The organism is Paenibacillus puldeungensis, assembly GCF_042678945.1.
Lineage (GTDB): Bacteria > Bacillota > Bacilli > Paenibacillales > Paenibacillaceae > Fontibacillus > Fontibacillus puldeungensis.
The window spans coordinates 113,509-170,253 of the sequence record NZ_JBHTLM010000006.1 but is presented as its reverse complement, the minus strand read 5'-3'; the positions used below and the strand labels follow the sequence as shown (position 1 = coordinate 170,253).

At 47.7% G+C, this 56,745-nt stretch carries 59 protein-coding genes and 1 other RNA gene (2 of these 60 cut by a window edge); 30 read left to right on the top strand and 30 right to left on the bottom strand.

Features of this window, described 5'->3' with window-relative positions; all coding sequences use genetic code 11:
- The 9 genes from ACFQ3W_RS10780 to ACFQ3W_RS10740 form a co-directional block, all read right to left on the bottom strand.
- Positions 1 to 4,027 carry the 5' portion of an acyl-CoA dehydratase activase-related protein gene (locus tag ACFQ3W_RS10780; protein ID WP_379319334.1) on the bottom strand. Its footprint begins 182 nt before the window's first position, so the window shows 4,027 of its 4,209 coding nt (coding positions 1-4,027); it begins with the start codon at positions 4,025 to 4,027; its stop codon lies off the left edge, out of view.
- A complete protein-coding gene (locus tag ACFQ3W_RS10775; protein ID WP_379319229.1) occupies positions 4,008 to 4,508 on the bottom strand; it encodes a MarR family winged helix-turn-helix transcriptional regulator in 501 nt (166 codons plus the stop codon). The genes ACFQ3W_RS10780 and ACFQ3W_RS10775 overlap by 20 nt, the downstream gene beginning before the upstream one ends.
- A gap of 162 nt (positions 4,509 to 4,670) precedes the next feature.
- The gene (locus tag ACFQ3W_RS10770; RefSeq protein WP_379319228.1) at positions 4,671 to 4,790 is read right to left on the bottom strand and encodes a KxYKxGKxW signal peptide domain-containing protein; all 120 of its coding nucleotides are present in this window, start codon (positions 4,788 to 4,790) and stop codon (positions 4,671 to 4,673) included.
- Positions 4,774 to 5,559: a hypothetical protein gene (locus ACFQ3W_RS10765; protein ID WP_379319227.1), complete on the bottom strand. Its 786-nt coding sequence runs from the start codon at positions 5,557 to 5,559 to the stop codon at positions 4,774 to 4,776. The genes ACFQ3W_RS10770 and ACFQ3W_RS10765 overlap by 17 nt, the downstream gene beginning before the upstream one ends.
- Entirely contained in the window at positions 5,546 to 6,589 is a 1,044-nt protein-coding gene (locus ACFQ3W_RS10760; RefSeq protein WP_379319226.1) for a M42 family metallopeptidase, read from the bottom strand. Before ACFQ3W_RS10760 ends, ACFQ3W_RS10765 begins: the two co-directional genes overlap by 14 nt.
- 51 nt (positions 6,590 to 6,640) lie before the next feature.
- Entirely contained in the window at positions 6,641 to 6,979 is a 339-nt protein-coding gene (locus tag ACFQ3W_RS10755; RefSeq protein ID WP_379319225.1) for a LapA family protein, read from the bottom strand.
- 78 nt (positions 6,980 to 7,057) lie between these two features.
- Positions 7,058 to 8,848: an oligoendopeptidase F gene (gene pepF, locus ACFQ3W_RS10750; protein ID WP_379319224.1), complete on the bottom strand. Its 1,791-nt coding sequence runs from the start codon at positions 8,846 to 8,848 to the stop codon at positions 7,058 to 7,060.
- A gap of 195 nt (positions 8,849 to 9,043) precedes the next feature.
- Complete coding sequence (locus tag ACFQ3W_RS10745) at positions 9,044 to 9,214, bottom strand: hypothetical protein (RefSeq protein ID WP_379319223.1); 171 nt, start codon at positions 9,212 to 9,214, stop codon at positions 9,044 to 9,046.
- Positions 9,215 to 9,229: 15 nt separating this feature from the next.
- Positions 9,230 to 9,463 carry a hypothetical protein gene (locus ACFQ3W_RS10740; protein ID WP_379319222.1) on the bottom strand — a complete coding sequence of 78 codons (234 nt, stop codon included), beginning with the start codon at positions 9,461 to 9,463 and terminating at the stop codon, positions 9,230 to 9,232.
- A 241-nt stretch (positions 9,464 to 9,704) separates the two neighbouring features.
- Between ACFQ3W_RS10740 and ACFQ3W_RS10735 the strand changes: the two genes are divergently transcribed.
- From ACFQ3W_RS10735 to ACFQ3W_RS10720, 4 genes are all read left to right on the top strand, one after another.
- Positions 9,705 to 9,902: a cold shock domain-containing protein gene (locus ACFQ3W_RS10735; RefSeq protein WP_018750471.1), complete on the top strand. Its 198-nt coding sequence runs from the start codon at positions 9,705 to 9,707 to the stop codon at positions 9,900 to 9,902.
- 201 nt (positions 9,903 to 10,103) lie between these two features.
- Positions 10,104 to 11,066, top strand: a complete 963-nt coding sequence (locus tag ACFQ3W_RS10730; protein WP_379319221.1) for a helix-turn-helix transcriptional regulator — start codon at positions 10,104 to 10,106, stop codon at positions 11,064 to 11,066.
- Positions 11,067 to 11,100: 34 nt separating this feature from the next.
- Entirely contained in the window at positions 11,101 to 12,177 is a 1,077-nt protein-coding gene (locus ACFQ3W_RS10725; RefSeq protein ID WP_379319220.1) for a DNA glycosylase AlkZ-like family protein, read from the top strand.
- A 17-nt stretch (positions 12,178 to 12,194) separates the two neighbouring features.
- Complete coding sequence (locus ACFQ3W_RS10720) at positions 12,195 to 13,088, top strand: hypothetical protein (RefSeq protein WP_379319219.1); 894 nt, start codon at positions 12,195 to 12,197, stop codon at positions 13,086 to 13,088.
- A gap of 74 nt (positions 13,089 to 13,162) precedes the next feature.
- Here ACFQ3W_RS10720 and ACFQ3W_RS10715 read toward each other — a convergent pair whose 3' ends face one another.
- The gene (locus tag ACFQ3W_RS10715; RefSeq protein WP_379319218.1) at positions 13,163 to 13,810 is read right to left on the bottom strand and encodes a nitroreductase family protein; all 648 of its coding nucleotides are present in this window, start codon (positions 13,808 to 13,810) and stop codon (positions 13,163 to 13,165) included.
- Between the two features lie 113 nt (positions 13,811 to 13,923).
- Entirely contained in the window at positions 13,924 to 15,096 is a 1,173-nt protein-coding gene (locus tag ACFQ3W_RS10710; RefSeq protein WP_379319217.1) for an MFS transporter, read from the bottom strand.
- Positions 15,097 to 15,232: 136 nt separating this feature from the next.
- On the opposite strand from ACFQ3W_RS10710, the gene ACFQ3W_RS10705 reads away from it, so the two are divergent.
- The 4 genes from ACFQ3W_RS10705 to ACFQ3W_RS10690 all read left to right on the top strand — a co-directional run bounded on the left by ACFQ3W_RS10705 (position 15,233) and on the right by ACFQ3W_RS10690 (position 18,394).
- Positions 15,233 to 15,556, top strand: a complete 324-nt coding sequence (locus ACFQ3W_RS10705) for a hypothetical protein (RefSeq protein ID WP_379319216.1) — start codon at positions 15,233 to 15,235, stop codon at positions 15,554 to 15,556.
- 91 nt (positions 15,557 to 15,647) lie between these two features.
- Positions 15,648 to 16,727, top strand: coding sequence for a tetraprenyl-beta-curcumene synthase family protein (locus ACFQ3W_RS10700; RefSeq protein ID WP_379319215.1), 1,080 nt, complete (start codon positions 15,648 to 15,650; stop codon positions 16,725 to 16,727).
- A 105-nt stretch (positions 16,728 to 16,832) separates the two neighbouring features.
- Positions 16,833 to 17,804 (top strand): 6-phosphofructokinase, encoded by a 972-nt coding sequence (gene pfkA, locus ACFQ3W_RS10695; RefSeq protein ID WP_379319214.1) that lies wholly within the window; start codon positions 16,833 to 16,835, stop codon positions 17,802 to 17,804.
- Positions 17,805 to 18,199: 395 nt separating this feature from the next.
- A complete protein-coding gene (locus tag ACFQ3W_RS10690; RefSeq protein WP_379319213.1) occupies positions 18,200 to 18,394 on the top strand; it encodes a DUF3906 family protein in 195 nt (64 codons plus the stop codon).
- Here ACFQ3W_RS10690 and ACFQ3W_RS10685 read toward each other — a convergent pair.
- From ACFQ3W_RS10685 to ACFQ3W_RS10670, 4 genes are all read right to left on the bottom strand, one after another.
- Positions 18,387 to 19,760, bottom strand: coding sequence for an MATE family efflux transporter (locus tag ACFQ3W_RS10685; RefSeq protein ID WP_379319212.1), 1,374 nt, complete (start codon positions 19,758 to 19,760; stop codon positions 18,387 to 18,389). The two genes, ACFQ3W_RS10690 and ACFQ3W_RS10685, sit on opposite strands and share 8 nt — an antisense overlap.
- 110 nt (positions 19,761 to 19,870) lie before the next feature.
- Complete coding sequence (locus tag ACFQ3W_RS10680) at positions 19,871 to 21,058, bottom strand: putative glycoside hydrolase (RefSeq protein ID WP_379319211.1); 1,188 nt, start codon at positions 21,056 to 21,058, stop codon at positions 19,871 to 19,873.
- A 183-nt stretch (positions 21,059 to 21,241) separates the two neighbouring features.
- Entirely contained in the window at positions 21,242 to 21,445 is a 204-nt protein-coding gene (locus ACFQ3W_RS10675; RefSeq protein WP_379319210.1) for a hypothetical protein, read from the bottom strand.
- A gap of 169 nt (positions 21,446 to 21,614) precedes the next feature.
- The gene (locus ACFQ3W_RS10670; protein WP_379319209.1) at positions 21,615 to 22,442 is read right to left on the bottom strand and encodes a YitT family protein; all 828 of its coding nucleotides are present in this window, start codon (positions 22,440 to 22,442) and stop codon (positions 21,615 to 21,617) included.
- Positions 22,443 to 22,679: 237 nt separating this feature from the next.
- Between ACFQ3W_RS10670 and ACFQ3W_RS10665 the strand changes: the two genes are divergently transcribed.
- Positions 22,680 to 24,254 carry a DEAD/DEAH box helicase gene (locus tag ACFQ3W_RS10665; protein WP_379319208.1) on the top strand — a complete coding sequence of 525 codons (1,575 nt, stop codon included), beginning with the start codon at positions 22,680 to 22,682 and terminating at the stop codon, positions 24,252 to 24,254.
- A 59-nt stretch (positions 24,255 to 24,313) separates the two neighbouring features.
- Here ACFQ3W_RS10665 and ACFQ3W_RS10660 read toward each other — a convergent pair whose 3' ends face one another.
- Positions 24,314 to 24,415 carry a sporulation protein YjcZ gene (locus ACFQ3W_RS10660; RefSeq protein WP_379319207.1) on the bottom strand — a complete coding sequence of 34 codons (102 nt, stop codon included), beginning with the start codon at positions 24,413 to 24,415 and terminating at the stop codon, positions 24,314 to 24,316.
- A 182-nt stretch (positions 24,416 to 24,597) separates the two neighbouring features.
- Between ACFQ3W_RS10660 and ACFQ3W_RS10655 the strand changes: the two genes are divergently transcribed.
- The 3 genes from ACFQ3W_RS10655 (at position 24,598) to ACFQ3W_RS10645 (ending at position 26,240) form a co-directional block, all read left to right on the top strand.
- Positions 24,598 to 25,392, top strand: coding sequence for a YesL family protein (locus ACFQ3W_RS10655; RefSeq protein ID WP_379319206.1), 795 nt, complete (start codon positions 24,598 to 24,600; stop codon positions 25,390 to 25,392).
- A gap of 82 nt (positions 25,393 to 25,474) precedes the next feature.
- Positions 25,475 to 25,665: non-coding RNA, 6S RNA (gene ssrS, locus ACFQ3W_RS10650), on the top strand.
- A gap of 176 nt (positions 25,666 to 25,841) precedes the next feature.
- Positions 25,842 to 26,240, top strand: coding sequence for a DUF1499 domain-containing protein (locus ACFQ3W_RS10645; protein ID WP_379319205.1), 399 nt, complete (start codon positions 25,842 to 25,844; stop codon positions 26,238 to 26,240).
- A gap of 71 nt (positions 26,241 to 26,311) precedes the next feature.
- On the opposite strand, the gene tpx is transcribed toward ACFQ3W_RS10645, so the two are convergent.
- Positions 26,312 to 26,833, bottom strand: coding sequence for a thiol peroxidase (gene tpx, locus ACFQ3W_RS10640; protein WP_379319204.1), 522 nt, complete (start codon positions 26,831 to 26,833; stop codon positions 26,312 to 26,314).
- A gap of 108 nt (positions 26,834 to 26,941) precedes the next feature.
- Between tpx and ACFQ3W_RS10635 the strand changes: the two genes are divergently transcribed.
- Entirely contained in the window at positions 26,942 to 27,556 is a 615-nt protein-coding gene (locus ACFQ3W_RS10635) for a rhomboid family intramembrane serine protease (protein WP_379319333.1), read from the top strand.
- Positions 27,557 to 27,682: 126 nt separating this feature from the next.
- Positions 27,683 to 28,594, top strand: coding sequence for a LysR family transcriptional regulator (locus tag ACFQ3W_RS10630; RefSeq protein ID WP_379319203.1), 912 nt, complete (start codon positions 27,683 to 27,685; stop codon positions 28,592 to 28,594).
- A gap of 103 nt (positions 28,595 to 28,697) precedes the next feature.
- Here the strand turns inward: ACFQ3W_RS10630 and ACFQ3W_RS10625 are convergent, their stop codons facing one another.
- Both ACFQ3W_RS10625 and ACFQ3W_RS10620 read right to left on the bottom strand, forming a co-directional pair.
- The gene (locus ACFQ3W_RS10625; protein WP_379319202.1) at positions 28,698 to 29,378 is read right to left on the bottom strand and encodes a zinc metallopeptidase; all 681 of its coding nucleotides are present in this window, start codon (positions 29,376 to 29,378) and stop codon (positions 28,698 to 28,700) included.
- Positions 29,379 to 29,443: 65 nt separating this feature from the next.
- Positions 29,444 to 29,875: a MerR family transcriptional regulator gene (locus ACFQ3W_RS10620; protein ID WP_379319332.1), complete on the bottom strand. Its 432-nt coding sequence runs from the start codon at positions 29,873 to 29,875 to the stop codon at positions 29,444 to 29,446.
- Positions 29,876 to 30,155: 280 nt separating this feature from the next.
- Here ACFQ3W_RS10620 and ACFQ3W_RS10615 point away from each other — a divergent pair, with 280 nt between their 5' ends.
- From ACFQ3W_RS10615 to ACFQ3W_RS10605, 3 genes are all read left to right on the top strand, one after another.
- Positions 30,156 to 31,580 carry an ammonium transporter gene (locus ACFQ3W_RS10615; RefSeq protein WP_379319201.1) on the top strand — a complete coding sequence of 475 codons (1,425 nt, stop codon included), beginning with the start codon at positions 30,156 to 30,158 and terminating at the stop codon, positions 31,578 to 31,580.
- Positions 31,581 to 31,680: 100 nt separating this feature from the next.
- On the top strand, positions 31,681 to 32,766 hold the full coding sequence (locus ACFQ3W_RS10610; RefSeq protein ID WP_379319200.1) for a DUF294 nucleotidyltransferase-like domain-containing protein: 1,086 nt from the start codon (positions 31,681 to 31,683) through the stop codon (positions 32,764 to 32,766).
- Entirely contained in the window at positions 32,763 to 33,491 is a 729-nt protein-coding gene (locus ACFQ3W_RS10605) for an exonuclease domain-containing protein (protein WP_379319199.1), read from the top strand. Before ACFQ3W_RS10610 ends, ACFQ3W_RS10605 begins: the two co-directional genes overlap by 4 nt.
- Positions 33,492 to 33,525: 34 nt before the next feature.
- Here ACFQ3W_RS10605 and ACFQ3W_RS10600 read toward each other — a convergent pair whose 3' ends face one another.
- Positions 33,526 to 34,005 carry a M67 family metallopeptidase gene (locus tag ACFQ3W_RS10600; RefSeq protein ID WP_379319198.1) on the bottom strand — a complete coding sequence of 160 codons (480 nt, stop codon included), beginning with the start codon at positions 34,003 to 34,005 and terminating at the stop codon, positions 33,526 to 33,528.
- 133 nt (positions 34,006 to 34,138) lie between these two features.
- Here ACFQ3W_RS10600 and ACFQ3W_RS10595 point away from each other — a divergent pair, with 133 nt between their 5' ends.
- A complete protein-coding gene (locus tag ACFQ3W_RS10595; protein ID WP_379319197.1) occupies positions 34,139 to 34,735 on the top strand; it encodes a TlpA family protein disulfide reductase in 597 nt (198 codons plus the stop codon).
- Positions 34,736 to 34,815: 80 nt separating this feature from the next.
- On the opposite strand, the gene cimA is transcribed toward ACFQ3W_RS10595, so the two are convergent.
- Positions 34,816 to 36,435: a citramalate synthase gene (gene cimA / locus ACFQ3W_RS10590; RefSeq protein WP_379319196.1), complete on the bottom strand. Its 1,620-nt coding sequence runs from the start codon at positions 36,433 to 36,435 to the stop codon at positions 34,816 to 34,818.
- Between the two features lie 181 nt (positions 36,436 to 36,616).
- Between cimA and ACFQ3W_RS10585 the strand changes: the two genes are divergently transcribed.
- The 4 genes from ACFQ3W_RS10585 to ACFQ3W_RS10570 all read left to right on the top strand — a co-directional run bounded on the left by ACFQ3W_RS10585 (position 36,617) and on the right by ACFQ3W_RS10570 (position 41,185).
- Positions 36,617 to 37,918: a DNA polymerase IV gene (locus ACFQ3W_RS10585; protein WP_379319195.1), complete on the top strand. Its 1,302-nt coding sequence runs from the start codon at positions 36,617 to 36,619 to the stop codon at positions 37,916 to 37,918.
- A gap of 106 nt (positions 37,919 to 38,024) precedes the next feature.
- The gene (locus tag ACFQ3W_RS10580; protein WP_379319194.1) at positions 38,025 to 38,267 is read left to right on the top strand and encodes a ferredoxin; all 243 of its coding nucleotides are present in this window, start codon (positions 38,025 to 38,027) and stop codon (positions 38,265 to 38,267) included.
- Between the two features lie 134 nt (positions 38,268 to 38,401).
- A complete protein-coding gene (locus ACFQ3W_RS10575) occupies positions 38,402 to 39,142 on the top strand; it encodes a Bax inhibitor-1/YccA family protein (protein ID WP_379319193.1) in 741 nt (246 codons plus the stop codon).
- A 609-nt stretch (positions 39,143 to 39,751) separates the two neighbouring features.
- Positions 39,752 to 41,185 (top strand): L,D-transpeptidase family protein, encoded by a 1,434-nt coding sequence (locus tag ACFQ3W_RS10570; RefSeq protein WP_379319192.1) that lies wholly within the window; start codon positions 39,752 to 39,754, stop codon positions 41,183 to 41,185.
- Here the strand turns inward: ACFQ3W_RS10570 and ACFQ3W_RS10565 are convergent.
- The gene (locus ACFQ3W_RS10565) at positions 41,182 to 41,322 is read right to left on the bottom strand and encodes a hypothetical protein (protein WP_379319191.1); all 141 of its coding nucleotides are present in this window, start codon (positions 41,320 to 41,322) and stop codon (positions 41,182 to 41,184) included. The genes ACFQ3W_RS10570 and ACFQ3W_RS10565 overlap by 4 nt on opposite strands.
- Before the next feature lie 209 nt (positions 41,323 to 41,531).
- Between ACFQ3W_RS10565 and ACFQ3W_RS10560 the strand changes: the two genes are divergently transcribed.
- The 6 genes from ACFQ3W_RS10560 to ACFQ3W_RS10535 all read left to right on the top strand — a co-directional run bounded on the left by ACFQ3W_RS10560 (position 41,532) and on the right by ACFQ3W_RS10535 (position 47,223).
- A complete protein-coding gene (locus tag ACFQ3W_RS10560; RefSeq protein ID WP_379319190.1) occupies positions 41,532 to 42,626 on the top strand; it encodes a quinone-dependent dihydroorotate dehydrogenase in 1,095 nt (364 codons plus the stop codon).
- 30 nt (positions 42,627 to 42,656) lie between these two features.
- Positions 42,657 to 43,472: a GTP pyrophosphokinase gene (locus tag ACFQ3W_RS10555; protein ID WP_379319189.1), complete on the top strand. Its 816-nt coding sequence runs from the start codon at positions 42,657 to 42,659 to the stop codon at positions 43,470 to 43,472.
- Complete coding sequence (locus tag ACFQ3W_RS10550) at positions 43,462 to 43,929, top strand: DUF309 domain-containing protein (RefSeq protein WP_379319188.1); 468 nt, start codon at positions 43,462 to 43,464, stop codon at positions 43,927 to 43,929. Before ACFQ3W_RS10555 ends, ACFQ3W_RS10550 begins: the two co-directional genes overlap by 11 nt.
- 144 nt (positions 43,930 to 44,073) lie before the next feature.
- Positions 44,074 to 45,606, top strand: a complete 1,533-nt coding sequence (locus ACFQ3W_RS10545) for an RsmB/NOP family class I SAM-dependent RNA methyltransferase (RefSeq protein WP_379319187.1) — start codon at positions 44,074 to 44,076, stop codon at positions 45,604 to 45,606.
- A 4-nt stretch (positions 45,607 to 45,610) separates the two neighbouring features.
- Entirely contained in the window at positions 45,611 to 46,366 is a 756-nt protein-coding gene (locus tag ACFQ3W_RS10540) for a pseudouridine synthase (protein WP_379319186.1), read from the top strand.
- Between the two features lie 38 nt (positions 46,367 to 46,404).
- Positions 46,405 to 47,223, top strand: coding sequence for a Cof-type HAD-IIB family hydrolase (locus ACFQ3W_RS10535; protein ID WP_379319185.1), 819 nt, complete (start codon positions 46,405 to 46,407; stop codon positions 47,221 to 47,223).
- 371 nt (positions 47,224 to 47,594) lie between these two features.
- On the opposite strand, the gene ACFQ3W_RS10530 is transcribed toward ACFQ3W_RS10535, so the two are convergent.
- The 8 genes from ACFQ3W_RS10530 to ACFQ3W_RS10495 form a co-directional block, all read right to left on the bottom strand.
- Positions 47,595 to 48,806 carry a hypothetical protein gene (locus tag ACFQ3W_RS10530; protein ID WP_379319184.1) on the bottom strand — a complete coding sequence of 404 codons (1,212 nt, stop codon included), beginning with the start codon at positions 48,804 to 48,806 and terminating at the stop codon, positions 47,595 to 47,597.
- Positions 48,807 to 48,808: 2 nt separating this feature from the next.
- The gene (locus tag ACFQ3W_RS10525; RefSeq protein WP_379319183.1) at positions 48,809 to 49,684 is read right to left on the bottom strand and encodes an ABC transporter ATP-binding protein; all 876 of its coding nucleotides are present in this window, start codon (positions 49,682 to 49,684) and stop codon (positions 48,809 to 48,811) included.
- On the bottom strand, positions 49,668 to 50,417 hold the full coding sequence (locus ACFQ3W_RS10520) for a hypothetical protein (protein ID WP_379319182.1): 750 nt from the start codon (positions 50,415 to 50,417) through the stop codon (positions 49,668 to 49,670). The genes ACFQ3W_RS10525 and ACFQ3W_RS10520 overlap by 17 nt, the downstream gene beginning before the upstream one ends.
- Positions 50,414 to 50,914, bottom strand: a complete 501-nt coding sequence (locus tag ACFQ3W_RS10515) for an RNA polymerase sigma factor (protein ID WP_379319181.1) — start codon at positions 50,912 to 50,914, stop codon at positions 50,414 to 50,416. Before ACFQ3W_RS10515 ends, ACFQ3W_RS10520 begins: the two co-directional genes overlap by 4 nt.
- A gap of 81 nt (positions 50,915 to 50,995) precedes the next feature.
- Positions 50,996 to 52,303 (bottom strand): MFS transporter, encoded by a 1,308-nt coding sequence (locus tag ACFQ3W_RS10510; RefSeq protein ID WP_379319180.1) that lies wholly within the window; start codon positions 52,301 to 52,303, stop codon positions 50,996 to 50,998.
- A gap of 180 nt (positions 52,304 to 52,483) precedes the next feature.
- Positions 52,484 to 53,068, bottom strand: coding sequence for a DUF2087 domain-containing protein (locus ACFQ3W_RS10505; protein WP_379319179.1), 585 nt, complete (start codon positions 53,066 to 53,068; stop codon positions 52,484 to 52,486).
- Positions 53,069 to 53,276: 208 nt separating this feature from the next.
- The gene (locus tag ACFQ3W_RS10500; protein ID WP_379319178.1) at positions 53,277 to 53,372 is read right to left on the bottom strand and encodes a YjcZ family sporulation protein; all 96 of its coding nucleotides are present in this window, start codon (positions 53,370 to 53,372) and stop codon (positions 53,277 to 53,279) included.
- A gap of 117 nt (positions 53,373 to 53,489) precedes the next feature.
- Positions 53,490 to 54,968, bottom strand: a complete 1,479-nt coding sequence (locus ACFQ3W_RS10495; RefSeq protein ID WP_379319177.1) for an RsmB/NOP family class I SAM-dependent RNA methyltransferase — start codon at positions 54,966 to 54,968, stop codon at positions 53,490 to 53,492.
- A gap of 169 nt (positions 54,969 to 55,137) precedes the next feature.
- Between ACFQ3W_RS10495 and ACFQ3W_RS10490 the strand changes: the two genes are divergently transcribed.
- Both ACFQ3W_RS10490 and ACFQ3W_RS10485 read left to right on the top strand, forming a co-directional pair.
- Positions 55,138 to 56,259, top strand: coding sequence for a glycosyltransferase family 4 protein (locus ACFQ3W_RS10490; protein WP_379319176.1), 1,122 nt, complete (start codon positions 55,138 to 55,140; stop codon positions 56,257 to 56,259).
- Positions 56,260 to 56,745, top strand: partial view of a metallophosphoesterase family protein gene (locus tag ACFQ3W_RS10485; protein WP_379319175.1) — the 5' end (the start) only. The gene runs 867 nt beyond the window's last position; the window shows 486 of its 1,353 coding nt (coding positions 1-486); it begins with the start codon at positions 56,260 to 56,262; its stop codon lies beyond the right edge, outside the window.

Sequence of the window (56,745 nt, the reverse complement as noted above, 5' to 3'; positions counted from 1 at the left end):
ACACGATATTGTTTACCCCGCTATCCAGCAGCTCCATCATTTCGGCGGTGAGGAACCAGCCTTCGCCCATCTGGTTGCCGATCGACACGAGACGGCCGGCTTTTGCCGCAAGTTCATAAATGCTCTCCGGTGCTTTTAGGAAGCGACTGGCCTCAAGAGCCCGCTTCATCGGTTTACGGTACATTTCCATATAACGGATGACCATGGGGTTCAGGAATCCGAGCATTTTGTTTTTTCCCAAATGATCCGCTTTGTAAATCGGGTTGTATAAGCAGTAGAACATAAAATCAAGAAAATCCGGAACAACCGCCTCGCCGCCTTCGTCCTCAATCACCTTCACGATTTGATTGTTGGCGTCGGGATGAAATTTGATCAGAATTTCTCCAACAATGCCAACCCGTGGTTTTGTTTCCCCTGTTTGCGGCAGCGCCTCGAATTCAGAGACCATCATGTGAATATTGTCCTTATAATCTTTGAAGGAGAAGCGGTGAAGAGAGTCTTTGCAAATCACCATCCATTTACGGAACAGTAGCTCCACATCGCCAGCTCTTAGCTCGTAAGGACGGAAGCGGTATAGCAAGCGCATCAATAAGTCACCATAGCAAGCTGAGGCAATCAACCGATTGACGAGTTTTAGATTCAGTTTGAAGCCCGGCTGGCTTTCCATCCCGGAAGCGTTCAACGAAATCACCGGGATTTGCGCCATATCGGCTTCCTTCAGCGCTTTACGCAGAAGGGCGATATAATTGGTTGCCCGGCAACCTCCGCCGGTCTGGGTTAAAATGACCGCGGTTCGATTCGGATCGTAATCCCCGCTTCGCAGCGCCGTCATGATCTGCCCAATGGTCACGATTGCCGGATAGCAAGCATCGTTGTTGACGAATTTCAAGCCTTCGTCCGTCATCTCTTTACTCGCCTTTTTCAATACCTTTAGCCGGTAGCCGGCATCGCGAAACACCGTTTCAAACAACTCGAAATGAATCGGGGACATCTGCGGAGCAAGAATGGTATACTCCTCTTTCATTTCCTTGGTAAAAGAGACTGGGGCAGCCGGTACGGACGAAACACCGGATGTAATGCGGGCCTGCTCCCGTTCCTTCATGGCGGCCAGCAGCGACCGCAGCCGTATGCGTGCAGCCCCCAAATTGCTTATTTCATCAACTTTGATTAACGTAAATGTTTTGTTATGCCGATCCAGAATATCCTGGATGGTGTCCGCGGTAATAGCGTCAATGCCACAGCCAAAGGAGGTAAGCTGAACCAGCTCCAAATCATCCCGTTCGCAGACGAAATAGGCGGCTCGGTACATTCTGCCGTGATACATCCACTGGTTAACGACAGGCAAAGGATCTTTAACTGTTCCCAAATGACAAACCGCATCTTCCGTCAGTACCGCAAGTCCCATGCCGGTGATCAGCTCGGAGATGCCGTGATTGATTTCCGGGTCACTGTGATACGGGTGCCCGCATAATACAATCCCCTTAGTCCCAGTACGCTCCAGCATTGCGAGCGTCTTTTCTCCTTGTGAACGAATATCTTGCTTCGCTCGTTCTGCTTCTAACTGAGCCTCGTCAATCGCGGATATGAGTTCTTCCTTTGGAATGACCGGGAAGGTCTCAAGCAGCGTCTTTTTCACCGCCGTAATATTGTCGATGTTTAAAAATGGACTGACCAGCGGAATGCCGCTCTCCTTCAGGCCATCCATGTTGGTCCGGATCACCTCCGGATAGGAGGCTACAACGGGACAGTTGAAGTGATTGTCGGCCGAAGTATCTTCTTTTCGTTCATATATGACAGCAGGATAGAATATAAAATCAACCTTGCTTCGAATCAGGCTTTGTATGTGTCCGTGCGCCAGTTTGGCCGGGTAACATACCGATTCGGAAGGAATCGTCTCCATTCCGGTTTCGTACAGCTTTTTCGATGATTTTGGTGATAAAACTACCCGGTACCCCAGCTTTGTGAAAAACGTATGCCAAAATGGGTAGTTTTCAAACATGTTCAGCACACGTGGGATGCCAACTGTGCCGCGAACGGTTTGTTCCGGCGTAAGCGGGCTGTAATTAAACATCCGCTCATACTTATATTCCACCAGGTTCGGCAGATCGTTCTTCGTTTTCTTCTGGGTTGCTCCGCGCTCGCAGCGATTGCCACTGACATGAAAGCTCTTGTCCGGGAAGCGGCTGATTGTCATAGCGCAGTTGTTGCTGCAGAGCGAGCAGCGGGCATGCGAAACTTCATACGTAAAAGAGTTCAACTCGTCCTTAGGCAGCAACCGACTGACGGATGTCCCATCGTATTGCTCGCTGGCGATCAGCGCACAGCCATAAGCGCCCATAATCCCGGCAATGTCGGGGCGAATAACCTGTCGGCCGGTCAGATTTTCAAACGCACGTAAAACCGCATTGTTATAGAAGGTTCCGCCTTGAACGACGATGCGCTGTCCCAAATCCTCGGGATTGCGGATTTTGATCACCTTTTGCAGTGCATTTTTGATAACGGAATAGGCGAGACCGGCAGAAAGATCGGGCAGGGAGGCGCCTTCCTTCTGAACCTGCTTGACCTTGGAATTCATAAATACAGTACAGCGCGACCCCAGATCAACAGGATGGGTTGATTTCAAGGCTTGTTCGGCAAACTCTGCAATCTCAAGACCCAGCGCTCCTGCAAAACTTTCTAGGAAGGAGCCGCATCCGGCAGAGCAGGCTTCGTTCAACATAAGACTATCGATCGCCCCGCCGCGAATTTTGATGCATTTCATGTCCTGACCGCCGATATCAAGGATAAAATCTACGTCAGGCATAAAGTGGGAGGCTGCCTTATAGTGGGCCACCGTTTCTACCTCGCCGCTGTCGATGCGGAAGGCGGCTTTCATCAGTCCTTCACCGTAGCCGGTAACGCAGGAACGGGCGATGTAGCAATTCTCCGGCAGGATATCATACATCTCGCGTAGCGCATCCGAGAGGGAAACGAGGGGGTTGCCTTTGTTCCCACCGTAGAAGGTATGTAATATTTGATGGTCTGAGCCTGTCAGTACCAGCTTCGTTGTCGTCGATCCGGCATCGATTCCAAGAAAGCAGGGACCGCTGTATTTCGAAAGCTCTTCACGCGGGGCTTTCGCGGCACCATGACGTGCCTGAAAAGCTGCAAAATCTTCTTCATCAGCAAACAGGGGAGGCAGGAGGTGACTGCCTTCGCGGCTTGATGAGAAATCAACATTTTCGAGACGTTGCTGCCATTCGCTCATGGGGAGCGGCGTAGTATCGATACTATGCAGACAGGAACCGATAGCGACGAAATACTGCGCATTTTCCGGGAAAACGACCTCATCCTTAGAAAGGCCAAGCGTTTCGATAAAACGCTGGCGCAGCTCAGGGAGAAACGTTAATGGGCCGCCGAGAAAAGCGACCTTGCCCCGGATTGGGCGGCCGCAGGCCAATCCGCTAATCGTTTGCGTGACGATGCTTTGGAAAATGGACGCTGCTATGTCTTCCCGGCGTGCTCCTTCGTTCAGCAGCGGCTGTACATCTGTTTTCGCGAATACACCGCAGCGGGAAGCTATTGGGTAGATGGTTTCGTGGCGGCTGGCCAGCTCGTTGAGTCCGGCAGGGTCCGTTTCCAGCAGCGCAGCCATTTGATCAATAAAAGCACCGGTTCCGCCAGCACAGGCATTGTTCATCCGTTGTTCAATTCCACCGCGGAAATATATGATTTTCGCATCTTCGCCGCCAAGTTCGATTGCTGTATCCGTTTCAGGAGCTATATGCTTGATCGCTTTCGTACAAGCGACAACCTCCTGTAAAAACGGAATCGCAGCATTTTCCGATAATTGAAGCCCTGACGAACCACTCATGCAAACGCTTACCTGTACATCTGCAAAACGGTTGCTGAGATCGCTCCATAGGGATAGTACCGCCGACTTTATATCTGAATAATGACGAATATAATCCTGATGAACGATTTGGCCATCGTGCATGGCCACGATTTTTGCGGTGGTTGAGCCGATATCAAGTCCGATCTGTAGCAGCATCTGATTCACCAGTCCCTATATTTTTGTAAGAGTCTTCCATAAGCATAGTTTTATCAAATTTATCGCGTATCGTTTGAAGTGAACTAAAGAAAACAAGCAGCTGTTCTTCAGGAAAATCGTTTAAAATTTTGACGAATACCTGGTTTCGTTTTTCCAGCATTTCCTCCAGCACAGACCTGCCTTTTGCGGTGAGCTCGATCCAACAAATGCGTTTATCATTCTCGTCTTTGATTCTCTCCAGTAAGCCCTCCTTGACCATTTTGTTCACGGCGATAGTATTGGCACTGGAGGATAGGCCGACCTGCTCTGCAATTTGCGATACCATGCATTTCCCGTTGCGGTATAAGGCCAGTAGAATAAAGAATTTGCTCGGCAAAATATTTTCGCCGTCATTAAAAAACAATCTGCCCAAGTTGTGGGCGATGTCCAGCGTAGCTTCGCAAATTCCTTCACATAAATCTAAGGGGGCCGTCATCATATAATCACAACCTATCCTTGTCTAAATTAGTTTTACGATAAAACTTTATACACAAATCATATCACTGGGGTAGGAGTGGAAAATGTAAGAAAAGTAACACTAGGGGGGAATTCGATAGAAAAAGGAGTCACAATCAGCCAGGTGGACCAGCGGCTGCACTCATCAACTAAAACTCAGACAAGTCTCCCTAGCAGCCTCCACAAAAAGCAGCTCATCCATCAAAAAAGCGGCAGCCCTAGATAAGTACATCCAGTGCTTGCCGCTTTTATATAGATTTATCATTTCGGATCACGATGATCTGTCGCAGATCTCGCGAGTCGCCATACAGCTTGACTTCGGCAGCGTTCATCTGCGCCGAGCCGTCGCCGTCGAGGAAAATTCCATCCATTACGGAACCGGGGGCTGCGGCTTTCTTGATCGCACTGCGAAACTCCTCCGCCGTACAGCGGGTTGGTGTTACGATCAAATGCAGGCGCCCGGTATCGTCGAACACCAATCCCGAGCGCAGCCTTGCCTCGTCCGGGCTCGGCAGATGCTCCGCCTCCACAGCTGCTCTCCAGCCTGCGTCATTTTGCAGGTTCATGCTGACGCCGCCCTGGGCAAAGTAACTTCTGCGATCTGTAACAGTGAGTTCCGAAGCAGAGGACACCACCTGAACGGAGAAACGGTGTACGGCCGCATCCCAAACGAGTGTACCGCGAGCATATTTAGCGTTAAACCAACCTGATCCGTAGGTGCCTGGCTTTCCGCTAACGGGGATATCGTTATTCACAGCAATCGATAAAATGGCTTCCTGATAAAAAAAACCGCCGTTGATCCCGTACAATCTGTACTCGCCAAGCGGGCGGTCGGCAGCTTGAAGCCGGATGTTCTCTGGACGAACAATGAGCGAATACAGCTTAACCTGGTTCGTCGCTACTTCCTCGCGGAAGGAGTAATTATGGGGGAGGAGAAAACGACTCCCCCAATACAGCATCAGTACAATGCCGAGGAAAATGGCTGCGGTTGAAGCCGTGGCCGTCCCCCAGCGCTTCCAATTAGTTTGTGACATAGGCGGCAAGCAAACGGGTCGAGTTGATGATCGCCTGCTTGTGAGTCCGCTCCATCGCGTGAGAGGCATGAACGCCAGGACCGATTAGCGCAGCCCGAATATTGTTACCGCCGTGCAGTGCCGCAGAGGCGTCCGAACCGTAATGCGGATAAATATCGACCGCATACGGAATGCCAAGGCTTCCCGCAAGCTCGATCAGCTTGCCGGTCATCGCGTAGTCGTATGGGCCGCTGGAGTCCTTCGCACAAATCGAGACATCCGTCTCTTTGCAGCTCAAGTCATCGCCCATGGCGCCCATATCGACCGCGATCATTTCATGGATGCCTTCCGGTATCCATGCAGCGCCATGCCCGACTTCCTCATAATTGGAGATGAGGAATACAAGGTCGTTCCGCGGTGTCCAGCCTTCGCGGCTGCTCGATTCGAGCAGGCCAAACAAAGCGGCTACGCTCGCTTTGTCATCGAGGTGGCGGGACTTCACGTAGCCGCTTGGCGTAATGATGGCTCTGGCGTCAAACGAAATGAAGTCGCCGACGGAAATGCCCAGCTTCAGCACATCATCCTTATTTTCGACGAGCTCGTCGATCCGTACCTCCATGTTCTTCTCTTCGCGTTTGAAGTCGCGTGCGTCACTGTACACGTGTACGGAAGGATGCGTTGACAGGATCGTTCCGGTGTATATTTTTCCGCTGCGGGTATGAATATGGCAATACTCGTTTTCGATGCTATGCATCATAAATCCGCCCACTGAGGTGATCGCGAGTGTACCGCGCTCGGTCACGGAACGGACCATCGCCCCAAGCGTGTCCACGTGAGCGCTTAGCCCAATTCGCCGAGAGGAATCTTGGCCTTTTAGGGTAAGAATAGCCCCGCCTTTTTCATTTTGGGAGAAAGGAATGCCAAGCGACTTGGCTTCATGCTGAATCAGCTTCATAATGTCATGGGTAAATCCGCTAGGGCTTGGCGTATCGAGCAGCGTTTTCAGAAAATTTAAAATGTAACTTTCATTCGGTTTAATTTCGGTACTCATGAGTCAAACCTCCTTAAGGAAAAATAATTAATTCATAAATATAGAAGCAGGCTATTTCTTAGGCAAGTCCATGTCGTCCGCCGCTGGCTTTGTTTTTGACGCATCCGCCTTTTCAGGCTCGGGGAATGTGTAACCGGTCGCATCCTGGATATGTACGAGTTTCTGCTGTAGGCTCTTGACTTCCTTTTGCAGTCGGTATCCTCGGTAAATACCGAAGGAGCCGACGATGATGCCGCCAAGCAGCGTGCTGCCTAAAATAAGCAGAATCAGAGGGAGGCTGACGGAGCCGAAGAGCAGATTCACCTGCACCGGTTCGACATTGATAACGGCAAAGACAGCAGTAATTAAAGCGAACACCAGCGCAAGGATCAGGGACCATTGAATTTTCATGATGAACACCTCCTTCTAGAACAGTATAAAATCCCTTGTCCGCTTGGGGCAAGGGATTCGTCAAACTAATACAATTCGTTATTTTGTTAATTGTTCCATTTGCTCGATCACTTCTTTAAATACGCTCATCGCTTCGCGGATCGGTTCCGGTGAGGACATATCAACGCCAGCTTTCTTCAAAATGTTGATCGAGTAGTCGCTGCCGCCGCTTCTCAAGAAGCCAAGGTAACGGTCAACCGCCGGTTTTCCTTCCTCCAAAATTTGTTTGGAGAAGCTGGTTGCCGCCGAGAAGCCGGTAGCGTATTTGTAAACATAGAAGCTGGTGTAGAAGTGAGGGATTCGTGCCCATTCCATTTCGATATCCTGATCGACCACCATGTCTGTCCCGTGATATTTCACGTTCAAGTCATAGTAAATGGATGACAGTTCTTGCGGCGTCAACGATTCGCCAGCCTCGGCTCGCTCGTGAATGATTTTCTCAAACTCGGCGAACATCGTTTGACGGAACACAGTCGTCCGAAATTGGTCGGCATAGTATGTCAGCAGATACAGCTTCTGTTTCGGATCAGTTGATTTTTTGAGCAAATAATCCATAAGCAGCGCTTCATTTGTCGTTGAAGCCACTTCTGCAAGGAAAATGGTGTATTGGGCATCACGGTATTTTAGCGCTTCGTCCGAGAAATAGGAGTGCAGGGCATGACCCATTTCGTGCGCCAGTGTAAACATGCTGTTGAGGTTGTCTTTATGGTTAAGCAGAACGTAAGGATGGGTGCCGTAAGCCCCCCAGCTGTAAGCGCCGGTCCGTTTGCCTTCGTTCTCGTAAACGTCGATCCAGCGGTCCTTGAGGCCTGCACGGAGCACCTCCAGATACTCATTACCCAGCGGCTGCAGTCCTTCCTCAACCGTTTTCTTGGCTTCATCATAGGTGATATCCCATTTGTATTCTTCCACAAGCGGGGCGAACAGGTCGTACATATGAAGCTCATTTACACCAAGCAACTTCTTGCGCAGCTTCATATAGCGCTGGAGCAAGGGAAGGCTTTCGTGAATCGTATCAATCAGATTCGTATACACTTCCTTCGGAATGTTGTCGCCATACAGGGACATTTCCAGAACGGAAGGGTATTTGCGAACCTGGGAATAGAACATGTTTTTGTTGACGTTGGCGCTCAGAGTGGACGCGATCGTATTTTTTTGCTTGCGATAGGTTTCGTAGACAGTTTTGAACGCCTGCTCCCGAACCTCGCGATTCGGATTTTCCAGGAACTGAATGTAGCTGCCATGGGTCAAATCGACCTCATTGCCATTCTCGTCTTTGATTTTCGGAAATTTCATGTCCGCATTATTGATCATGCCGAAAATTTGTTGCGGCGCTTGCGACAGATTGCCGACTTGGGCGAGGAGCGCTTCTTCTGTCTTGCTCAGTACATGCGCTTTCTCACGTTTGATCTCTTGAAGGGTAAATTTATAATCGGACAATTCCGGATTGTCGATCAATTGGTCGAGTTCCTGCTCTGGCAGAGACAAAATTTCCGGGGTAATAAACGATAGTGCCTCGTTGACTTCAACGCTCAGCTTTTTCGCCTTTTGCACGAGCGCTTGATATGTAGGGTTGGTTGTGTCTTGGTCGTGGCTCAAGTGAGCGTAGACGTATAGCCGTTCAATTTTGAGCGACAGGTCATCCTCCAGGGCAAAAACGGCTTTAATATTTTCAGGCGAGTTCAGCTTGCCTTCATAATCCGCAGCCTTCTCCTTTAAGGTCTTCAGTTCGTTGTAGGATGAGTCCCAAGCTTGTTGATCGGGAAACATATCCTCCAGCTTCCAAGTATCCATTTGCTGCACTTCGGAACGTTTCAAAATAGTGCTCATCGGTATCCTCCTTTGATTTGCGTGTGATGTAGTAGCGTGGTGATCCTTAATCATACCGCTGGGAACAGCGGAAATGAGAAGACAGCATGACAGCAGCAGGGGAATAGAACGAACGATTTTCATATCTAGGAAGCCTCCCTTTAATCAGGCATTTTCCTAGTATGACCGACTGCTGCGGGAAATATATACCAATAGTTATGCTAAAAAGCTGTAAATGATCAAACCAAAAGCGGCTGCCACCAAAATTACCGCAGTCAAAGCGAGACCACGCTTCATTTTTGGCGGAATGTTATCCTTGCTCATGATCAGTATGCCGCCAAGTGCAAACGCGCAGATGGTGAAGATCAGAATGTTAGAACTGTTCATGATCATTCTCCGTTTCTATACCTGTTTAAAAGCGGTCATGAGACTGTTCCACTCTTCTTCATTACCGGCATATTCTTCCTTAGGAAAACGACGGTTCACCCAATCCATCAAGGCAGGCCGGCTTAAAAACGTATGGGTTTCTTCTCCCCATTGATCGGAGATTTCTCGAAGGACGATATATTTTCCCTGAACTTCTACCGTCATCATGTTCCATTTGTCTTTTTTATAAATTTCGTGTTTTTTGATCATCGCGACTTCTCCAATCTTTGGCTTCGTATCTTCAACATAAGTTTAAAGTCGGTGTATAATTGGTAATATTTTTATGTAAAATGATAACTCACGCCCCGAAGGAAAGCAAATAAAAACAATAGCTCCATAGACCCTACGGTGAAGTAAATCTTTGGGGAATGACACATTGTATTTTCCACGGTCATGGAGTATAATATGGTTATTCGTCAACGATGACGATTATTTTTAGGAGGTTGTTCATTTGAAAGGTACAGTTAAATGGTTTAACGCAGAAAAAGGCTATGGCTTCATCCAAGTTGAAGGTGGCGAAGACGTATTCGTACACTTCTCCGCAATCCAAGGAGACGGATTCAAAACTCTAGAAGAAGGCCAAGCTGTTGAGTTCGAAATCACTGACGGCAACCGTGGTCCTCAAGCTGCTAACGTAATCAAATTATAAGAAAACTTCCGAAAAACGGATCCTTATAAAGTTTGGTTCCAAGCGCGATAATGAAAGGCACAGCTCTTTACAGGGCTGTGTTTTTTTGTATATTACGACGTATATTCGAATGAAAAATTGTGATTTATACAATAAATCGTGACAATCCGTTGTCACCATTAGGCTGTTACAATAAGGGTGAAATAGGAGGTCATGCGCGGGATGAAAAGAATGGACCGAATGATGGCTATCGTAATGGCATTACAGCAGCGCCCGGAAACCGCTCAATCGCTGGCCGCTAAGCTGGAGGTTTCCAAGCGGACGGTACTGCGCGATATGCAGGCCCTGACAGAAATCGGTGTTCCACTCTGTGCTCTGCCAGGACCAGGTGGCGGTTACCGGCTAATGGATGGCTATCGCTTGCCTCCCTTGCAGCTCGATTCGGAAGAGGCGCTGACAGTGCTGCTTGCCTTGGACGCAATGACCAAATACAGCGACGGCCCTTTTCAGCAATCAAGGTGGACTGTCACAGACAAAATTCGTTCGGTCCTGCCGGAGCAAATGTTGGGAGAAATCGGGCCACTGCTTCGTCATGTGGAGATGGAGGTGCCTGAGCGCTATTATAAGACCCCCCACTTAAATGCACTAATGACCTATTCTGCGTATGGACAATGGGTACGAGCCCTTTACCGTTCGCAAAATCACTGCAGGTATTTGACGCTGCGCCCTTTACGCATATATGCAGCTCATGGGTTTTGGTATTGTGAAGCAGATTCACCGCTACACGGGGAAAAGCGGACATTTCGCGTCGACCGTTTTGAGGAAATTGAAGAGACCTCTCCCCCGCCAGAAATTAACCCGGATGGGGGAGAGGGAGAGAAAGCTGACAGGACAACAACGGGAAGCCATGAAACGGTTCATCTTCAGGTGAAGCTCACTTACCGCGGAGCACTGCTGGCAGAACAGGATCCACATCTTGGTCATAAGGTCTGTCAGGTGGGCGATGAGGAATGGATGCTCGATTGCCATCTGCCAAATACGGAATGGGGGTGGGCGGTAACCTTTTTTTTCAACTTAGGGTTGGATGCCGAGGTGTTAGAACCCAAGCTTTTGCGTGAAGAGATCATGGAACGGGCTGTTTCGTTAGCAAAGCGATACGGGTACGATTTACCGGACAATACATAGTACATATTTAACAACGGGAGGCTTCGATTTAGCGATGAAGTGGACACAAACGGCAGTACTAACCGAACGGCTGATCAGACAAGGATTAACCTATCCGCTTCAGGATTCGGGGGATGAGGAGGCGTATATGGAGCTGTTTCGTCGGCTGCAGCCGATGGCTCCGGTGCATTTCACACGTCCTGGAGATCCCCCAAGGCTGGTTCATCGTACGGCCTATAACGATACGAACATGTCCTCCGACTTGAGGGCGCGCCATCGGCTGATAAAGGGCAGATTCAACGGGGGTAGGATCGCTTACGTCCTTGAGGAGGATTTGAAGCTGTACGCTACTGCATTCCGCAAAACTCCGGCCACATTTAAGCAGATTCACGAGGACATCATGATCGCGGTTCGGGAGTCGGGGGGACTAACCAAGGAACAGCTCAAGGAGGAACTGTCTTACCCCGCCGGGGAGATCGGAAAAGCTTTACAGGATCTGCAAATGGCATTCTTGCTGCATGAGGAACAGACGGACACTGATTGGGAAACCGGTTGGCTGGAGTTTGCCACAGAATGGTTTGAGGTGCCAAGCGATGCGGCCAGCAAGGAGGCTTCGCTCGCAACGGTGGTGCTTAGATTCATTGAATCTATGGTTTTTGCTACTTTGAAGCAAATCAAGAGCTGGAGCGGGCTGCCGGTGAAGACGATCTCCATGACCCTATCCTGGTTGCTGGGGGAAGGGAGACTGGTACAAGCCCAAATCGATGGGCTGGGAGAAGGGTTCATTCTTGGGATGGATGCAAATCTCTCAGAACAGACAGCTCTTAATGAGGAGATTCCGCGGGTCGTGTACATGCTGGATAAATCGGATTTTCTTGTACGAGCCGACCTGGATGAGTTGCAATCCCGGTATAAAGGGCTAGAGGTGCTTCAGTTCTTGCTTGTTGACGGTAAGTTCCAAGGAGCGGTGTTAGGACACTGGCGGATTGGCCCTTATGACGTGGATGATATAATCATCGATTTGGATGATGCTGAAACCGCTTTGCGCAAGGATGAGGTCATCGCGGCCGTTCGTGCCATTTACAGCCCAGAGTATCACCGCATACTGCGATATAGCGGAAGCGAAATTTAAGTGAAGGAAGGGAAAAGATGGTGGAAAGTAGAGGAGCAAAAGCGCTGGAACATGGTAAACAGTATGTATATTCAAATGCCAGGTTACTGGACCGGATGCGCTTTGCCTATCATTTTGAGAATGGCTCAAGTGAAGATGTGCTAAGTGCGCTTCGGCCGTATCAAAATGTGGACGGTGGGTTCGGCCATGCCTTGGAACCGGATATGCGTTGTCCGAACAGCCAGCCGGTAGCTACGGAGACAGCCTTGCATATCATTCGGGAAGTGAACGGTTTTGGCTCGGACATGGTTGACGGAGTTTTGAGATATTTGGAAGGGAATACTGTAACAGGTGGAGGTTTGCCTAGAGCGACTGTGGAGGTCAACGGATATCCGCACTCGCCTTGGTGGCGGACGGAACGAGATGGAGAGCCTTCGCTTAATCCGACAGGCAGCATAATAGGTATGCTTTTGGAGCAGCGTGAGCGGATTGATTTCTTAGCAGAGACTTGGTTTCAAAGCCATATCTCGTTCTTATGGCGTTGTTTAGACCACGGCTTGCCTACCGATTATCATGATGCAATGCAGTGGATCGCCTTTCTGGAGCATGTTCCGGACCAAGAGCGTGCTGCTAAGTACCAGGAGATGCTTAATGAATGGCTTAACGGACCAAGCGGTATTGAGAAAGATCCTGATGCGACAGGTTATGTTCATAAGGTGCTTGATTATGCTCCTACTCCTGGCAGTTATGCTTCCCGATTTGTAAGCGAACAGGAGCTTGCTTTGCACTTGGATTGGCTATTAAACAGCCAGCAGGAAGACGGAGGGTGGCCGTTGACATTCCCGGCATTAAGCCCTGCCGTTGAACAAGAATGGCGCGGATGGCTGACTGTAGCGAACCTTAAAACGTTGAAAGCATACGGCTGTCTGTAGGTATTAGAAAAGAGGCTTCCTTTTGCCAAAAGTGACTTAAGGAAGCCTCTATTTATAATAGATGATTTCTTCGATTAATCCACGATTCTCAAAATTTCAGCGATTTCCTTCCGTGGAATAGGCTTAGGAGCTACTGCCGGGTGTCCCAGAGCGATAACCATGTTGACCCCACGGTCTTCCGGGATGTCGAGATATGAGCGAAGCTTGTCCTCAGCCAGCAGAACCGGTCCCGTCATCGGACAGGTCGCCAAGCCTTTGGCGTGAGCGGCCAGCATCAAATTTTGCGCGGCTAAACAGCTGCTCTTCAGTCCCTCTTCTTCCCAAACCTCCGGTTCGACGAATGAAATCGGATCAAATATTTTCTCGCGAAATTTGGAAGTGTACGGCGTTGAAAGACAGACAATCAGGGCTGGAGCCCCGGAAAATGCAGTAGCATAAGGGCCGAACGATTTGACAAGCAGCTTGGCTTCCCTTTCCTTCCCTTGCTCGGTAGCACGGGCTGCGGTTTCATGAAGTCTATCCCAGGTAAATTGCTCGATTTGTTTAATTTTCTCGGAATTAACTATAACGACAAATTCCCAAGTTTGCGAGTTCGTATCGCTTGGAGCATATCGTGCGCAATCAATAATATCCTCAATGTCAGAAATGCTGACCCGCTCCTCGGTAAACTCGCGGATACTTCGGCGAGTTTTGAGCACGTCGCGGAACAAAGCGAAATCCATCTCTTATTCACCTGCTTTATCAAATTTAATACCAGGTACTATCATCTAATAATAAATATTATAACCTATTAAGGAGTCTTTGAATAGGAGATCAGCTCCTGCAACTCAGACCATTAACCTTGAGGACCTGGCTGTTTACGGTGTAAATAACGACTGGCGAAGCCAGCGGAAGCGAGCAGCGCCGAACCCGCTGCTACGAGATAAAAATTTTCTCTCCCGAACTGCTCGAACACGATGCCGCCAAAGGTACCGCTAAGCAAGCCTGACAAACTTGACCACATAATCGTATACATCGCCATCCCGGTAGCCCGGAATTCGTCCGGGATCAGACGTGTCAGCATACGAATCGCTGTAACATAAAATATGCCGAACGTCAGGCCGTGCATCAGTTGGATCGCGAGTACCCCATAGGCCGAATGGGTGAGTCCCATCAGCAGAAAACGGGCAGCAAAGATCAGGCTGGCAAGGATAAGAAGCGGAAGCTCTTTTAGCTTATCTCCATAGATGCTGAGGATGATGAAAAAAGGGATTTCGGACAGAGCCGAAGCAAGCATAGCCCAACCAATAATGTTTTCACCGGCTCCGAGTTCGTGCAGCGTGATCGACAGAAATGCATCATTCATCCGGACGCCAATGGCTAGGCAGAAGACGCAGCCTAAAAACCACAACAGCTCTTTTTGCCGTAAAATGCCCCAAATTCCTGACAGGTTCAGTTTTGCTACAGAAGTGGGTTGATCTTTGATAAATAAGGCGAAGCAAAGGGAAATGCTGGCGATCGCTATAGACACCCACATCGTATTGGATGCGCCAACCCTAGTAAGCACGTAGCCTATAACGATGGCAAAAAAAGCAAAGCCAAACGACCCGAACAATCGGATGGAAATAAAGTTCACTTGCTTTTTTTGGGCTGTGGCGATGGCAATCGTGTCCGTTAACGGCATGACGGGATAATAGAAAAAGTAAAATAACGTGATGACGGCCATGATGATCGAAAAATTGGTGGACTCCGATAAAATAAACGTTAACGCGATTTGTCCGAGATAAAGAAGGATCAGAATTCGTTTAACGGTTCGGTATCGGTCGCTGAGCAGGCTCCACAGCAAATTGGAGAATAGGGAAATCATCGGCCCTAGAGCATACAATAAACCGATCTGACTGCTGGAAAATCCAAGCTGTGCATAAAAAAGCGGGAAATAAGATGAAACCAGGACCGTTGTTCCGTATACTGTAAAGGTAAATAATCTCAGCAGATTCACGTCGGGCCTAGCGGTCAAGGATGATCTCATGATAAGGTCAAAGCTCCATTTCGTTCGTGAATATTTATTGCCCTAAGGCAAAGGTATCGATAGTATAACAGAAAAACGAATCATCAACGAGAAAACTTTCTTCACTGGCTTGTTAATTTTTTTGGGGGGAAGCTTTATGATGAACCTTATCGGTTTTGCGTATGATGCACGGCTGGATATTCATGTTCCGGCGCTGGATCGTCCTTTTGAGGACTATGCATTAAAGGAACGGCTATTGCTGATTGAGGTTTGGGAGGATATCCGCGGCCGGATTCCGAGCAAGGTTATGCTGCTGGAACATACGATCGAACAGAAGCTCGGAGAGATGAATGAGGAGCCGGATTTTGAAAAGAGCTGCAGGCTTAATGGGGAAATTGCCGAGCTAGCCAGCAGGATCAACGATTTGCATATTTGGTATCGTACCACTCAGGATGAGCCTTCCATTAAAACACATTTGTGATTTTGTTTATTTGTACTAAAAGATGGAACATATTATAATATAGAATGGTTTTCAGCACGCATTATTTCATAACACAAGCGGAGGCAGGCCATTGATTGAACTTGAGCAGATCCGAAACCAGTATCCGAAAGAGCCGATTAGGCTGATGAGCCGAGTGTACAAATATATATTACCTGACGTGCGGCATGAATTGGACTGCTGGAAAAAGGACGCGGAGCGGATACCCGATATGGAGCTGAGAAAACAAGCGCTTGCCAGTATTGCTAGTAAAGAGTTTCACTGTCAGGGCGGAGCGGTTTATGCGGCGGCCAATTTGCCGTTGCGCCACATATTAATTCCACTAATCGTTGCTTTTCAAACAATCAGCGATTATTTGGATAATTTGTGTGACCGAAGCACCTCCAAGGCGGAGGATGATTTTCGCTTGTTGCATCAGAGCATGTTGGACGCGGTAAATCCAAGTACATCTTTGCAAAATTATTATGCGCTGCGCGAGGAGCAGCAAGATGGAGGTTATCTGCACCGATTGGTGCAAGCTTGCCGGGATAACATCGCGGAGCTCCCCGGGTACCGCTCGGCTAAGCCGTTCATCATGGATTTGGTAGGGTTATATACCGATCTTCAGGTATACAAGCATATCGACCCTAAGCTTCGTGAAGCCAAGCTGTTAAGCTGGTGGGAGCATCATGAGAATCGTGCGCCGGAGCTGCGTTGGAATGAGTTTGCTGCGGCGACGGGTTCGACGCTTGGCGTATTTATGCTGTTTCTGGCAGCCGGGAACGAAGGGCTGGATGAAGCGAGCGCGAAGGTCATCCATGACGCTTACTTCCCCCATGTATGCGGGCTACATATTATGCTTGATTATTTGATTGATCAGGCGGAGGACGAGCTTGGCGGGGATCTGAATTTTTGCAGTTATTATGAAAATAAAGAAACGATGCTGGGACGAATCGCCTTCATCGTTGAGGGAGCGCGAAGGGACATCCAGAAATTGCCGGCATCTTCGTTTCACCGGATGATTATCGAAGGGCTGCTTGCCCTATATTTATCCGATCCGAAGGTGAGCCAGCAGGAGGAAATCCGCGAGGTATCCAAACGCTTAATGAGAAGGAGTCCGCTTATGCGTTTATTCTTCTTCGCCAATAGTCTCTGGATTCGCAAACATTTATGAGTGTAAAGAAGCTATCCTAACAAAACTAAGCGGACGCTTACGAAGTGAGTTTTATCGAAGCTAATTCAAGAAGTTTCCCTTATAAAACTTTTAGGAGGAATTATCATGTCAGCAGTTAAAAAAATCGCAGTTCTTACGAGTGGTGGAGACTCCCAAGGCATGAACGCTGCGGTGCGCGCTGTGGTGCGCAGCGGTCTGTTCTACGGACTGGAGGTATATGGAATTCAGCGCGGCTACCATGGCCTGCTAAATAACGATATCTTCTCCATGGATATCCGCAGCGTAGGCGACATTATCCAACGTGGGGGTACGATTTTGCAATCCGCTCGCTGTTTGGAATTCAAAACCCCGGAAGGGCAGCAGCAAGGCGCGGAAATTTTGCGTCAACACGGAATTGACGGGCTCGTGGTCATCGGTGGCGACGGCTCCTATCAAGGTGCTGAGAAACTGAGCAAACTTGGTATCAAAACAATGGGGCTGCCTGGAACGATCGATAACGATATTTCCTTTACCGACTATACGATCGGTTTTGATACTGCAGTTAGCATTGTAGTAGATGCGGTTAACAAACTGCGCGACACGATGTCCTCTCATGAACGGGCTTCCGTAGTTGAAGTTATGGGACGTCACTCCGGGGATATTGCACTGTATGCCGGCTTAGCTTCAGGTGCAGAAACCATATTGGTTCCGGAAATGCCGTTTGACCTTAATGAAGTCGCAGATCGTATGAGACAAAATTTCGACAAAGGGAAAAGACACAGCATCGTTATCGTTGCTGAAGGTGTTGGCAAAGGGGAAGACGTTGTCGAAGCGATCAAAAAACGTCAACCATCGCTTGAACCGCGCGCTACAGTACTCGGCCATATTCAGCGCGGAGGATCTCCAACGCCGTTCGACCGTAACCTTGCCAGTCGTCTTGGCGACTTCGCCGTTCGCAGCCTGATTGCAGGTGAATCGAATAAAGCATGCGGCATGATCGGTGGTAAAATGGTACTAACAGACATCGAAAAAGTGGTTAATACGAAAAAACCGTTTGATATGGAACTTTACGAATTGGCATCCCGCCTTTCGCAGTAATCTAAGGGCGAAGCTTAGCTCGATAAATGAATGACAAACACCAAACACCCGTCGGAGGCGCTTTTCCGGCGGGTGTTTGGTTAAGATTAAAGAGTTTATAAATTTTCACGAGGCTGAACGACTCTTTAATCGTAAGAAAAATAAGTGAACGCTTAACTTACTAAATGCATTCAATACAGTTAAACATCGCCCTATTGGAAGTATTGAGCATTTAAATGCAAAAAGTACATCTAAAAGGGACAATATAACCCTGCTAATGCAAATTGATCCAATTTAGATGTATAATTTGCAGTTAAAATCCAAAAAACCACATTTTGCCCAGAAATAGCTGTACTAAATACATTTAGTGGTGGATAATAATCCAAAACATCAATTCAAAAAAGGTGGATTTTCGAATGTACTTGTACCGTTTAGATGCGGAGACCTCCGCAGGAACGCTGGCGCTAGTGCTTGTTGCCGAAGGAGAAGAGCAGGCTTTCACAGCGGCAGAGGAGCATATAGAGCGCCATTTTTTACCGGCTCCATCCATTGGCGAGATCAGCATCGTAGAAAAAAAGAGAATAACGCCCGGTGCGGGTTACATCATTTAAGCGGTTCGGCAGTCAGACCCGGCCGATTCAGCTTCCGCTGGATGATGACGAGTCTACGCAGCAATAGGACCGCGGCGACAGCCAGTCCTGTAATCAAACCAACCCAATAGCCGTAAGGACCTTGATGCGTATAGTTTGCCAGAATGAATCCTAGAGGTAGGCCGATAATCCAATATGCCAATAACGAAATCCAAAATCCCGGATTGACGTCCTTATAGCCGCGTAGGACCCCTTGGGTAGGCGTGGCAATCGCATCCGACATTTGAAAGAAGATAGCGTAAATTAAAAAGTGCTTGATTAAGGTAACGACGCCGGGGTCGTTGGAATACAGCTGAGCCACTCCCTGCCGGAAGAGCATCAGCAGTACGGCCAGGACAAGCGCCATACAGGCGGCTGTACTCACCCCGAGGGCAGCGTATTGCCGGGCGTCCTTCAGCCGGGAAGCGCCTGTCTCAAAGCCGACCAAAATGGTCAGGGCAAGGCAGATGCTTAGCGGAATCATATACAGCGTTGAGGCGAAGTTGTTAGCTGCTTGATGGGCTGCGATCGTTTGCGTATCAAATCGGCTCATGAGCAGCGTGACTGCGGCAAATACGGCCGTTTCGAAAAAGATAGCGAAGCCGATCGGAACCCCGATTTTCATTAGTTCACGCCATTTTCCTAAAGAGACACGATGAAATTTCCGGAAAACCCCGTAGGAAGTAAAGGGAGCGGTGCGATGAACAATGAAAAGTGCAATAAGGAAGATGCACCAGTAAGTAAAGGCGCTGGCAATTCCAGAACCGATCCCGCCAAGCCGAGGGAAACCGCCACGACCGAAAATAAGCAGGTATCCCACTCCTACGTTGATTGGGAGCGAGATGAGCGTGACCATCATCGATATTCTTGTTTGGCCTAACGCATCGATAAACGAGCGAAGAACGATATAGCCGAACAAAGGTAAAACTCCAGTAGAAATAGATACTAAAAAGTAAAAAGCGACATGATGTACTTTAGGCTCTAGATTCATACTGTTCAGCAGCGGAGATATAGACAAGCTGCCTGCTAAGAGTACGATCAGGCCGACAGCGATGGCCAGCCATAAAGCCTGAATCACATGGTAACCTACTTTATCCTTTTGCTCCGCTCCGATCAACTGGGATACGATGGGAGTAATCCCCATTAAAATACCGCTTAACCCGGTTTGCACGGGGACCCATAAGCTTGATCCAATCGCAGCCCCTGCGAGATCGGCAGGGCTTGCATGTCCGGACATCATCGTATCGAAAAAGGTCATTAGCGATAAGGTAACCTGAGTAATGAGAATCGGCACGAGAATTTGTAGAAACTGTACATACTTCTGCTTTAGGTTCTGTGTTTCTTTCATGAATATAACTCCATTTCATTTGAACGTTTATCATCTATTATGTATGGAAATACTCATCAATAGCAGTATCCGAAGTAAACCCGGGCTCAAGGCCCGGGTTTGAGTTGACACTATTTATAAGATACGCCTGCCGTATATCGATTGGATGCGTTCCAGAGCAGGTATTCGTCGATGTTCATCTCACGTAGTGCCCGAATCTGCTCCTCTACTTCATGTTTACCGTATTTGGTATAATGGCCGCTCCCTAACCAGCTCGCCGTAAAATCCTGAATCCATGGCCGCACTATCGGCTGCTCATCTCCGAGTGAAGCCAGTTTGCTCTGGGTGTCCTTAATCGCACCTTTGATCGTTTGAAACGGCGCTTTGTCAGGATCTTTTGCGTTAAACCATCCAGTCGTGTAATGGCTTGGATATATCATCGGGCAAATGATATTGACATTGTCGGAAATTTTAGCAAAATCTTGACCAATACCTTCTGCAGCCGGCACTGAAGCGGCATATCCAAAAATGTCGACGGATACTCGGATGCCAAGAGGCTCGAGTTTTTCACGGGCATATTTTACAAAAGAGGATACAGCTTCAACGCGGCTCATATCGCTTTTTATATATTGTAACGTATTGGCACGCTTTTCAAAGCCCTCTGGAAAACGGACATAGTCGAACTGAATTTCTTTAAATCCGAGCTTTGCAGCTTCTTTGGCGATTTCAATGTTATAATCCCATACTTCGCGGCTGTAAGGATTGACGAAGCTGTCGCCCTTGCCGTTCTTCCATACCGAGCCGTCTTTGTGTCGAAAGGATAGCTCTGGGTGTTTTTTAGCTAGGATGGTATCTTTGAAAACGACAATTCGTGCAATCGGATAAATATCATGTTTTTTCACCCGGTCCATTAAAGCTTTAATATCGCGAATGAACGGCTGTGGTTTGCCGAGCTTAAGCAGATCGGGATTTTGTGTTTTATAGGTAATGTAGCCCGTATCGTCTTTAATGTCGATAACCATCGCATTCAGATCGGTCTTATCAACGAGATCGACCAGCTGATTCATTCTGGAGCCACCTGCGCTATACGCCGTTACATAAATTCCTTTGACTTTCGGAGCATCCTGCTGTGGATCAGTTTTCAAGGCCGAAGGTAGGACCGGTTTATCGGTGCGGCCTTGTTCTGCGTTCATAACAAAAGTTCGATAAGCAGACTGAAAAATAGCTTTTGAATTTTCGTTCCCCACAGAGTGAGTTGGCGGTGTTCCTCCGGTACCCGTTGTCAAGGCCAGAAGCAGCAGCGTCAAGATGATGTTCATGATTTTCCTCTCCCTTGTTTTCACTCGAATATGATTATATCTGATGAAGGGCTGCCAGAAAGAACAGGATTGTCACTTTTGGAAATGGATTCAAAGTATTATAGAGAAATATGCAAAAAGGTCGCTTCCTCTGCCTAAGCAAAAGAAACGACCGGGTACTGCAAAATGCATCTTAATTCATTATTAATGAAGAAAAGCCGGGTTTTGATGCTCGCATATGCTTAGTTGTATAATTTCCATCGCATCCTGCGGTTCCAAGATGGTCAGGCCATCCCGGAGGATAATCAGTAAATCAAGTTCCTTCTGATTTAAAAATGGCAGCATGTCAGGGAACCACCTCATGACAATTTGCGCCAGTTTTACCGTTTCCATATCCACATCAATCACCCTTTCCTCCCAGAATCATTCACCTTACAGGAATCATTCTAACCTCGGAAAAGCACAAAGCCTGTGAAATCGGATCAAGCTGGAGCTATGAAATTTTACTGGAACCGCTTGTGTTCATTATAACAAAGAAATAACGGGTTGGAAACGGAGGCACTAGCCGATGTTTTGGCTATCTTCTACGAAACGACCCCATGACCCCGACCGTCTCTACGATGTTAACGAAAGCAGTCGGGTCAGTTTTCCTAATAATTTCCTGTAGTTCGGCAAGCTCGTAACGAGTCGTTACAGTCATTAGCATATCTTTTTCCTTATGAGAAAAAGCACCCTGGGTTTTAATGAGCGTCACGCCCCGGGGTAATGTGAGAAGTCGTTCCAACATCTCCTCTGTCCGGTCAGTAATAATGAACAAGGTGATTTTTATGTGGCTGATATGAATCAGGTCGACCACTTTACCTGTAATATAGATTGAAACCATTGAGGCCAGAGCAACGTTCCAGTTGCCTTCCAGGTAGCCCATAGCCAAAATAACGACGGCATTTAATCCGACAAGCACATTACCGACTGGGAAATCGCGAAAACGTGTGACGATCGAACCGACGATGTCGAAACCGCCAGAGGAGCCGCCAACACGAAATGAGATCCCGCAGCCAATTCCGACAAGAACACCGCCGAAAACAGCGGCCAACAGCGTATCGGACGCAAGAAGTTTATCCGGGGTAGGAATGAGAGCAATAAACCATGTTGTTGCCGCAACGGACAAAATGCTTAGTCCCACAAAGCGCTTGCCTAGCAAAAACCAACCAGCGATTAAGATAGGCACATTATAGGCAAGATACATAATGCTAATACTGAGTGGTGTGAAGTAGGACGTAAGCATAGCTAACCCGGATACACCGCCGCTTAGCAAATGAAGCGGAATGAGGAACAAGTTAAAACCCGCAGCGATCAAAAGAGCCCCGAGCAGTATGACAACACAGTTCCTGATTTCCTTAAACACAGACGATTCACCTCGCGTAGATATATGGAAGTATCCCAACCTGCTTGCTGGTATTCCATTCATGTTTTGTGCTATAATGTTTAAGATATTCTTGAGTAGGTAACCTTTTCCATTTTGATGGATAGAACATATGAAAATTTTGCAGGCTGTTTGGACAGTCTATAAACGTTTAAATGCTACTTAAGAATACAGTGAAGCTGGTGGAATGTCCACTATATAGAAGGAGTATGAACAATATTGAACACATTTACAGATTTCGGCCTAGAGCCTAAAGTTTTACAAGCAATTACGGAGCTCGGTTTCGAGGAAGCTACGCCAATTCAATCCAAATCAATTCCGATCGCTATAGAAGGACGCGATTTGATCGGACAAGCACAAACCGGTACAGGGAAAACCGCTGCATTCGGGTTGCCACTGATTAACAAAATACCGAAGGAAGAAGAACGGATTGTTGCTCTTATTATGACGCCGACACGCGAACTTGCTATTCAGGTCGCTGAGGAAATCGGAAAATTGTCCCGTTTTAAGGGAACTCGTTCTCTTCCGATCTACGGCGGTCAAGATATCGTTCGCCAAATCCGCGCACTCAAGAAGAAGCCCCAAATTATTATCGGCACGCCGGGACGTTTACTTGACCATATTAACCGGAAAACAATTAAACTGGACGACGTACAAACTGTAGTTCTCGACGAAGCGGATGAAATGCTGGATATGGGCTTCATGGACGATATTCAATCGATCCTGAAGCTTGTCCCGGAGGAACGTCAAACGATGCTTTTCTCCGCAACGATGCCTTCGAATATCCAAAAGCTGGCTCAACAGTTTTTGAAAAATCCGGAGCATGTTTCTGTTATTCCTAAACAAGTTAGCGCTCCGCTGATTGATCAAGCCTATATCGAAGTCAACGAACGCCAGAAATTCGACGCCTTGACTCGTCTGCTTGATATGGAGTCGCCTGAGCTGGCCATCGTATTCGGCCGGACTAAACGCCGGGTAGATGAGCTTTCGGAAGCTTTGCAAAAGCGCGGATACTCCGCAGACGGATTGCACGGAGACCTGTCACAGAATCAACGTGACAACGTTATGCGTAAATTCCGTGATGGCAGCATTGACGTGCTTGTAGCAACGGACGTTGCTGCGCGCGGCCTTGATGTATCCGGGGTATCGCACGTAGTGAACTTCGACTTGCCACAGGATCCGGAAAGTTATGTACACCGAATCGGACGTACAGGCCGTGCAGGGAAGGAAGGGGCAGCTTGGTCTTTCGTAACCCCTCGTGAAATCGATCATTTGCACTTCATCGAACGGATCACTCGTCATAAAATAGCTCGGAAGCCTCTGCCAAGCATCGCGGAAGCTATTGAGGGCAAGCAACGGATTACAGCTGAGCGGTTGATTGAACTTGTTGAAGCAGGTGAATTGAGTGAATACAAAGGTATTGCCATTCAATTGCTTGAACAATACGATTCGGTTAATTTGCTCGCTGCAGCATTTAAACTGATTACTGGCGAAAAGAACGAAAAGACGAATATTGAATTGACACCAGAAGAGCCGATCCGTGTGAAACGCCGTAACCCGGACATTCGTTCCAGCGGGCGCAAGCCTTCTGGCTATGGCAATCGTGGAGGCGGCCGTCGTGATAACCGTGAAGGCGGAAGTGGCCGTGGAGGCTACGGAAATAAAGGCGGATATGGCCGTGATGGAGGCGGACGCGATTCCTATCGTTCTTCTTCTGACCGCAAGCCGCGCCCAGCTACCGGTGGAGAACGCAGACCATCGAAGTACAATGAACACCAATCCTTTGACAAATAACATTTGACTTGTCCTATGTAAAGAAGACGGAGAACTTCTCCGTCTTTTTTTGCTGCTTATTAAAGAATAGAGCGGCTAACGATTACCAACAGGATAAACAACACCAAAATTGTACCAGTGGAAGTCCAGAAACCTCCATATCCTCCGCCTACGTGGGACATGAGATAACCTCCTTTAAGTTTTGTTGAAGTTTTGAAGTTACGGTATATACTATGGCATAATGGATAAAGGAGATTAGACGCTTACCCAGAACTGTCAAATTAGGCGCTGGATACCGTTGGACGAATCATGTATATTAAAAGGTAGGCAGATTTTATCACTATTCTCGAGAGGAGATTTTTTCTTGGAATACAAAGGTTTTATGGGCGGATTTTATAAAATAACAGAATGGATTATGAGAATTTCGGGCAGCAACCTGCTTTGGTTGATATGCTCCTTGCCATTTTTCTTTTTCTTATTTTCTGCGGTGTTGTCCCCAGATTTAACACTGCAGGATACGGCCTGGTTTATGGCACCGCTTGCACCGTTTACGATTTTTCCTGCAACAGCTGCACTTTTCTCCGTGGCGCGCAAATGGGTAATGGGCGAGGCGGATTTAAGTATCATCAAGGTGTTCTTTAAAGGCTACAAGGAAAACTACAAACAGAGTATGCTTGGCGGGATCTTCTATACGTTACTGTTTGTTATTATGGCTGTGGATTACGAAGTTTACATGAAACAGTTTTCGAATTTACAGTTTATTGGAATGATCGTACTTATATTGCTCATTTTGTTCTCAATTTCGTTGTTTAACTTTTTCTCCTTGGTCGCCCATTATCAAATGAAGGTCATTCCGCTGATAAAGAATGCACTTTTGTTTACGATCATTAAGCCTTTTCGTGCGTTGTCGACCGTATTGTGTACCGTTGGTCTTGGGTTTTTAACGCTTAAATTTACCTGGTTGATTCTGTTTGGATTCGGCAGCTTAACGGCATTTGTCGCTTTCTACAACTTCTATGTCGCTTACAACAAAGTCCAGGAGAAGGTTGAGAAGATGCGGCAGGCGGAAGAAGACACAAGCGATAATGATCGTGATTCCGTTACGGACGAAGAAGGGCAGTTGGAACTTCCAGATGGGGGACATAAGGAAAAAGATTGATCGTTTATGGTAATGCGAACTTTTCCAGCAAATCTCTGGCTGATGGCGTTTACATTTTGTGAATGAAGTCTTATAATGGGTTTACGTCCTGCGATGTACGTTTCGGTTCTATGTTGTTTTGAACCAATGACAATGTCTCGGGAGACCTATATTGCGACGCAGCTGAAAGGCCCTATCTATACAGATGCGGGGACTTCAAAAACGTCGTTGCGGTCACCCACCTGCGAATGCAGGTTCGAGACAATGTAACCGGACGGCATAGGCGGGTCTTTACCATGAATGTGAGCGACACCTTGTCTTCTTTTTGTAACAAAAAGAGGACAAGGTGTCTTTTTGCATAGAGAGTCCGTCCTGCCGCTCTTTTGTTTGCTTATCAACAATGTTAAACTAGTATTAAGAAAACGTATACTCAACCGCATACTTAAGGATGGATGAAGGAGGAAAACCAGTTGTCATTCAAAAGAACACTAACTGGCATTTTTCGCAGTCAGGAAGGTACGAGCGACCGCGCGAAGTTGCCCGAATTAAAAACGAGATATTATAATTTATCGCAAGAGAAACTCTGGGAGGAAGTGTCCTCCACACTTAAGAAAATCCCAGGCTATAAAGTGCTGCACGAAGTTCCTTCCCGTGGCGAAATCGTATTAGAGAAGCGTACCAGCTTCGGGCGGATGATGGATATTACCGTATCGATGATATCGACTGGACCCGTTCGCACAGCGGTAGACATTTACTCGGCCACACGGGGATCTATGGGCGATTTAGGAGCCAACTATCGCAATATTATGCAGTTGTTCGCCGTTCTTGATAAAAAGCTGTCCGCTAACAAAGTATCATCATCATCTTAGTTCCAGTTTTGAAAAAGGAAAAGCGAGCAGGGAGGGCTACTCTCTACTCGCTTTTGTTGTAACGTGAAGACTTAGGACAATAATTCCTTAACTGCAGCAATCGGTTTTTCGTAGTCCGGATGCTCGGACATTTCCTTCAATACCTCGACATAGCGGATTTTATTCTCTTTGTCGACGACGAAAACGGCACGATGGTCGAGGACGAATTCCTTGATCAGTACGCCGTAAGCTTTACCGAAGGAGTTGTCTTTGTAGTCGGACAATGTGATAACCCGATCAACTCCGGCAGCTCCGCACCAGCGTGCCTGAGCGAATGGCAGGTCTACACTGACCGTCAGAATAACAACGTCTTCGCCTAACCCGGCGGCTTCTTGGTTAAAGCGGCGAGTTTGAGCATCACAAACTCCGGTATCCAGGGAAGGGACAACGCTGATGAGTTTGATTTTGCCGTCAAAATCCTTCAGCGTAACTTCTTCGATTAAATTTTTATTCAAGCGAAAATCAGGTGCGGTATCGCCGACTTTCAGCTCCGGGCCGATCAATGTGATCGGATTGCCTTTGAATGTAGCTACATTTGTACGTTCTTGCGCCATGTACATTTCCTCCTAAAAGTTAGAATTCATTGCTTCAAATTTAATTATAAACGTTTTAAAAAAGAAATGTCCAACATTAGGAAAAAAACAATGCAAAGGAAGGTTCCGATGATTTTTATCCGCTATGAAAATTGGAAAAGTTACCTCCGCTATTATCCGGTGACCAGTTTGATTCTGGCTGCTAACATCGTTATGTTTATCATTTTAGTGCTAAACGGAGGATCAACAAATTACGAAACATTACTCAAGTACGGTGCCGTCACGAATTATGAGACATACGGAAGTGAATGGTGGCGTCTATTTGCAGCGATGTTTTTGCACCGAGGCTTTGATCATCTCTTCTCCAATAGCTTCGCGATCCTTGTGTTCGCTCCTCCCCTGGAGCGCCTGCTTGGCCATGTAAAGTACGCAGTGCTATATCTGGGTAGCGGCCTTGTCGGAAATATAATCACATTAGCTATGTATCAGCAATCGATGGACATCAACATATCTGTAGGGGCCTCAGGGGCTGTATACGGGGTTTACGGAGCGTTTCTCTATATTGCACTACTTCAGCGTCATCTCATGGATGAGAGCTCACGCAAGACGTTATACAGCCTGCTGATCATCGGGGTCGTTTTCTCGCTGCTTGTTCCGCAAGTGAACTGGATCGCTCACTTTGGAGGGCTAGTCGGCGGCTTCCTAATTTATGGCATTCTCGCTCGTTTTGTAAAAGGACATTGATCCATGGTGTGGTAAATGGTACATTAAGGATGAATATTATACATCATTTACCACTTAATCTATTATTTAATGGTAAGAGGTCCTAATTCGGATTTTGAGCGGATGCGAAATGGAGCGATCAGATTCGTGGAATTAAGACAACTGCAATACTTTGTTAAGGTAGCGAGAAAAGAACATGTTACCCAAGCCGCTGAGGAGCTTCATGTGGCGCAATCTGCGGTCAGCAGACAAATCCATCAACTTGAACAGGAGTTGGGGGTTAGTTTGTTTATGCAGAAAGGAAGAAACCTCCACCTGACCGCGGTGGGACAACTGTTCTGTAGCCGGGTGGAGATGATATTGAAGGATTTGGACCGGGCTGTGAACGAGGTGCATGAATTTCTTGACCCGGAGCAGGGCGAAATCCGATTAGGTTTTCCGAACAGCCTTGGTATTCACATGATTCCTAGCGTTGTGGCAGAATTCCGCAAACTATACCCAAACGTGAAATTCCGTTTCAGGCAGGGCACATACCCTACTCTGATTCGCGACGTTGTAGCGGGTGAGGTGGATTTGGCATTTATATCGCCATTTCCAGAGAACCATGATCAAGTGACCGGAAATGTCGTGCTGACGGAGGATTTGGTAGCCATTTTGCCACCGAGCCATCCGCTGGCAGGGGAGCAGAGCATTCGGCTTAATCAGCTGAAGGATGAAAAATTCATACTGTTCAGCAAAGGGTATTCCCTGCGGCCGATTGTATGGCATGCCTGTCTGGAAGCCGGATTCACGCCAAAACTCGCCTTTGAGGGCGAGGAGACGGATACGATTCGCGGGTTGGTGGCTGCCGGAATGGGGGTAAGCCTGCTTCCGGAAATGGCGTTGTTTCAAAGCTTTACACTTCAGCCAAGCCGGGTTCGGATCTCTGAGCCAAAAGTGACACGTACCATTGGATTGATCCATCGTGCGGACGAGAAGCTGCCGCTTGTCGCGCAGTCATTCAGGATGTTCCTGCTCGAATATTTTGGATTGCAGGTCGATACTTTGCCGGCTCAGTGAATTTCGTTTTCTTGAAAGCGGTTGCCCTATGGAGTTGTATGATAAAACAAAGGCTGCACCTAGTCTAAAAAGACAGGTGCAGCCTTTGTTTACATTGCAGAAGTTAATCGCGGTTGTTTACAAAAATTAAAATGTAGCGCAACAATTCCAACAACGAAATTAAAGCAGCGGCTACATAGGTAAGAGCTGCGGCATTAAGCACTTTGCCGACGCCCCTTGATTCCTCCTGAGTCACAAAACCTTGCTGAAGCATGATTCTCCGTGCCCGGTTACTGGCGTTGAACTCGACTGGAAGAGTAACAAGCTGGAACAGAACTGCAGCCGAGAAGAAAATAATACCTAAGCCGATTAAGTTAAATGCTCCAAAGATGAATCCGGCAAGGAGCAGAAAAGGCGCAACCCCAGAAGCGAAGTTAACTACTGGAAACATCCGGTGACGGAGAACAAGCATCGGATATGATTCTTTATGCTGAATAGCGTGCCCTACTTCATGACAAGCAACGGCTATCGCTGAAATTGAGCTCTCATAGTAAACCGGTTCAGACAATCGCACCACGCGATGAATCGGGTCGTAATGGTCGGTTAGTCTGCCTCGCACCGGTTCAATCGGAACATCATACAATCCATTGGCGTCAAGCATGCGTCTTGCAGCATCATGTCCCGTTAATCCATACATATTAGCAACGGTCGCCCATCTGTTAAACGTACCTTTTACCCGAAACTGCGCCCAAAGCGAGAGAGCAAAGGCCAACAAAATCGGAATAAGCATCACATCTGAATACATCAATCATTCCTCCATGTAAAAAAATATCAAGCTGTAAAATGAGGATTAGAATAAATTGCTACATATTAAGAAAAAGGGCCGTGGTTCAGCAAAATACGAATCGCCTCCATACAAGCCAGGCTTTGAGGCATAAGGTTTGAAAATACCCGTTTGGCTTGATTTGGCTGCAAATTGGAGATTAGAGGTTCCAGCTCTTTGACTTCGCGCTCTAGCTGCTGCATGTGGATTTCGAGCGAACTCAGCTTCTGGGTGACTTGTTCTTCGTGTGAGACTTGACTCCACTGCTCCAGCTTCTCGCGAATCTCTTCCAGCGTATATTTCTCCTGTTTCATTTGATTAATACGTTCCAGTCGGCGCAAGGTTTCAGCGCTGTAAAGCCGATAATTCTTGTTTGTTCTCTTCTCCGGGGAAATGAGACCGAGCTTGGTATAATAATCGATTGTTCGCTCACTGATACTTGCGGCCTTTGCTAACTCTCCGATCCGGTACAATTTAATTACTCCAATATGATCACCTCTCCCGCCTAACCAATGATTTATTTATTATCTCTTATTAATCAATATGATACTGAACAGGAAGTGTACAGTCAAACGTCATACTTTACTTTTATTAGTAACTATAGGCGAAAAGGTGATTAAACATTACATTATATGTTATGAAATAAAACAAAAGGGTACTTTTTTTGAAAAAAGTATTGTCATAAGGCCGTTCACGTCTTATAATCACTTTAATAATTTGTTTTGTGTAAGGAAACATAACATTGGGGGAGTGTTGGAGATGAAAAAGAAATGGCTTTACGGATTATTTACAATGTTAGCCGTGTTTGCTTTTCCGGTATCAGCTTTTGCAGCGGATGGAGAAGTAACCGGCGAAGTTTTACAGATCGGTTTGAATTCATTGTTTGTGTTCGTTGCTGCAATGCTAGTCTTCTTCATGCAAGCCGGCTTTGCTCTTCTTGAAGCGGGTACAGTACGTATGAAAAACGCAGGTCATGTTGCCGGTAAAACGGTACTGACCTTGGGCATTTCAGTAATTGTTTGGTGGTTGTTTGGCTTCGGCTTTGGATTCGGTGACGGGAACAGCTTCTTCGGAACGACAGGATTCTTCTTCGGTGGAGAAGGTGATATTAAATCCTTCAGTGTATTCTCGGAGGTTGGCGTACCACTAAACCTGATGTTCTTGTTCCAAATGGCATTTGCCGCCGTATCGCTGGCTATAGCATGCGGAGGGATGGCTGAACGGGCTAAATTGAGCGTGTATATTATTTTCGGAACGATCTTTATCGCTATTATTTATCCAATTATTGCTCACTGGGTATGGGGCGGTGGCTGGCTCGGCAAATTGGGAATGCAGGACTACGCCGGATCAACGGTCGTCCATCTAACGGGGGCTACAGCGGGCTTGGTTGCTACGATTTTGCTCAAGCCACGTCTTGGCAAATTCAACAAAGATGGCAAACCTAATAATATTCCAGGTCATAACCAAGTTTTGACGGTTCTCGGGGTTATTATTTTGTGGATCGGCTGGTTCGGGTTTAACCCAGGTAGCGCACTCACTCCATTAAACGATGGATTTTTCGGTTATGTCTTAATGACAACGAACTTGGCTGCCGCCGCTGGTGCTGTAGCTGCTCTGCTTATCTCCTGGGCTGTTCTGGGAAAATCGGACATTCCAAGCATGCTGAACGGAGTATTGGCTGCATTGGTAGCAATTACTGGTTCTTGCGCTTTCGTTGAAGCATGGGCCTCCATTGTAATCGGGGCAATCGCAGGTATTCTAACATTCTTCACTCCAAGATGGTTTGAACGTGCCGGTATGGATGATCCGATTTATGCCTTCTCTGTTCATGGGATTGCAGGGATTTGGGGCGCTATCTCGACAGGGTTGTTTGCAACTCCTGCACTAGCCGAGAAAACTGGAGTTGGCAAAGCAGGGCTGTTTTACGGCGGGGGTTTTGAACAATTGGGAGTTCAGCTTCTTGGGGTTATCGGAACCTTCGCATTTGTACTTGTGCTTTCCTTCCTGATTCTGGGCGGTATGAAATGGTTGATGGGGCTTCGCGTAACTGAAGAGGAAGAAATGATGGGCCTTGATATGAGTGAACATGGAACTTACGGGTATCCGGAACAAATGAACTTGCTGAACCGCAGCACTTCTGCAGGGGAAGCCGGAAAACCTGCTGGGGAATCCGCGGGATTGTAAAATCAGAAGTACTCTGAAACGGTTTTCTTTAATATGATGTTATCAGATCATTCTCATCTTGGAGATTAGACAATCCGGGCCCAGAAAGGGAGGAAGTGCCATGAGTCACGAAACGGCCATCAACAAGGCCAACTTGCAAGCGATCCGGTCGGCATCTTCTCCCGGGTTGCTCAGGTCGGCCAGAATCGAGGAGCAAAATGAGCTGTATCGTCAGATGCCTTCGGTGCCCATTGAGACTTGGAACAACAAAGTTGGTGAAATGCACGACGCAGTGATGTCACAAGCTTGTAAATTATGTGAGGAGACTATGGAACAAGAGGGCTTCGGCCCTCCTCCCACGGCTTATGCGTTTATTGCATTCGGAAGTGCGGGACGATCGGAACAAACGCTGTGGAGTGATCAGGATAACGGGCTTGTTGTTGGAGAAGGCGATGAAGCCAAAGTAAATGCCTATTTTGAGGTGTTTAGCAGGAAGCTCACGCAAATTCTTGAGCATGCGGGATACCCGCCTTGCCCAGGCAATGTTATGCTTTCAAATCCTTTATGGCGGAGTAGCATCATGGGGTTTGAAAGGCAGTTCATGCAATGGCGGGAATTGCTAGGCTGGGAACAGGTCCGTTATTTAATGATTGCTTCAGATATGCGCCACATCGGTGGTGATCCCGCCTTATCTGGCGGTTTGCGAGAGGTCATCACCAGGGTGATGGAGCAGGGGAGCGATCCTGATCTTACAGCAGCCATTTTGCGAAATACGATTCGCCACAAGGCCGCTCTGAACATTTTGGGGCAGGTTATTACGGAGCAAACCGGCGAGCATGCCGGAGAATTTGATGTAAAATACGGCCTATATATTCCTATTGTAAATGCAGTACGTTACTTGGCGTTGCAGTACGGAATTAAATCTTCGTCTACTTGGGAGAGGATTTCACAGTTGTATGAGCTTGAAGCCGTTCCTTCCCGTTGGTTGGAATCGTATCGGCGAGCTTTTGATACCGCGGTGAAATTAAGGTCGCTTACCCCTCCTGAAAACGAAGACGGTATGCTGTCGAGTTCTCACTATTTGCCTCAAGCCGTGATGAAACAAAAAGAAATCAGGCGCGAGCTGCGGGAGTCTCTCAGTACGGTTAGGCTGATGTACCGGATGCTGCAAAGACAACACCGGTATGCGGAAAGGAAATGGCTATGAAAGAACCAATGAAAGGAAACGGCGGTTTTTGGGATGCCCTTAAAGGCGGAGGGCCTCGGATTGCTTCCATGCTTGGAGCACCTAGCGCCCAGCAAATTGCCTTCGTTCGCTCATTGACGAAAGGACAGCGTCGACCTGAGACGCTGCATGTTCCCTTAACCGAATTAAAAATTGCAGTTTTTGACTTGGAGACGACAGGATTTCATTACCATTATGGTGATGAAATTTTGTCCTTTGGAGCCGTCAAGGTGGAGGGGGAGGCCGTCAGTAACGAGTCGTATTACTCGCTCGCCAAACCGGCTTGTTCGATTCCGGAGCGAATAGTGGAGCTAACGGGCATTACTCAAGAAATGGTGGAGGATGCACCGCCTTTATTGGAAGCACTCCGCGAATTTATGTCCTTTGTCGATGATCGGGTACTTGTGGCGCATGGCAGCGCACATGACAAGGCTTTTCTGGATGTTGCGCTATGGAAAACGACTAAGGCCCATCTTGGACACCGCGTACTTGATACGATGATGATTGCACGCAAGCTCGACCCGGACAAGAAATTTTCTGGTTTGGACGAGTGGCTGGCAGAGTTTGAAATACCGATTACTCGGCGACACCATGCATTAGAGGATGCTAAGATGACAGCTTGCCTATGGACCAGGCTTATTTCCAGCCTGAAAGACCGAGGGGTCATTACACTGGGGGACTTATACAACTATCTAAGTAAAACCTAAGCCAGCGTTTTCTTGAATGTCGTTATACTTAGATCTAAATGAACGGGATTTTCCGAAGCATATAATCAGAGTTGGCTGATAGCGTAACCGCATATGCATTAATCAAGAAGTCGCCTTGCTCGCCCGGCGGCTTCTTTGCTTGCGTCAAGGAACCGATGAGATAAATAGCAATTTCCTTAGCAAATAAGGGAAGCTGGTGCAGGTCCTCGGACGAAGGCTCGGGCGGGGCGGTGGGGTGGGAATGATATATTCCGATAAGCTTCGGATTGAAGCAACTGCTCACCCACGCCTTGGGTGTAAGCTCAAACGCTCTTCGAGGGTCCGCAGCTGTATTCATAACTGGCAGGTAGCGTTCGAGAATGATTTTGTTCTTTTCTACCATCCCAAACAACAGGCCACAAGCCTCCTCGGGACTCCGCCGCAGACTGTCTTCCCAAAGAGCAGTATGAAGGGCCGGGTTTGACATACACCCGATCACACTTGAGAAGGCAACGTTCTCATTCGTTAATTTCATAAAATTGCTCCGTCCATGTTTATTAAGGATTCTTCTTATACATTGTAAGGAAGTATGTAACAATTTCTGGATAAAGGGTACAATAATCTTAGTATATTCTATTTACCCAATCAACTAATAAAGGACGAACGGGATGAAGAGAAACGGTTTGATATTAATTGCCTTGTTCCTCTTATTTGTGATTGCTTTGTTGGATCAGGACGGGCAAAAAAAAATCTCGGCACTTTTTGAAGGCAGCGGTAACTCCAAGTCTGAGACTAGCGAGGAACAAAAATCTATAACGGCCTTAGCTGCCGAAGGAGCGCTAAAACCGGGTACATCGTCTCCAGCGTTTAAGCTTTCAGGATTGGATGGAAAGCAATATGCTGTTGGAGGAAAAAGGGACAAAGCGCTACTGCTTAATTTTTGGGCTTCCTGGTGTGACCCTTGTCGAGAGGAAGCCCCCGAGCTGGTTAATATTGCAGAAAAGTACAAGGATTCTTTAGATGTATATGGGGTCAATGTTACGTTTTATGACAAGCTGGATGATGTGAAAAAATTCGTGAAGGAGTACGGTTTTACTTTTCCTGTTCTGCTTGACGAAAAAGAGAAGGTATACCGCATGTATAATGGCATCGCATTCCCAACCAATATCCTAATTGATAAAGATGGGGTTATACGTGATGTTGTTATTGGGTTAATTTCTCCTGAAGATCTGCAAGGGAAAATTGAAAAACTACTTAACCCATGATAATGACAGGCGATTAACCGGAAAAAGCGCGAGATACAGTGGCCTCAAAGCCCTGCACTCGCGCTTTTTAGTTTGGTGGATTAGTGATTAACGAGACCCCAGCCTGCTGAAGGAATCTCTTCATAGTCATCGCGTTTTGTTTGACCGATTAAAGCGTAACGGATACTGTCGACTAAGGCTTCCCAGCTGGCCTCGATGACGTTGCTCGATACGCCTACCGTGTTCCAGGAATTTTCGATGTTTTGAGATTCAATCAGAACGCGGACCTTCGAAGCTGTCGCGTCTTTGTCGTCCAATACGCGGACTTTATAGTCGGACAAATGCATGTCCTTAAGTCCCGGGAAATACGTAATCAGTGCTTTACGGAGCGCGTTATCCAGTGCGTTAACTGGACCGTTTCCTTCCGCAGCGGTATAGATGCTTGCTCCGTCGATGTTCAGCTTGACGAATGCTTCGGAAACCACCGGTTTGTCGGCAGTTTTCTCGACTAACATCTTAAAGGATTCAAAAACGAAAAGCTCCTTCAGCTCGCCGTTAGCTTGGCGAAGCAGCAATTCGAGCGACGCATCGGCGCCTTCAAACTGATAGCCTTGGTGCTCCAGCTCTTTGATTTTGGATATAACCTCACGGGTGTTTTCGTTATCGGGATTGAAATCGATCCCCATTTCATGGGCCTTGGACACAATATTGCTTTGACCGGCCAACTCGGATACAAGCACTCTTTGACGATTGCCGACCGTATCGGGAGCAATGTGCTCATACGTCCGCGAATCGCGGAGAATGGCGGAAACATGGATACCACCTTTATGCGCAAAGGCAGCTGAGCCTACGTATGGCTGATTGACAGGCATATGCACATTGGCAATTTCGCTAATGAAACGTGCCGTATTTGTTAGTTGCTTAAGCCGATCGGTTTCCAGTACGTCGTAACCGAGCTTGAGCTGCAAATTTGGAATGATAGAGCATAGGTTAGCATTTCCGCACCGCTCTCCATATCCATTCATCGTTCCTTGAATTTGTTCAGCACCGGCGCGAACCGCACTGATCGAGTTAGCGACCGCCAGCTCGCAGTCATTGTGAGTATGAATGCCGAGACGTGAGTGGGTGATAGTACCGGCAAGTACACTTACGATATCATACACTTCATGCGACATCGATCCGCCATTGGTATCGCACATGACCAGCCAATCGGCGCCGGCTTCCTCCGCTTTCCGCATCACTGCAACAGCGTAGTCCGGGTTGTTTTTGTAGCCATCGAAGAAGTGCTCGGCATCGAAAATAACTTCAAGCCCTTGACGTTTCAAGTATGCAATGGAGTCATAAATCATGGCCAAATTTTCCTCTAGCGTCGTCTGGAGTGCGGTGTGGACATGAAAATCCCAAGACTTTCCGACAAGCGTTGCCGCTGGTACACCGGCTTCAACCATCCGTTTAAGGTTATCGTCATGCTCGGCGATGCTGTCTTTTCGGCGCGTGCTGCCGAAAGCTACTATTTTGGCCTGAAGCTGAAGCTCTTTTACCCGTTTGAAAAACTCGATATCTTTACCGTTGCTTCCCGGGATGCCGCCTTCAATATAATGGACACCAAGCTGATCCAGCTTCCGTGCGATCTTCAACTTGTCGTCCGCAGACAGGCTGATGCCTTCGCTTTGAGTGCCGTCGCGCAATGTGGTGTCGAAGATAGAAATGGCCTTTGACATGTTGGAAGTGTCCCCCTTTGGTTGTCCTGTAACAAGATCACTGTTTTTTAATTTCTTATTATAGCATCAGTTTTTTAAATGTAACACGCTTTTTGCGAATTTAAGGGACTGATATTGACCCGTTTTCTTGGGAAAGGTATGCTGAAGTGGAAAGTGACGAATGATAAATGAGGGGAAGCACGTGAGAAATACCGCTGATTATTATCCGGCTCGGGGCAGGGTAATTCTTCATGTTGATATGAATGCCTTCTATTGTTCTGTACATGAAGCGGAAGAACCGGAGAAATACAAAAACCGTCCCACGGCGGTTGCCGGAAGCGTGGAACTTCGCAAGGGCGTCATTGTGACCTGCTCCTATACGGCGCGCAAAATGGGAATATCGACGGGCATGACCGTGAGTCAGGGGTTAAAAAAGTGCCCCAGCCTCATTGTAATTCAGCCGGATTTTCATTTATACCGCAAATATTCGCGCGCGTTCATGGATATCGCTTATGAGTATACACCGCTGCTGCAGGCTGTCTCCATCGACGAATGTTATTTGGATATTACTGGTTCCAAGCAGTTTGGTACACCGCTGGAAATCGCGAACGAAATTCAGCAGCGAATCAAAAATGAGCTAGGGCTTCCTTGTTCAGTTGGAGTCGCTCCCAATAAGCTGCTGGCCAAAATGGCTTCGGATATGAAAAAGCCGAATGGGATCACGGTATTAAGAATTCGAGATGTTCCTACTCTGCTTTGGGATAAACCTTGTGCTGAGCTGTTTGGCATCGGGCGGAAAACCGCAGAGAAGCTTAAGCGACTGCACATATATACGATTGGCCAACTCGCTGCAGCCGATGAGCGAATGCTGATCGAACGTTTTGGGGTGGCGGGAGCTTGGATGAAAAGGGCGGCCAATGGGATCGATGATTCCCCTGTGAATGAAGAACATGAAAAAAACAAATCGGTCGGCCATACGACAACTCTACCAAGGGACATTAGCCGTTTGGATGATGTACAGCGGGTGATGCTTAATTTGGCGGATCAGGTAGCAAGAAGGCTCAGAAGACAGCGGTTGATGGCTCAGACAATTCAGATTACAATTCGTACACCGGATATGAAAACGATCACTCGCTCTCAAAGTTTAGAGACAGTCACAGAACAAGCAGAGGAAATCTACCATATAGCCTGTGAGCTGTATCGCCGTCACTGGAGCGAGGATAAGCCGGTTCGACTTCTCGGTATCACGCTGCAAAACCTAGTTCCCAAAGAGGAGTCCGCTCTCCAGCTCGATTTGTTTGACTATGAGCAGCAGCCGAAGAAGGAGTCGCTAACTCGCACCATGGACATGCTGCGGGATAAATTCGGCGAGGATGCAATACTGACAGCAGGGATGCTAACCGACGATCCGTCCGCCTTGATCCGAAACTATAAAATTCGTGGGACATCTCTGCAAAAGGATTTTCTACGGGATAACCAGGGGAATGATCCTAATTTACGATAGGAATGTTCCGGAAATTGAATTGAAATTGCTCACTGTTTGTATTATATTGGTCATGGTGATAACATAGCACCGGACTTGTACCGTTTATTCAGGAGGCAGATAGAAGATGGCGAAATATACTTGGGTTGAAAAAGATACTTGCATCGCATGTGGCGCATGTGGCGCTACAGCACCGGATATTTACGATTACGACGACGAAGGTTTGGCTGAAGTTATTTATGGTGATGACGCCAACCGTGGCGTAACGGAAATTCCAGATGACCTGCATGATGACCTTCAGGACGCTTGTGATGGCTGCCCTACCGATTCGATTAAGGTTGCGGACGCACCGTTCAATAAAGAAGGTTAAGAAAGATTTGGAATTTGTAATACTAAACAACCCTCATCATTTGTGATGGGGGTTGTTTTTTTGCGATGAAGGGCATATTTATTGGATAAAATATGATATTATGAAAACAAATTCATGAATGAGGTGATTTTTTCTTGATAGGACGCAGTGGAAATCCTACTTTACGAGAGAACACATTTGACAGATCGAGACAGTTCGACGGAATGAATGCCATGACCATTGAGGGAACGGTTAACAAGTCGTTCATTACGCTTGTGATCCTTCTGGGCAGCGCATTCAGTATGTGGATGCTGTATTTTGACGGGTATAATGCTATGCCATTGGCTGTTGGAGGGGCAGTCATAGCATTTGCTCTAGGGCTGATCATCAGCTTTGTCCCTACGGCTTCACCTTATCTTGTTCCGATTTATGCGATTGGAGAGGGAATGTTTCTAGGGGCGATTTCGGCGCAATATGAAACGCTGTATAACGGAATTGTTATGCAGGCCGCTTTACTGACGATGGGTGTGTTCTTTGCATTATTGGTTGCCTACAAAACGAGACTGATCCGTGCGACGGAAAACTTCAAGCTGGGTGTATTTGCCGCCACCGGCGGTGTTGCCCTTGTTTACTTGCTAAGCTTTATCCTGCGGTTATTCGGTGTCACCATTCCTTATTTACATAGCAACAGCTGGATTGGCGTCGGAATTTCGCTCGTCATCGTCATCATTGCAGCGCTCAACCTGGTGCTTGATTTCGATTTTATTGAGAACGGCGCACAGCAGGGTGCTCCCAAGTATATGGAGTGGTACGGCGCGTTTGGACTGATGGTTACGCTCGTCTGGCTGTACCTCGAAATATTGCGGCTCTTGGCCAAATTGGCAAGCCGGGATTGATTCATCTACTAGGACAACTTAGTGTAAATGTTAAAACGCGAGAACGGGGCTGCACTTTGCAGCTTCCGAAGTCTCGCGTTTTTAACTTACTCCTCGAAATTAGTCCTTGTAGGCAATCAACAACTTGCAGATCAACGAGTGAAAAATGGGGTACCGGTAAGATGTACTCGACGTAGAACTTATGATTTATCGTTGAACATATGATTTCCCGTAGAAGTTACTGTTCCTCGCATACTTCTAAATGTATTTTGTGCAGTTAAATATCGCCTTATTGGAAGAATTGAGTATTTAAATGCAAAAAGTGCAGCTAAAAAGGAAAAATAACCCGGCCATTACAAATTGACCCCATTTAGATGCACTTTTTGCAATTAAAATCCAGGAATCCGTAATTCACCCAGAAATAAATGTACAAAATACATTTAGTGCTCGATGCTGCGAGAGGCATGAACCTAAATGGGAGTGACCAAAATGGCCCTGAACATGTCCAGAAATTTAGGTATTAAGTCGCAAAAACGTTCATTTTTGCCGATTTGGGTTAGTTTGGGACAATTAATTACCGATATAGTAGATAAATGAATTATTGTTATAGATCCTGAACGGGGGATTTCGATGGCCAATTCGGCTTATCTAAAAAAATATGTAGAGAACCACCCTAATAATAAAATGGCCTGGTATCTGCTGGGTAAGGAATATGAAACGAGCGGACAAGAAGGAAAGGCTCGATATTGCTACATTCAGGCTGGAAGCGTCTATGAAAACTTTGAATCCAGTAAAATTCCAGAGGATTTGTGGATGGGCTATAAAGATGGGCTGCTCCAGGAGACGAAGCGCCGGGAAAATCGGGGTCGTCTGCTGCGTAAGATTGGAGTAGTGCTCGCAATTTTACTTATGATGTGGATTCCTTCGGCTCACGCGCCTGGCGATGAACTGACTGACCCCCTATTGGCAGGGGATGCCGCCGATCAGAGCATAGACGATGGCGGAGCGCCTGCAGGAACGGACGACGATACTGTGAACCAGGCAGCGCCTACTGTACCGTTAGAAGGGCCGGTATTCACGGCTAAGGGTTATTTCGGCCAAGTGAATCCGCAAGGTGAGGCTTTTAGTGGGCTGCTGGAGCTGGAAAGTCAAGCGGGGAGAAAGATCCAGAATACTGCCGTACTCGGCATGGCTCGTTCAGGTAACTGGCTCATTTGGTCGGACGATATGCCGGTTGTATACGGACTGACGCAAAGCCCGGGGGACGGGCGGGTGACAATCCAGTCCTACGATTCAGCCGGGTGTCGTTGTAAGCCGCCAGATGTTTCCAAGCTTCAATCCAAGGGGAGCAAATGGATCATAAGACAGGAATCGTTCGGTGTACTGTCCTCAGCAATATTGCAATACAAGCAAACAAAAGGAGACTGGCCTTCAAGCCTGAAGGACCTGACCGGTGCATTTCCGAGCAATTGGTTAGCCGGGAGTAGCAAAGTCCTTAAGCAATCGTTTGACCCGATGTTAGAGCATCTTAAGAACGCCAGTCATTCGGGAGATAGCCCCAAATCTGAAACTTTGTCTGCGGATAAAGGCGGATTTCCGCCTGGAGAGCAGCCATACTTTACCGAGCCGTTTGAAATTATCGTAGATAAAAAAGCACACCGTCTCGCGGTCGTCAGCGGCAATATCATCGTAAGAAGTTATCCAGTAGGACTTGGCGGCGATCAGACGCCGGAAGGCCATTTTTCAATTACAGATAAGGTTATGAATCCAAACGGTAAAGATAATGGAGAATTTGGCAGCCGGGGTATGCAGCTATCGGATACGAACTATGCGATTCATGGTACGAATGAGCCGGACAGCATCGGAAAAGATGAATCCAAGGGCTGTGTTCGAATGGGGAAAAAGGATGTCGAGGAGCTGTTTGATCTAGTGCCGAAGGGAACGAAAGTAACGATAGGAAAGGGGATTTTACCTACTCTGGAGAGCGTCCCGAAAGAGCGATTCACACTGGGACACCGCGAGGAGCAGACAAATCCCCATCGTACATATCATTGGCTGGATTAGGATTGCTGTGCAACAATAATGAGGACGGTTGTCACGATAATAAGCGCCGCAACGATGGAAATTACCCAAATAAGCGCTTTCTTGTTGACCTCGTCCTTTTTTTGTTGGAGCGTAGGCGGTATTCGTTTGGCTGACATGGTTACATTCCCCTCTCTTTTCCTAATTCATAAGCCAGTTTCGAGGTGTTGATATTTATATTGTAATGGCTTTCATTTTAAAATTCCATAACCTTGTTGCAGTTTTCACGAGCCTTTAGGTTAAACTTTTCTTTTCATGAAGAAACAGCTAAACTGATAATGGCATGGAAAAAATGCATAGAGATAATCGAACGGAGTGAACGAGAAGCGTGTTGTATCGCCTTTTGGGTAAACCTGTTTTTTTTCAAATGGATCCGGAGAATGCTCATCATCTAGTCATCGGCGGATTACATATGGCGTCCAAGGTGCCCGGTGCGATTCCGTTCATGCGCGGCATGTACGGTGTGCCGGAAGTTCCGGAGCTGTCGACGGATTTGTTCGGAGTTCATTTTCCCTCGCCGGTAGGACTCGCCGCCGGACTTGACAAAAATGCCGAAGCGGTACAGGGCTTTTCCGCCATCGGTTTCGGCTTTATGGAGGTTGGAACGGTGACACCGGTCAGCCAACCAGGGAATGAAAGCCCTAGATTGTTCCGGCTGCCCTCTGAGGAAGCGCTGGTTAATCGCATGGGCTTCAACAATGACGGCATGAAGGAAATGGCGAAGCGATTGGGCGAGCTTAAAGAGAGAACTATTCCCGTGGCCATTAATATCGGCAAGAATAAAGTAACGCCGAATGAAGAGGCGTACATGGATTATAAGAAATGCATTACGGAGCTGTACCCGCATGCGGATTTCTTTGTAGTAAACATCAGCTCACCAAATACACCGGACCTGCGTAACCTGCAGCATGGCAGCGAGTTGTCTTCATTGCTCAAAGCTGTAACGGAAGAAATGCGTACGCAGGCGCAGCGCTACGGCTCTACCAAGGCGGTCCTGGTGAAAATAGCACCGGATGTCAGCGACATGGAGCTCGAATTTATGGTTGATACCATCGAGCAAAGCGGCGTTTCCGGTATCATTGCGACCAACACGACTATATCCCGGGAAGGGATCAAGCATAAGAATGCTAAAGAAACCGGGGGACTTAGCGGTAAACCTTTAGGGGCAAGATCTACGGAGATTGTTTCTCGCATTTACCGCCAGACGGGAGGAAAACTTCCGATTATCGGTTCGGGCGGAATATTTACCGCTGCCGATGCCTACGGAAAAATCCGTGCAGGTGCCAGTTTAGTAGAAATATACACGGCACTGATTTATGAGGGCCCGGAAGTTAACCGCTCCTTGCATCGCGGTCTGAGGGAATTGCTGCGACGGGACGGATTTACTCACATTTCCGAGGCCGTCGGGGCGGATCATCGTTAAGCCGGGTACACAAGACAGGAGGCACGAGGAATGGACAGTAGAGATTGGGGAACATTTTTGCTTCCATATGAACAAGCGGTTGAGGAGTTAAAAGTTAAATTCAAAACGATGCGCTCCGAGCTGAAAAAACGCGAGGAATATGCACCGATCGAATTTGTTACCGGACGGGTCAAGAAAATATCCAGCATATTGGACAAAGCGAAGCGATTAAATGTGGCGATGGCCGATCTGGAGACCGGAATTGAGGACATTGCCGGGATCCGGATCATGTGTCAATTTGTCGAAGATATTCGCCGGGTGGCTGAGTACATTCGGATGCGCAAAGACCTAAAAGTTCTTTACGAGAAGGACTATATTACGAACTATAAAGAGAGCGGATATCGGAGCTTCCATATGATCGTGGAGTACCCTGTACAAACGGCGTTGGGGCAAAAGATCGTTTTGGCTGAAATACAAATTCGTACGCTGGCGATGAACTTTTGGGCCACGATAGAGCACTCGCTTAATTATAAATATCGGGAAAGCTTGCCGGAGGAAATGCGCAGACGTCTGAAGAAAGCAGCTGAAGCCGCATTTGTGTTGGATAATGAAATGTCGAGCATCCGGCAGGAAATTTTGTTGGCTCAGAAAAGCTTTGAGGACGACTCCAACATCATTTCCACCCTGTTATCAGCTATTCATCAGCTATATTTCTACCATCTTGTTTCGGAGGCAATTGACGCCCAGGAGCGGTTCAACCTGCTCTGGGAGGAACGCAACATGGAAGGAATGAAGGAACTGCTGGCTGAGGTGAAAGGTCTGATCAAGCAGCATAAAAAGGTGGAGGAGCCCGGGGATGAGCTATGAGCCGCTGTATGTGGCGTATTTAGTCTATTTTAACCGGGACCGGGACTTTTTTGAGTGTCATGAAGTGCTTGAGGAGCTCTGGCTTCAACGGAATCGCGACCCGCTCTATAAAGGTTTATTGCAGGTTGCTGTCGGACTGTTTCATTTTAGAAACGGCAATGCATCGGGGGCACATAAGATGCTGACTTCCGCTGTTGAGCGGCTTGGCCCGTACCCGGCAGATAGTCTTGGAATTGACCTTGGAAAACTCCGCGAGGAAGCGGCCTCATATGCCAAGGCGTTGGAGCTGTATGATGAAGGGCCTTTCAGTTATTATGATCTTACAATTATCATTCGCGATCCAGAACTAAGAAGCGCTGCCAGACGAGCAGCCGCTGACATACGTCCCAATATACCGATGCGGCTAGCCCCACAGAGAGGCGCCAAGCATGATGAGCGTAAACTAAAAAACACATAGCAGTGGACGAAAGCCCGGCGTTCCTTTTTTTTGGGACCGGGCCTTTCTTTGATGCAGTTAGGCCAAACCTGCCTTTTCGCATAAGAAGGACTATATGGTACAATGTTCCGTATAGATTAGCATGAAGAATGGAAGGATTGAGGAATGGCGGTACAATTACCAAATGTTTTTCTGAAAAGAATGCAAGAGCTGCTAGGAAGTGAGTATGATGACTTTCTGGCTTCCTATGATAGCCCGAGATATGCGGGAATCCGTGTCAACACGTTAAAAATTTCCATGGACTCGTTTCTAAAACTGGCTCCTTTTTCATTAAAGCAGGTTCCTTGGTGCGAGACTGGATTTTATGTGGACGAACAAATCAAGCCCGGCAAACATCCTTTTTACCATGCCGGGTTGTATTATATTCAGGAGCCGAGTGCCATGGCACCGGTAGAACTGCTGGAGGTTTCAGAAGAGGACCGGGTGCTTGATCTATGTGCTGCTCCCGGAGGGAAATCGACGCAAATCGCCGCAAAGCTGAAGGGAACCGGGCTGCTGGTCACCAACGATATAAGCTCAGAGCGGACGAAGGCGCTAGCCAAAAATATTGAGCTTTATGGCGTGCGAAACGCGGTCGTACTGAACGAATCGCCGGAGCGGATTGCCCAGGCTTTTCCTCATTTTTTCAACAAAATACTGATTGATGCTCCTTGCTCCGGGGAAGGCATGTTCCGAAAAGACGAAGATATGGCCCGCCAATGGGAGCGCCATTCGATCGCCAAATGCACGGTGATGCAGCGGGATATTTTGCAAATCGCGGCCGATTTGCTCGCGCCTGGCGGACGGATCGTGTACTCGACCTGTACGTTTGCGCCGGAGGAAGACGAGGCCATGATCGCTGAATTTCTTAGCGACCATAGGCAATTTGAAATAATTCCTATGACAAGGGAAACCGGTATTTCACCTGGACGCCCGGATTGGCTGGACTGGCTCTATCGTAAGGGAGAAGGCCCAGAGTTCCCTGCTGATATAGCGTCACAGACTGAGGGATGCGGTAGACTTTGGCCACATAAGGTTGAAGGAGAAGGCCACTTTTTTGCTGTACTGGAGCGGAAAAAGGACGGCCAACAAACAGACGAGGAAAAATATGGTATAATCTCCTCGGAGACTAAGCGGAACCAACGTGATGATATGAAGTCAAAATCACCTAAACGGTTGCGGAAAGCGCCTGTAGGAGATCACAAGCAAAGCGGTGAACGGGAACAGTTGAAAGCTTGGGAGACGTTTGCCGAGGCAAATCTGCGAGCCAAGCTGCCGGGAGAGCCGATTATGTTTGGCGGCCATATCTATTTGTCGCCGTTGTCGAAAGATCAGCTTGACGGGTTGAAGGTCGTTCGTCCTGGTTGGTATGTAGGAACCGTCAAGAACGGACGATTTATGCCTGGTCACCCGCTGGCTACGGCGCTTACAGCTGGTGAAGTTGTCCGAGTGTTGGATTTGACGGTGGAGGATGGAGAGGCCGTTCGTTACTTAAAAGGGGAAACCCTTGCGGCTGAGCCGTCACGTATTCGATGCTTGGATGGAGCAGATCCGAAAGGGTACGTATTGATTACTGTAGACGGTTACTCTCTCGGCTGGGGAAAATGGTTAGATGGTTTGCTTAAGAATGAATATCCTGCCGGCTGGAGGTGGACATAAACGGATGAGTGATAACAGAAAAAAGCTGCGGCTGGATAAAATATTAGGCCACCTCGGCTATGGCACCCGCACAGAGATCAAAAAGATCGTTAAGCAGGGGCGAGTTACGCTGAACGGAGCTGTGGTTAAAGACAGTGGCGTACAATGTGACCCTTACGAAAATACCATCGAGTTGGATGGGGAGCCGGTCGTTTACCGGGAGTTTATATATGTCATGATGCATAAACCGCAGGGCGTCATTTCGGCGACAGAGGATGTACGTGAGCGGACGGTACTCGATTTGCTGCCGCCAGAGTACCGCGTTTTCGCCCCGTTTCCGGTAGGTCGTCTCGATAAGGACACGGAAGGATTATTGCTGCTGACGAATGACGGCGGGCTATCTCATGACCTTCTATCGCCGCGTAAGCATGTGCCTAAAACCTATGAGGCGACCGTGATAGGCCATGTTGGAGAGGTAGAGGCAGTGCGGTTTAAGCAGGGCGTAGAACTTGATGATGGTTATGTAACCCTTCCGGCTGAGCTGGAGGTTCTGGAACGAAGCACATCTGAGGACGGCACCAATTTGTCTAAGATCAGACTAACGATTTCGGAAGGGAAATTCCACCAGGTGAAGCGGATGTTCGAAGCCGTGGACTCCAAGGTGATTTACTTAAAACGCGTATCCATGGGACCGCTTGTCCTTGATGAGCAGTTGCCGCTCGGTTCTTTCCGGGAACTAACCGAGTCTGAGCTAACCTCCCTAAAAACATATAAGAAATAATATATATAAATAGATAGGCCGAGAAGGAGGAATTGGAGATGAAATACAAACTGATTGCTTTGGATGTAGATGGAACACTACTCAATGATGACCACGAGTTGTCACAGGGGACGATTGAGACGATTCGGATGATCGCCGAACAAGGAACTGAGTTTGTTCTATGTACGGGGCGAGCTCCGGTTAGCTCAATTCCTTTTATGCGCCAAATCGGACTCGGTGGCTATGTAATCACGCATAATGGTGCGGCTACGGTAAACGTACGGACTGAAGAGATCATTTATGAATTTGCCCTAAACCCTCATGGGCTTGAGCCATATATGGAGTATTGCCGCAACAATAAAGTTCACTTCGATGTTAACACCACGTTCGGCTTATATGTGGAAAATGCGGCTGGGCTGAATCAGGAAGCGCTTGATATGTACCATAAGTTTCTGATGGAACCGCACGATTTGCCGAGCTGGGCTGAGTTTAATGAACCGATCGTCAAATTTACGATTGCCGGAATGCCAGAGCAGATTGAGCGGGTCTACGCAGACTGGAGCGAGTGGCCACAGGCCTTCAACATGCTCCGCAGCGGGGATTTATTCATCGATCTGATGCATAAGGACGCATCCAAGGGTTCGGCTCTGCAGAAACTGGCCGAGAAGCGTGGAATTCCGGCCGAAAACGTCATGGCTATCGGCAATTATTATAATGATCTAACTATGCTGACGTTTGCTGGACTTGGCGTGGCGATGGAAAATTCGCCGGAGGAGGTCAAAGCCGCAGCGGATGCCGTTACGGCGTCCAATAACGAAGAGGGCGTCAAGCTGGCTCTGCAGAAATATTGCCTGGAGGAACAGCTACGGATTCGGTAAAGCACAGCAATAAAAGTACCGGAGAGGTTCATTCTCCTCTCGGTACTTTTTTAAAATCAGAAAGTGTGGACAGCGAAGCGTCTTCTCCCTTATACCACAAGAAAAACTACCGGTACACGCGGCCTGGGAGCACTAAATGTATTTAGTACAGTTAAACAACGCCTTATTAGAAATACTGAGCATTTAAATGTAAAAAGTGCATCTAAAAGGTATGAAATAACCCTGCCAGTACAAAGTGGCCCAATTTAGATGCACATTTTACAGCTAAAGTACAAAAATCAACATTTTATCTAGGAATAGCTGCACTAATTACATTTATTTAGTCGGCCACGAGGCGTAATATTCAGCCCTGCGCGGATACTAACTCGTAGCTATGCTTTCATTCTACGAGACCAACGATTCATAGAAAAGGGTGTGCACAACAAACCCAAACACACAGGAACAATCACAAGTAAATACGGGGACCACACTATTTTCCCGAACAGATGATATGCAGTTGTGCGGAATATATCTGTTGGATCCCCAACAAAGGGAAGTAAATCAAGCAGTTTCTGCGCCCAATAAGGAATAAACTGAGCTATTGCCATCGGGACATATACTACAGCCAAACTTGCCAGCAACGAGGCAAAATTACTTTTCACCAGAGTGGAAAGCAGTAGTATGATTCCGGTAAATCCAAGGGATGCCAGCAAAACATAAGCGTACTCGTATACTTCTGCCTGTAACATATTCATAGGCGCAGTTGCAAGCAATTTGATACATTGTATCGGCATATCCCAACCACGAGTGCCTAAAAACAAAAGTTGCGCACCAATTGCTCCCACGGCGATCAAAGCAAATAATTCCAGTGCAAATGCAAATCCCACGCCAATTTTCGCCAAAGCTATCTGCTGCCAGCCGTTTCTGGTTGTAGTAATCAGCGATTTTGTGTTATTGTGCCATTCACCGGAAAACATAGGTGACAAAGCAATAGCAAGAAACAAAGCCATTACCTTACCGATGCTGCTCACAGAATTGGCAACTACCGCTGACCACCCCTCAACCCAATCATAGCCAAAAGGTGTTTGTCCCTTAGAGTTCATATTCAGGAAATACTTTTTTTCTTCTCCGGTTTGTCCATTCAGTTCCAAAAACGCACCCATCGCCTGTTGCCTGCGCTCATAAAAGCCTGTAAGTTTGTCTGGATCAACATATTTAATCATAAGATAAGGACTATCTGACTTTTCCAATTCAGGCCACAAAGTTTCGACCCATGTATTCAGCGTAAGCCAGTCGGTCATTTCATAATCCGCTATCTGATCGGTTTTAGATTTTTTCTGATAATCTCTTACCATCTGTTGCAACGTCTTGTCTGTCAGGGGGCCACGCCACCCATTGGCATATGCTTGTTTGCTGCGAATATTGGAATAGCCATCAAAGTTGTTACCAAATGCGCTTGAATAGTCATCTGCTGTTCCAAACTGAAACCATTGGTAAGACAGGACATTTCCAAATACAACGACATATAGAAAGCAAAGTAGAACACAAATTTTAACACTTTTTCGTTTCCAAAGCTTCTTATGTTCTAACAAAAACAATTCCATCTTTATTTAGCTCCTTCCTCTGTTGGAAAATAGTACAGGTATAAATCCTCTAAAGAAGCCTCACAAGGAATTGCTTCGGGTGCTGGCTGTGAAGCGGATATGATACGAAGGGTGACCTGATTTTTGATATGCCGCAGATTCGCGACAGTGGCTGTTTCTTCCCATTTTCTCGCATCCTGTGCAGCTACCGTCAATTCCCATACCTTCCCGGCTACCTCCTGAACAAGTTGCGGGATCGTGCCCCGCAGTACAAATGTCCCCTTCTTCATAAGAAAAACCTGATCTGCAATTGCTTCGATATCCGATACGATATGTGTGGACAGGAGAACAATCCTGTCGTTGGCAAAGTCAGAGAGTAAATTACGGAAACGAACACGTTCCTTGGGATCAAGTCCGGCCGTCGGTTCATCGAGAACCAATACCTTGGGATTATTCAATAAGGCCTGCGCGATTCCAAGCCGCTGACGCATCCCGCCTGAGAACGTTTTGATTTTCTTTCCTGACACGCTGCTCAAATCAACTGTACCTAAAAGTTCACTTGAACGCTTCATTGCTACTTGGCGAGGAATGCCTTTTAGTGCCGCGATATACATTAAAAACTCTTGCGCGGTATAGTCTGGATAATAGCCAAAATCCTGCGGTAAATATCCTAGAACATTTCGATAGTCAGGCCCCATATCCGCAATATTTTGTCCGTTAAGCAGGATTTCGCCGGATGTCGGATCCAGTATTGAGCATATCATCCGCATTAGAGTGGTTTTGCCCGCTCCATTGGCTCCTAACAATCCGTAAACTCCTGGTGACAGGCTGGCATTTATACAGTCAACAGCAATCTTAGGGCCGAATTGTTTCGTCAATCGATCAAGCGATAGTTCCATATATTTTTCCGTCCTTTCTAATTTCAATCAGGAGATATATTTCCCTCACAAAAAAGCAAGAAAATGTAATAAAAGCGACAATCCATAGCCCAAGCGCCGATAATTCATACATTCTAGGCACCCAATGAGCCAAGCAGCCTGCAAATATACTCGTACCTAAACACACGATGATGCTGATTTGCAGTGCATTTCGTTTGCACTTTCGGATACACCCAAGTGTAACTGTCATACATGCCAAAAATGGGACAACGGCATATAGTATCAATTGCGCCATATTGGCAGAAAAATTCGTTTCCACAGCAGCCAGTGCTAAGGTAATTGACAAAGAAACCAAATTCACGGCACCGACTAACACCAGCTTTGCCAAGATGATTTGCGCGCTAGAAGCCCTTGTCGCAGCCTCTATTTCACACATGCCATAGATCTGATTTCGAAATAGTGATGGTATACTGGCTAAAATAAACAAGGGAGTAAAAAGAGGAATGGCATTAGGGACATTGGGAACGGATAGAACACCTGCGCATACAAATATCAGGATTAATATCTGCATTCCCCAAAGGCGAAGATCGATATGGCGAAAAACATCCGCTAAAAAAGTCCAAAAGCCTGTACGTTCCTCTGTGAGATCTGCTTTTTGCTCATTTAGAAGAGCTATGCACATTTGCTGCGTTTCGAGCAGCCGCTTGGGAGCAGGTCCTTTACTAAGAGCTTTTCTGAGTTCTTGTTGGTTCATGGTTTCTCCTTTCTCATAATTGCCAAAGCAAGTCTCACCCTACTTTGAGTTGTACGTATAGGGATTCCTGTTATTTTAGAAATCTCTCGAAAGCTCTGTTGTTCAGCAAACCTCAGTATGATGGCCTCACGCTGTGGCGGGGATAGTCGCTTTAATAAACTGTTTATTTCATCCTCATTTTCAATTTCTGAAAATTGATCCTTAGAATCGCCTACATCTTCATCAAGTGGATAGAACCTTGGTTTTCGCGATTCATCAACACAAAGATGATAAGCAATCGTATATAAATAGGCTCGAAATTTGCCTTGATCTGCATATTGGCTAAAATCGCGGAATGCGCGCAAAAAAGTTTCTTGGGTCAAATCTTCGGCTCGCTCCGGGTCAGAACAATGCCATGTGCAGTATCGCAGAATGGATGAATAGTGGTGCTCAATTAGTTCATTTGCATATTCGGTATGTCCACGCTTGATTTGTTGGATTAGTTCTTCGTCTCGCACTGTTTTACTCCTTTCACATAGATTAACGGCCAATCAATTCATAATGATTAAAACGACCTTTAATTATTTTTCTCGTCTTACCTATTCCTCGAGCAAATCTCCTTTGCCTTGTCGGCGAAACCGGAACATCAGCAAAGTCACGCTAAGGCCGATTAGGGTGAACAGGATACCGCCAGTAAGCCCTAAAGTTCTTGGTGATATCAGTTCCAGCAGAAAACCGGATACGAACATCGAGATGCCGATCACCGTATTTTGCAAAGTGGCCAGCATACCGAAAAAACGGCCTTGAAGCGGCGTGGGAACGATGGTCATCAGTACCGTTTCGTTACAGGCATTTCCGATGCTGGTGCAGGTGGACGATACCATCAGCAGCAATATGAGCAGTATAAAGGAAGGGCTTTGGCTGATTACAGCTTGCAAGCATCCTTCTAGCAACAGCGCCAGGACCGCTGCCGTCTTTAAGTGCCGGGACATCCTGCCGCTCCACCCCGAGCCGGCTATCATGCCAACACCTAAGGCCCCGTACAGCATGCCAATCCCAAGATCCCCCATATGAAATACTTGGGCTGCATAGACGCTAATCAAGATGTTAAAAATGCCATCTCCAATCGGCCAAACAGCGAATACAACGACCATCATGCGCAGAAATAGCGATCCGGTAAGAACCTCACGAAATTGCTGCAGTGTGTCGCGGAAAAGAGGGGCTGTCGATTCCCCCTTGTTCTTCGCGGCCTCCTTACCCGAACCCGAGGTTTCGATCTCTTGGGGTCTCGTGTTTGCTGCCTCGGGAACATCTTCATATGGAAGCTCTCCATGAAGATGAAGCCGCATTAACAGCAGCGCGGAAACCAGAAAGGACAAGGCGTTGAGAACAAAGGATACTTGACCGCCGATGACAGCTGAGACAATCCCTCCGGTGACAGACCCCCCAATGAGTACAAACCCGACCTTTGCCTGCTCAAGGCTATTCACCGCCAGCAAGTTTTCGTTTTTCACCAGTCTGGGGATGACGGACATACGGGCTGGTGCATAGAAGGCTTCGCCAGCGGACATGAAAAATGAGCTGACGTAAATCATCCAGATGTCGGCAGGCGTTCGGACCAGCAGTGGAACTAAGGCAAAGAAAATGCGGATGAGATCTGTAAATATCATGATCGATTTTTTGGAAAAACGATCAGCAATCATCCCTCCGAGCGGACCGAAGATCAGAAACGGGAATAGACGAATCGCAAATGTAATCCCGACTGCAAATCCAGATCCGGTAAGCGATAAGAGCAGTCCCAGAACCGCTACCTGGCTGAATCGGTCGCCGATACCGTTGACGAGTCCTGCGGTAAATAAAGTGCGGTAGCGTTTTTCCTCCCGCAAAGTGATGATAGTGGACTTCATGATGTATTTTTTCCCCTTTCCTATGCTCGTAAATAAATCTAATGTTATATGTATCAAATTAAATAAACATCTAATTAGTTGGTCAAAAAAAATGGCGTAAGAAGAGGGGATTTCACAACTCCGCGAAAGCGAAGCGCGATACCCCTTATCCTGTGCCAATGGTTTTAGAGCTAACGCGAATTACGGCTGGATTCTTCCCCACATCTCCGGCGGATTAAGCTCGTAGATGCTGTCCTCCCGGTACATAAAATGATGCATAATAAACTCCCGGCGAATGGTGGCGAAATCCTCATGGTATTTCCGAATGTACTCGTTAATTTCTTTCTCTTTGTATTTCCGATTAGGCTCAAGCCCTTTGATGAGATGTTCGAGAACGATCAGCTTCTTCTTGCGTTGGGCAGGAAGATGCTTTAAAGCTCCATCTTTTGTAAAAAAGTTGTTTAGCACAGCTGTCTTATACACGGCTTCTTCCTTCTTGTCGTCTGGACCCGGAAGGTTCTTCCCGATCTTCAGGATGGCTTCAGCCTGTAGTGCCAAGCTTTTCTCGTTTAAATAAAAATAGATCGTGTTCTTCTCGCGGCGTTCATACACAAGATCGGCTTCTCGCAGTTTTGTCATATGATGCGTTATTGTCGGAGGAGTTACGCCCAATTTCCCGGCGAGCGCCTGCCCGTGGAGAGGACCATTCTGAAGCAGTGCAATAATTCGAATCCGGGTCACATCGCCTACGGCTTTATGAAATTGTACCAGTCGATCCAGCTGCATAGGTATCCCTCACTAATTTGATGAATGTTTAATTAGTCGACGAATGTATTATTTCACAGGCAGTAAGGAATTGTCAATAACTGCGGGTGATCGATGCGGAAAGTTTGCTTACCGGCCAATACGCTTCACACAACTCCTTGATCATATCCCAAAAATAAAAAAAGCGGAAAGAACCCAAAAGGGCTCTTCCGCTTTTCCCTGCATGCTATTAAACTAACAAGCTGCGGGAAACGATAACGAGCAAGATGAACAGCACCAGAATGACTCCAGTTGATGTAAAACCTCCACCCAAAACTTCACCCATTGTTATTCCTCCCTTACATGACGGATAAGGCTCTCGCATTCACGAGATATCCTATACTATGCAGGAAAATAGGTGCGGTATGGACTTTTGCAGTGATATCGAAAAAGAGGAGCTTGCCTAATACATTTGCCGCAGCCCCTTAGGCAGGTGGTTTTTGAGCTGCCCGCCGCTCGCTTTGCCCCAGCCCAGGGGGAAGCTGCCGCTTCCGCAGGCAATCGTCACAAGATGCCAGCCTCGCTGAGATGCGGGGAGATTAAGCGTCTCGCCCCGCAGAAATGCGCTTACTTCCGGCGACCCTTCGCTAAGCTCATAGGTCTGCTTCGCATGCGCTGCGCCGAGCGCCATGGCCAGCGCATGGGCCGGCTCGAACCGGCCTTTACGGTAATCGCCGAGATGCAGTCCCGCTCTCGGCATTTTGAGGCCGGTCAGATGCTCTGGCGTCAGGGCCAGGCTCCGGCTTCTCGGCAGCAGGTATAGCGCCTCGCCAAATAGGAGAGGCGAGCCATCCCCCGTGCGGAAAGCCGGGAGCTCCTCCGCTGACCATGCCAGGAAGGCGTCCCACGCTGCAGCCGTGTCGCGGCCTGCGGCATTGCCCTTGGCGGGGCGGCTGCTGCGCCCCGGTCTTCCTCCTTCGCCGCGTCCGCGGTGCGAAGGGCTCAGGTGACTGGAGGGCTTCGCCACCTCGTCGCCTTTGCCTCCATGGCTAGCGAGCATGACTTTGTCAGCTGCATCAGCTGCACCATCACGCTCCAGCAAGGCGACAAAATGACCCTCGCCTTCCTGAAGGTGCGGCCAAATGCGCTTTTCCTCGATTAGCCTCAGGAAAGGGTACGTCTCCAGGAGACGGGCAATCGTCTCTTCATTTTCGCGGCGGTTGAACGTACAGGTTGAATAGGCGATTCTACCGCCAGGCTTCAGCATCGCGATCGCATCCTGCAGAATATCCCATTGCCGCGCTGCACATTGCTCCACCGCTTCCGGCGACCATTCGGTTATCGCCTCCGGATCTTTGCGGAACATGCCCTCACCGGAGCAAGGGGCATCGAGCATGATCCGGTCAAAGGCGAGCGGGAAGCGGGCGGACAGCTCGGGCGGCGTCGCCTGCGTCACGATGGCGTTTTGGATGCCGAGGCGCTCGACGTTTTCCGCAAGAATCCGCGCCCGCTGCGGGTGGATTTCATTGCTGATCAGGAGGCCTTGACCGGCCATTTTCGCGGCGATTTGCGTCGTTTTCCCGCCAGGGGCCGCCGCAAGATCAAGCACCGTTTCGCCCGGCTGCGGATTTAGCAGTTCCACGGCGGACATGGCCGACGGTTCCTGAATATAATATAGTCCGGCGATGTGATAGGGATGCTTTCCTGGCCGGGTCGTCTCATCATAATAAAATCCCGTCTCACACCAAGGCACGGGGCGCAGTGCGAACAGGTCCGTTAGCCTTTGGACCGCGGGTGAACCAAGGCTTGTCTTTAGCGTGTTTATACGAAGGCCATATGTCCTAGGCGATGCATAGCTCTGTAAGAAAGTCTCGCCTTCGGCATGGCCGAGTATTGCCTCAACCGCATGCTGATACGCGGCAGGCAGGGCTGGCTGTGTCATTTTTTGCCGCTCCTTCTCTTATTAAAGTACCGGTAAACATTACTACAGCAGTGTAACATATTGCTTTTTATTCTCAAAAGGGGAATGGATGTTCCTTCCTGCCTATGGCATAATGGAGATGCGAGCGTTTCATCCGCGAATCAAGAGAGACATGCAAAGGAGAACCTTTATGAAACTGCTGCAGGCTTTATTTTTTCCACCGGAACAGCCCGGGGGCGTATCATCGATGATTCCTTATTTGCAGGACCGGTTTAATCCTCCTCATTGGGAAATGGAATTATTTTCTCTTCCGAAACGTATTCGCTCTAAAGGGAGCGATTCTGTACAATTTCAAACCTTCGACTGGCATGAATTTGAAGAGAGTCCAATCGTGCAAAAATATGTGCAAACCTATCGTGACTACTTATGGTGGACGAAGCTGCGAATCAAACAGCCTTATGATCTGATTCATGCCCACCACCCGATCGCGGGACTCGCCATGAAGGAGGTTTTTCCAGATATCCCCGTCGTGCAGAGTATTCACTCTAGTTACGAAAGGGAGCTAATCCTCAATGGCCGTATTCAGGAGAATGGGTTAGAGCACCGTTTTCTGACATCTATATATAAGGAACTGGAGCATCGGACGGATAAGCTGTTTACGGTATCGCATTCCTTTGCCAGCTACCTGGCGCCATATGTCGGCCATCCCGAAGCGATTGGGGTCATTCCGAACGGCTTTGATGAGAAGCGATTTAAGCCTGTTCCTCATGAGAATGAGGTCGCGCAGCTGGTAACGGTTTGCCGTCTTGTACCGGCGAAAGGGCTGGATATTTTGCTGAAGGCTTGCGAGGAGCTCAAAAAGCGCGGTCTCAATTACGTATTGCATATTATTGGTGATGGACCGAGTCGCCTGGAACTGGAAGAGCTCGCTCAGCAGCTTGGCATATACGATGAAACGATTTTTTACGGCTACACTCTGCACCCGGAAGAATTTATGCCTTTCTTCGATATTTTTGTCCTTCCGTCACGGGCAGAGGCGTTTGGGTCCGTGTTTGCAGAGGCGGCGCTGTGTTGTCTGGCTCTCGTCGGAACGGATGTCGGCGGGATTTCAGAGCAGATCGAGAACGGCACGACCGGCTTGCTTGTTCCGCCTGAGGATTCCGTAGCGTTGGCCGATGCATTGGAGAAGGTGATCATCGACCCGGACTATCGGTATCAGTTAGCACGGACAGGCTCGGATAAAGCCAAGACTCACTATTCGTTAAACCGCGTAGTTCACGAATTGAAGCAGTTGTATTTGCAATTCAAATAAATGAAAGAGTGCGAATCCATGAATCCTTTTCGTTTTCTTCACGCTGCCGATTTGCATCTGGACACCCCGTTCTCCGGGATGTCTGGGGTGCCAAATCGGCTGCGCCGATTTTTGCAGGAATCTACCTTTACCGCTTTCGACAATCTAGTACACCTTGCCATTGCGGAAGCGGTAGATTTTGTTGTCCTAAGCGGCGACATTTATGACGCTTCCGATTCTTCACTGCGTGCGCAGCTGCGGCTTCGGGAAGCTTGGGACAAATTGGGGCGTCATGGCATCCCGGTGTACCTGATTCATGGCAACCACGACCCGCTCGGCAGCAGGCGATTGCGTCTGGAGCTGCCGCCGCACGTTACGGAGTTTGGGACTAAGCTTGAGAGCAGAACGGCTGTGCGGCGAAGTGATGACCAGCCGGTGGCCATAATAAGCGGGGTTTCGTACGGGGCTGCCGCGGTGACGGACAATCTTGCACTTCAGTTCCTCCGC

Coding starts and splice junctions, on each gene's coding strand:
- ACFQ3W_RS10775 (WP_379319229.1), bottom strand. CDS start 4,508: ATGATGACGGCCCCCTTAGATTTATGTGAAGGAATTTGCGAAGCTACG.
- ACFQ3W_RS10770 (WP_379319228.1), bottom strand. CDS start 4,790: ATGATAAATCTATATAAAAGCGGCAAGCACTGGATGTACTTATCTAGG.
- ACFQ3W_RS10765 (WP_379319227.1), bottom strand. CDS start 5,559: ATGTCACAAACTAATTGGAAGCGCTGGGGGACGGCCACGGCTTCAACC.
- ACFQ3W_RS10760 (WP_379319226.1), bottom strand. CDS start 6,589: ATGAGTACCGAAATTAAACCGAATGAAAGTTACATTTTAAATTTTCTG.
- ACFQ3W_RS10755 (WP_379319225.1), bottom strand. CDS start 6,979: ATGAAAATTCAATGGTCCCTGATCCTTGCGCTGGTGTTCGCTTTAATT.
- pepF (WP_379319224.1), bottom strand. CDS start 8,848: ATGAGCACTATTTTGAAACGTTCCGAAGTGCAGCAAATGGATACTTGG.
- ACFQ3W_RS10745 (WP_379319223.1), bottom strand. CDS start 9,214: ATGAACAGTTCTAACATTCTGATCTTCACCATCTGCGCGTTTGCACTT.
- ACFQ3W_RS10740 (WP_379319222.1), bottom strand. CDS start 9,463: ATGATCAAAAAACACGAAATTTATAAAAAAGACAAATGGAACATGATG.
- ACFQ3W_RS10730 (WP_379319221.1), top strand. CDS start 10,104: ATGAAAAGAATGGACCGAATGATGGCTATCGTAATGGCATTACAGCAG.
- ACFQ3W_RS10725 (WP_379319220.1), top strand. CDS start 11,101: ATGAAGTGGACACAAACGGCAGTACTAACCGAACGGCTGATCAGACAA.
- ACFQ3W_RS10720 (WP_379319219.1), top strand. CDS start 12,195: ATGGTGGAAAGTAGAGGAGCAAAAGCGCTGGAACATGGTAAACAGTAT.
- ACFQ3W_RS10715 (WP_379319218.1), bottom strand. CDS start 13,810: ATGGATTTCGCTTTGTTCCGCGACGTGCTCAAAACTCGCCGAAGTATC.
- ACFQ3W_RS10710 (WP_379319217.1), bottom strand. CDS start 15,096: ATGAGATCATCCTTGACCGCTAGGCCCGACGTGAATCTGCTGAGATTA.
- ACFQ3W_RS10705 (WP_379319216.1), top strand. CDS start 15,233: ATGATGAACCTTATCGGTTTTGCGTATGATGCACGGCTGGATATTCAT.
- pfkA (WP_379319214.1), top strand. CDS start 16,833: ATGTCAGCAGTTAAAAAAATCGCAGTTCTTACGAGTGGTGGAGACTCC.
- ACFQ3W_RS10690 (WP_379319213.1), top strand. CDS start 18,200: ATGTACTTGTACCGTTTAGATGCGGAGACCTCCGCAGGAACGCTGGCG.
- ACFQ3W_RS10685 (WP_379319212.1), bottom strand. CDS start 19,760: ATGAAAGAAACACAGAACCTAAAGCAGAAGTATGTACAGTTTCTACAA.
- ACFQ3W_RS10680 (WP_379319211.1), bottom strand. CDS start 21,058: ATGAACATCATCTTGACGCTGCTGCTTCTGGCCTTGACAACGGGTACC.
- ACFQ3W_RS10660 (WP_379319207.1), bottom strand. CDS start 24,415: ATGTCCCACGTAGGCGGAGGATATGGAGGTTTCTGGACTTCCACTGGT.
- tpx (WP_379319204.1), bottom strand. CDS start 26,833: ATGGCGCAAGAACGTACAAATGTAGCTACATTCAAAGGCAATCCGATC.
- ACFQ3W_RS10635 (WP_379319333.1), top strand. CDS start 26,942: ATGATTTTTATCCGCTATGAAAATTGGAAAAGTTACCTCCGCTATTAT.
- ACFQ3W_RS10625 (WP_379319202.1), bottom strand. CDS start 29,378: ATGTATTCAGATGTGATGCTTATTCCGATTTTGTTGGCCTTTGCTCTC.
- ACFQ3W_RS10615 (WP_379319201.1), top strand. CDS start 30,156: ATGAAAAAGAAATGGCTTTACGGATTATTTACAATGTTAGCCGTGTTT.
- ACFQ3W_RS10610 (WP_379319200.1), top strand. CDS start 31,681: ATGAGTCACGAAACGGCCATCAACAAGGCCAACTTGCAAGCGATCCGG.
- ACFQ3W_RS10605 (WP_379319199.1), top strand. CDS start 32,763: ATGAAAGAACCAATGAAAGGAAACGGCGGTTTTTGGGATGCCCTTAAA.
- ACFQ3W_RS10600 (WP_379319198.1), bottom strand. CDS start 34,005: ATGAAATTAACGAATGAGAACGTTGCCTTCTCAAGTGTGATCGGGTGT.
- ACFQ3W_RS10595 (WP_379319197.1), top strand. CDS start 34,139: ATGAAGAGAAACGGTTTGATATTAATTGCCTTGTTCCTCTTATTTGTG.
- cimA (WP_379319196.1), bottom strand. CDS start 36,435: ATGTCAAAGGCCATTTCTATCTTCGACACCACATTGCGCGACGGCACT.
- ACFQ3W_RS10580 (WP_379319194.1), top strand. CDS start 38,025: ATGGCGAAATATACTTGGGTTGAAAAAGATACTTGCATCGCATGTGGC.
- ACFQ3W_RS10570 (WP_379319192.1), top strand. CDS start 39,752: ATGGCCAATTCGGCTTATCTAAAAAAATATGTAGAGAACCACCCTAAT.
- ACFQ3W_RS10565 (WP_379319191.1), bottom strand. CDS start 41,322: ATGTCAGCCAAACGAATACCGCCTACGCTCCAACAAAAAAAGGACGAG.
- ACFQ3W_RS10555 (WP_379319189.1), top strand. CDS start 42,657: ATGGACAGTAGAGATTGGGGAACATTTTTGCTTCCATATGAACAAGCG.
- ACFQ3W_RS10550 (WP_379319188.1), top strand. CDS start 43,462: ATGAGCTATGAGCCGCTGTATGTGGCGTATTTAGTCTATTTTAACCGG.
- ACFQ3W_RS10545 (WP_379319187.1), top strand. CDS start 44,074: ATGGCGGTACAATTACCAAATGTTTTTCTGAAAAGAATGCAAGAGCTG.
- ACFQ3W_RS10540 (WP_379319186.1), top strand. CDS start 45,611: ATGAGTGATAACAGAAAAAAGCTGCGGCTGGATAAAATATTAGGCCAC.
- ACFQ3W_RS10535 (WP_379319185.1), top strand. CDS start 46,405: ATGAAATACAAACTGATTGCTTTGGATGTAGATGGAACACTACTCAAT.
- ACFQ3W_RS10530 (WP_379319184.1), bottom strand. CDS start 48,806: ATGGAATTGTTTTTGTTAGAACATAAGAAGCTTTGGAAACGAAAAAGT.
- ACFQ3W_RS10525 (WP_379319183.1), bottom strand. CDS start 49,684: ATGGAACTATCGCTTGATCGATTGACGAAACAATTCGGCCCTAAGATT.
- ACFQ3W_RS10520 (WP_379319182.1), bottom strand. CDS start 50,417: ATGAACCAACAAGAACTCAGAAAAGCTCTTAGTAAAGGACCTGCTCCC.
- ACFQ3W_RS10510 (WP_379319180.1), bottom strand. CDS start 52,303: ATGAAGTCCACTATCATCACTTTGCGGGAGGAAAAACGCTACCGCACT.
- ACFQ3W_RS10505 (WP_379319179.1), bottom strand. CDS start 53,068: ATGCAGCTGGATCGACTGGTACAATTTCATAAAGCCGTAGGCGATGTG.
- ACFQ3W_RS10500 (WP_379319178.1), bottom strand. CDS start 53,372: ATGGGTGAAGTTTTGGGTGGAGGTTTTACATCAACTGGAGTCATTCTG.
- ACFQ3W_RS10495 (WP_379319177.1), bottom strand. CDS start 54,968: ATGACACAGCCAGCCCTGCCTGCCGCGTATCAGCATGCGGTTGAGGCA.
- ACFQ3W_RS10490 (WP_379319176.1), top strand. CDS start 55,138: ATGAAACTGCTGCAGGCTTTATTTTTTCCACCGGAACAGCCCGGGGGC.